A 56,190-nucleotide genomic window follows, 5' to 3' on the forward strand; every position below is an offset into this window, starting at 1 on the left:
CAGCCCACCCACCCATTGCAGCATTGAGCGCCACACTAAAATATCGTGCGCCATAGTATCTAGGCCGGTAAAAGCGGTGGAGCCAGTGGTGGTAAGGCCTGATACGGACTCGAAAACGGCATCGGTAACACTGCAAAATTCAGGTATGAATAAGAAGGGCAATGCGCCAGTAAAAGAAATTAACAACCATGAGCTGGTGGTGATTAGAAACATTTGCCTAGGGTTAAGCATATTGATGCGGTGGGAGCGTGATAAGAGCCATCCACCTGCCGCTAAACCCACGGTTAAGGCAACAGCACTACTAAAAGCCGCGGCATTGCCAGTGTGGTATATAACCGCCATTAGCAGGGGAACGGTCATCAAAAGGCCAAACACGAGTAAGACGAGGCTACAGACTTTGAGTACAGGTTTAATAAGGGTGAACTGAGCCATTACAGTTTCGCTATCGTGGTAATTAGGCCGTCTAGGGCCGCAGTGTGCGGTTATTTACTGGGTGGCACAATGACGCCCAGCTCTGATGAGCCCGCACCACAGGAAATTATCGATTTAAAGGCAGCGTCTAGCTTTATGTCGGGTCGAGGCTCTACGCAGTCTGGGGGTAAATGATAGACAAAGCCAGAGGTTGGGTTTGGGCCGGTGGGCACAAATACAGTGTACCAACCGTTGCTGTGTCGGCTAGTGATGATTGCTGTTGCACGGGCTGGGCTTTGGGTGCCGTAAAGCTGAACAATGGCGGCCTCGCCCTTGGTAAACGGAGAGTTGCTGTTTGTGCCAAACATTTGTTGAATGATATCGCGTATTAGACGGTAGCCAGGGGCGAAGCGCGCTAAATGAGCGTCGATAAAATTTTGTATCCAACGGCCAGCGCTTGTCGCTACGATGGTGCCAACAATAAAACACGTCAGTAGGATCAGCGATATCACTAGGGCGTCTATGGCGAGGGCGGGTGCGCCCGTTAGTCTTACCAAGGGCGTGGTCATGGGGGCAATTAATGCCTGCACGCTATTGACTGCCCAGCGCAGGCCCAGCAATAAGATGATGATTGGTGCGATAACCAACACACCACCGATAAATGACTGGCTAATAAAATGTTTGAATCTATTCATAATGGCCTAGGCTGCTCATAATTTGCCAAAATTATAGTGGTGCTGTGTGACAAGGATACCGCATTTGTGATCAAGCTAGGATTTATCTTTGTCAGCGAATTAGCGTGAGTAATTGATCGAGAAGACGTTCTAGCTTACGTAGTGATCCGCATTCGGCCACATAATGGCTTGCACTTTGGTAGCGACGAATTTCGGAGTCACCGGTATTCCAGCTGTGGTGTGATTCTGGATTAAACCACAATACGAGTTTGGCGCGGTGATAAATCTTACGGAGGGCGTCAATACCGGTGTCGCCGCCATTACCACGGCCGTCACCTAGTATGATGACACAGCTACGTCGAGTGAGTTTACTTTCTATTTGCTCCCAAAAGGTGGTCAGCGCTTGGCCGTAATCACTGCTACCAAGGCCGTGTTTGTCTTGGATAATGGCCATGGCTTCATCTGCGGGATAGGCTTTAAATAAATCGCTGACCTCTATACTTTTGCCGCAAAAAACAAAGCAGCGGGTGCTGGGCAAGACATCGCTTAAGGCTTGTACAAAGAGTAGCAGCACTCGCGACCAGGCACTCACTGAGCCGCTAATGTCGCAGAGTATGAATATGTCACTTTTATCTTTATGAGTGGACTTCCAAAAACGATGGAAGGGAATGCCACCATAGGCCATATTCCGGCGTAAGGTTTTTCCCAAATCGAGCTTTCCTTGCCGTGACCGTTTGTGGCGTTGGCTGTGTCTAGCGGCAAGTTTTTTGGCTAATTTGCGAATTAAGGGCGGCAATCTTTCGCGGTGATAATGTTCCATTGCTGACAGCGAGGTGTCTTGCAGAGTGGCATCACGTAATTGTTTGATGGCGGAATCGTTATTGAGTAATAGCTGTCTGTCAATGAGTTCTTTTATTGCGGAAATTTGATGTTCACGCAACTGAGATAGCACCTGAGCTTTGTGGTCATCGCCTGCATCCTGTAATCGCTGAATCTCTTTAAGGGTAGTATCATCCTTTAGGGCATTCAAAATTTTGCGACGATAGACGCCGCGCTGGGTTCGGTACTGTATATTGTCTAAGCCTGCTTCGGCTGCAGCGCGTATCACCTCGTTGAGAACATCATTTTTTTGTTGGCCTGCTCCGGAGCCACCGACACCTTGGCCACCTTCTTCCCCTTGTCCTTGGGCATCACCTTGAGCGCTGGCTGTATCTTCGTTGTTGCTGGCATTTTCTGCGGTTTCATTGCCATTTTGTGTGCTGGGCTGGGCGCTATTTTTAGGTGAGGTTTGATTGTCGCTGTGATTGTCAGCGGAATGAATATTGGAATGGCCAAAGAAAAAAAGGTCAAAACATTCGCTAAATTGGCTGTGTTCATCAACGGTTTTTGCAAGACAGCTAGCGAGTCCATCATGGAGTAGTTTTGGATCGCTATAACCCACCGTAGAGACGACCCGCATTGCGTCTAAGGTTTCCGCAGGTGAAATCGCTACACCGTGATGCCTCAAATGGCGAATAAATTGCAGTAGAGTATCATCCACAACGCTTATCGCTCGTTTTCAGCACGTTTGATGAGGCTGTGTAATTCAGGGCGAACCATGTTGATGTCTTCTTCGTACTTCAGCAATACGCTTAGGGTATCTTCTACTAAATCTCTTGAAAGGCTGTTGCAGTGTAAGAGTAAGAGGCTTCGTGCCCAATCGATAGTTTCGCTGATTGCAGGCTGTTTTTTTAAATCGAGTTCACGGACGCCGTGAACAAAATTTACCAACTGTCGACGAAGCTCATCAGGCACTGTCGGCACCCTACTTTGTACAATCTGACGCTCTAACTTAGCCTCTGGAAACGGAATATAGAGGTGTAAACAGCGGCGCTTTAGTGCGTCGCTTAGATCACGGGTATTATTACTGGTTAGGATAACAAGTGGTTTGTGGTTGGCGCCCAATGTACCTATCTCGGGAAGCGTCACTTTAAAGTCAGCCAGAATTTCGAGTAATAAAGATTCAAATTCGTAGTCGGCTTTATCAATTTCATCAATTAGCAACACCGCGCCGTCGTCACTTTGCAGGGCTTTGAGCAAGGGGCGTGGTTCTAAAAACCGCTCTGAATAAAAAATGTCATCAAAATTGTGCAAGCGGTCTACCGCATTTGCTAAGCCGTCGGTGCCGTCTAGTATTTCGTGAAGCTGTTCTTTTAAAACTTGCACATACAAAAGTTGCTTGCTGTATTTCCAGTCGTAAAGTGCCTTGCTTTCGTCTAAGCCCTCGTAGCATTGCAGCCTAAACAAGGGTTTAGCCAGCATCGCGGCGGTGGCATTGGCAAGCTCAGTTTTACCCACTCCAGGAGGCCCCTCAATGAGGATAGGACGTTCAAGTTGTTGAGCAATATAGAGTGTAGTTGCGATGGTTGAACTGGCTACATAGCCTTGTTTGGCAAGGTTGGCAATGAGCTGGTCGATATCGGTACGAGCGTTGGTCATAACGTGATCCAATTGTTCTTACTAATTATTTACGTACTTATGAGCCTACTAAGTGCGTCCCAATGTTGTGGGTAATCGCGCTGTATCTGGGTGACATCGGCGAGTTCATGATCACTGAAGTCAAAGCCTGGGCATACGGCTTCTGATATAAGGCCGTGGTCACCATTAAGAAGCTCAGATGCTTTCCAGTATCCACCAGGCACCAGCATTTGCAACTGTTGACCAGCCATTAAGTCAGGCCCCATGACAATATTCTCGATGATACCAGTAGGAGATACGAGGGTGTAGTTAACGGGGCTACCATGTTGCCAAAAATGGAGAATATCTGAACGATTTCGGTGTAGCGTCCCGAGGGGCTGCTCCTTGGTCAGTAAATAGTATATGGCAGACATGGCCGGTCGATCAGCTATAGTGTGGGGGGATGTAAAGCTGCGGCAAAAATAGCCGCCTTCAAGATGAGGTTCTAACTTAAGCTGTTTGATAATCGTGTTGGCGCTTATTTCATTGGGCATAAAGCAAGGCTTCTCGGTTAGGTACCGGACTGGCGATGACTAATCGTCAAACATGGCGTGAATATGGTCAACTATTTGGTGCTTAGATTGACGACTTGGCGTTATGGAGTAGTAGTCTTCATGAATGTCTCCGGTTTTGCCCACTTCTTTTACGCGGTATTGGCGCTGAATGGATTCAGAGAAAATGGAGGGCGCACAAAAAACACCGTGACCGGATTGCCCAAGTAGTTTGGTGAGTTCTGTATCATCAAACTCACCAAGTATATGGGGCCTAATGTCCATCTGTGACAACCAAGAGAAGACGTGGGTGAATTGAGCACTGCGCTCTCCTGGCATGAGAAAGGTTTGGCCGTCTAATGATAAAGGAAACCGCGCCCTAAGTTTTGCCGCTAACTTAGCCGTTGCAAAAAAGGTGAAATCAGAAGAGATAAGACGTCTGCTATACGCTTTGACAGATACATTGGGTGGAAGTGGCCGATCAGAGAGAATCATGTCTAGTTTATTAATTGCCAGGTCAGCTAAAAGTTGCTCAAAGTCGGTTTCATGAGTGACGATGCGAACATTGCTGAATTCGGCGTAAACTGCTTCAAAAATTTGGCTGCTAAGGGTTTTTGGTATGGAGTCTAAAATGCCGATAGATAATATAATCTCTTGGGTGCTCTCGAGATTATTTAGTTCAGAAATCAACTCACGATAAGATCGAAATATGTCTTCGGTATAGCGTAGCGCAATTTGCCCCTCCTTATTTAAATGCAGTCGTTTACCGACTCTGTCAAATAATGAATAACCAATAGCATCTTCTAATAAACCTAATTGTGCACTGACAGTTTGGGGTGTGACGAATAGTTTTTCTGCCGCCATGGTGACGGTATCGTACTGCGCTACGGCATAGAAGTATTTCAAGTGATTCAGATTGAGTCTATCCATTCTCATACTCCTTATCAGGAAAAAGTTGATACAGTATAAACAAATAGCAGATTTTTTTTGTATTTACTATGGCGTAAATTTTAGCTTCATGTATAGCTTGTGGTGAGGCTAATTTGAAATTTATAGCGAAAATCATAAAAAACCAAGATGCCGCCAGTGGCGCATTTCTTATTTCGGCAGCGGTATTAGCCATGATCTTTGCTAATACCAGTATGAAGGAATTTTATAATGGCGTGCTTAGCCTAGTCGTTGTGGTCGGCGCAGGTGATTTTGAAATATCAAAGCCACTCTTTCTATGGGTGAATGATGGCTTAATGGCGTTGTTCTTTTTGCATGTGGGTTTGGAAATAAAACGCGAGTTTTTACAGGGCCACCTTTCCCATGTCAGTCAGACGGTATTGCCTGGTATTGCTGCCATGGCGGGGGTGGTTTGTCCTGCATTAATTTATGTTGCACTGAACTATAACGATGCAACTGCGCTGAGAGGGTGGGCAATACCCTCTGCGACAGATATTGCGTTTGCACTCGGTGTTTTTAGCATATTTGGTCAACACCTTTCGGTTTCTCTTAAACTCTTTTTACTCTCTGTTGCAATTTTTGATGATATTGCAGCCATTGTTATTATTGCATTGTTTTATTCTAATGAATTATCCGAATTTTCTTTGCTGCTGGCGTTTGTTGGCATTGCGTGTTTATTCATCCTGAATAGATTTGGTTCTCGATACTTATCCTTCTACATGCTTATTGGCATTATTGTTTGGGCTGCGGTGCTCAAGTCAGGCGTACATGCCACTTTGGCCGGTTTTCTACTCGCTTGGTTTATTCCTACTAAGGTGAATAACTTGTCCAATTACCCTATGGCGAGCGCCTTAGAGAAAGGCTTACACCCTTGGGTTGCGTTCTTTATTTTGCCCTTCTTTGCCTTTGTTAATGCTGGGGTAAATTTGAACGGACTTGGTTTTGATGTGTTATTTGCACCGGTCACATTGGGGATTATAGGTGGGCTCTTTATTGGTAAACAGCTAGGCATTGTTACCGTGTGTTGGTTGGCAATAAAAATGAAAATTGCAAGTTTACCTAAGGGGGCTAGCTGGCGTGAATTTTATGGTGTGAGTTTGTTGGCGGGTATCGGTTTTACCATGAGTTTGTTTATTGGCAGTTTGGCATTTGAAACTGAGGGCCAAGAACTCGCAGAGAAAGTAAAACTAGGCGTGCTTGTTGGCTCTTTACTGTCTGCCATTGTTGGTGCGCTTGTGATCACTAGTACGAGGAGAAAAGATGAAAAAATTAACTAACTATATGATGTTTTTAGCCTTGGTATTTCCTGCTGGATCACTGTTAGCGAATGTGGAAAGTCAATGTGCAGGTAGCCAGTCAGATACTGAGAAATGCTTGTACTTTTTTAAAGGATATTTATATGGTCTTGGTGAGTTAAGCGCACAGCTTGAAGAGAATAAGTCGTCACAAGAAAGTTTTAGAGAGCGGGCAATTCGTACTCGACTAGGCGCTGATTATGTTAATAGCAGTGAGCGCAAAGATATAGCTGGCTATTGTTTGCCGTCAGAATTATCAGTTAGAGAAATTGCTAAGGAGCTTCAATTGCTGCTTTCTACTAAGCCCTTGTATTGGGCGGAAGAGCCAGATCCAATCTTAAAAGCCTTACAGACGAGTTATCCCTGTCAATAAACTCGTCTTCCCATTGGTCTAGCCTCCGGTGGTGTTCATAAACCGCACTATTTGGGGCTCATCATCTAAGGAAAAGTGATGACGCTCTGGCTTTAGGTCCATGGCTTGAATAATGGCTTCACGCAGTTTGAGCTCATCGCCGGGGTAGCGATCGACAATCTCTTTGAGGCTGACTGAGTGTTCATTGCCAAGACACAGTAACAGTCGGCCCTCTACTGTGAGTCTTACCCGATTACAGAGATGACAGAAATTATGGCTGTGGGGAGAAATAAAGCCAATACGAGATGTACTGTCGCTCATACGGTAATAGCGTGAAGGGCCGCCGGTGTTTTCGGTTGTCGGTGTAAGAGAATGACGGGATTCAATGGTGTTACGAATTTGTTCGCTACTAATAAAGCTCAAAGCGCGATCGTGTTCGCTAATATGCCCCAGTGGCATTTCTTCTATAAAACTAATATCGATGTGCTTGTCACGAACAAAGTCGACTAAATCTAAAATTTCATCGTCGTTGCGGCCTTTTAGTATCACCGCATTGAGTTTTATGCGGTTAAAACCAGCATCGCGAGCAGCGTCAATGCCGCTTAGTACTTTTTTAAGATCCCCGAAGCGAGTTAATGCTTTAAACCGTTCTGGCTGTAAGCTGTCAAGACTGATATTCATCCCAGTCAAGCCTGCGGCCTTAAGAGGGGCAGCAAATTTGTCGAGCTGAGCGCCATTAGTGGTGAGATGCAGTTGCTCTAGCTGTTCTAATTGGCCAAGTCGCTCAATGAGCGAAATAACATTATTGCGAACCAGAGGTTCGCCACCGGTTAGGCGAATTTTTTTAACGCCAAGCTGTACAAAGCTATGGGCAATGTCAAAAAGTTGTTCAAGGCTAAGAATTTGATTGCGGGGCAAAAAAGTCATATCTTCTGCCATGCAATATACACAGCGAAAATCACAGCGGTCGGTGACCGATAATCGGAGGTATTCTACTCCGCGGCCAAAGCGATCTTGTAGTGTGTTGTCAGCATTTATCATCCTTTGATATTACCACATGTGTTGAAGGCTGCGGTGATGACTGCGCTATAATCATACTTTACTAACGTCGAAAATGACGAAAATGGATTATTGAAGCCTAGGGGCGATAAATGAAAATGTTACATGCTTTTGCTTTAGTTTCTTTGTGGCTGGTGTTGCCGGCCTACGCAGCGGATGATGCGACGACCACCAGCAATGGTGACGTTCAGGCAGGTGCTAGTGTTTCCTCAAGCGCCATTTATGACCGTCATGGCCAGCCAGTCACAGCAATGCAAGTGGGTAAAGCGCGGGCTGCTGAGGCGGCGGTCAAGAAGGCCGGTGTTGCACCTGACTCGACTGAGGCGGCTATGATCCGGATCAGCATGGGACAGTCTCCTGAAACCGCTTATGAGCCTTACGATGGGATATACGATGCCGAGGGCAAGCGGATAAGTAGTCGCCAAGCGGCGGAAGACTTAGCCGTTGAAGAGGTCATTCGTCGCAGTGGCGCAGAACCAGGTTCAGAGCAGGAAGCTATTATTCGCGCTGCGGCCGAAGGCGAGGTGGAAACCATTGCAGGGGATGATGTTGACGAGCAGACAATGGAAGAGATGGCAAAAGAAATTGCGGTTCAACAAGCTATATTGCGTACTGGTGTACAGCCTGGATCAGCAAATGAGTCGCTCATTCGCATGGGCGCAGATGTGATGATGGAACGCTATAAAAACTGGAAGTAATGACTCTCTGGGCGGTGAGCCGGTCAGCTTGCCGTCTATTCACCCTAGCTTTCTGCCGTAATTGGCGTTTTTTGCCAGTTTCCTGTCTCATTTTGTCATTGTCTCGCCAGCCTCAAAGAGTAAAGTGTGTGGCAATTCCAGAGTCAGCTTGGCTGGCTCTATTTCACTCCGTTCTGAGGTTTGTAAGTGCCCTTAGACACTGCAGGCCAACTCAGCTGAGGATAAGGCGATGACAAATAATACTAATACTGTAAAACGCTACCCAATGCCGATGCCGTTTGGCTGGTTTGCCGTGTCATATTCTGATGAATTGGCGCCAAGCCAATCCCGGGCAGTGCATTATTTTGGTCAGGAGCTAGTCCTGTTTCGTACAGAAGCTGGTAAAGCGGTATTAATGGAGGCGTACTGTCCACATCTAGGCGCGCATTTGGGCCACGGTATTCATGAGCAAGCGGGTTCGGGTGGTGGCCGTATTGAAGGCAATAATATTGTTTGCCCCTTTCATTCATGGAAATTTAGCCCTGAGGGCGAGTGTGTAGAAGTCCCTTACGCTAAGAATATGCCGCCGAAAGTAGCGGGTAAAAAATGCCTTAAGAGCTTTCCTATTCGTGAGACCAATCAAGTCATTTGGGCTTGGTACCATCCCGATGGTGTGGCGCCTTTATGGGAAGTGATTAGCCATGACGAGGCGAATAGTGATGATTGGTCGCCGCAAGACCGCTATGAGTGGATTATTCATACCCACCCCCAAGAGATGGCAGAAAATGCCGCTGATCCTGCGCATTTTAAGTATGTGCATGGCACTGCTTCTTTCCCTGAATGGGAAACCACCTATGATGGCTATTTTGTACGCGGCTTACAGGTGGCCAATATGCCAACGCCAAGAGGCGAGGTAAAAGGCAGCATACGCACTGGGAGTGCTGGGCCGGGACAGGGATTTACTAAGTTTGAAGGTATTGCCGATACTTTCTTGCTAGGGCTAACAACGCCGATTGATGAACATAAGGTACAAGTTCGTTTTGCGTTTATTCAACCCAAAATTAATGGCGAAGTGAAACAGGGTGGGGTTAATGCCGCTATCATTGCCAATATTGTTGGCCAGTTAGAAGAAGATAAGCCTATTTGGGAAAATAAAATTTATCGGCCCCTGCCGATTCTTTGCGATGGCGATGGACCTATTGCTAAGTTTCGTAAATGGTATAGCCAATTTTATGCCGAAGGTTTTGATCCCCGCGCTTTATAGTCCTTATCGATAATAATTTTTAGGATTCTTTTGTCTCTTATAATCTGCTTGGGCTGTGTTCAAGCGGATTTTCTGTATACTTTGGCACTCTACAAATTTGTTGGATAGTGCCATGCGTTTTCTTATACCAAGTGTTTTCCTTTTTACACTATGCGCACCCTTGGCTCATGCCGCTTGTGTTTTACCAACACCTCCTAAAAATTTCCCCGACGGAATAACGGCAGACAACGAAACCATGGAGTTTGCTAAGCGTCGCGTGGAGCGCTATTTCGACAGCAGCCGACGTTTCCTTAAATGCCTAGATACTATGGATAAAACGGCAGTTGGCACCGGGCGAGATAATGAAGAGCGTCGCCGTCGCCGAATTGATGACTACAACACCAGTATGCAAAATGTGGCGTCAGTGATGAGTGAGTACACAGAAAGTGTACGGCAGTTTAACAACCGATAAGCTGAAGCCCTAAGGCATTTAATTGTTCATATAAGATTGCTGTAGGGCGTTTGTCACCAAGAACTAATACCCTCTGAACACCAGCGTTGATGTTACTCCCCAATGGCAGGTTTCCTTCCTTAATGACGTGTGCGACACGTCGTGCTATGGCTTCGCCAGAATCTATCCAGCTTATGTTTGGCATTAACGACGCCAACGGTTTTTGTATTAAAGGAAAGTGGGTGCAGGCTAGTACTACCGTGTCCATGTCATTAGCGCGGGGGTGATTGTAGAGTGCGGTTTTTACGTTATCTAAGACCTCAGCGATTGGCTCCTTATGCCAAAAATGGGACTCAATGGCGGGAGCAAGAACACGGCTACCCACGGGAATAACACAGCAGTGCGAGGCAAAATCTTCGATTAGCTGGGCGGTATAAGCGCGCGCGACAGTGCCCGGAGTAGCTAAAAGGCCAATGACCCCGCTGCGACTTTGCTGAGCTGCCGGCTTTATGGCGGGAACCACACCGATAACCGGTATGTCGACCATACGGCGAAGAGCGGGTAATACGGTGGTGCTCGCTGAGTTACAGGCGATAACGATAATGTCGCTGGGGTACTGTTGGAGTACTGCAGATACCGAATGGCAGATATGCGTCACTAGCGCTTCTTCCTGCCATTCACCATAGGGAAAACCACCGTGGTCCATGGTGTAAAGCAGATTCGCTTGCGGAATGAGTTGATGAATCGCAGCGCCGATACTCAAAGAGCCGACGCCGGAATCAAAAATAAGCACGCGTGGCGCGTGCGTTTCTGGGATCACAGCAGAGCGAGGATATTTTCTGCTGAGCTAACGTCAACTGCGCCGGTAGGCTCAAGTGCAAGTTGGCTAACAACGCCATTGTCTACGATCATTGCATAGCGTCTTGAACGCAAACCCATGCCAAACCCAGAGCCATCCATCACCAAATCTAAGGCTTTAGTCAATTCACAATTGCCATCCGCCAGCATGAGTAGTTCTTCAGCGTTTTGGCTTTTCCCCCAAGCACCCATTACAAAGGCATCGTTAACAGAAAGACAGGCAATAGTGTCTACGCCTTTTGCTTTAATTTTGTCGGCATTCACAACATAGCCAGGTAAGTGGGTAAGAGTACAGCCTGGGGTGAATGCGCCAGGAACTGCAAATAAAACCACTTTTTTACCCGCAAAAATGTCGTCAGTAGTGATGTCTTGGGGGCCTTTTTCACCCATTACTTTTAGAGTAACAGAAGGGATCTTATCGCCGGCTTGTATGCTCATAGTGAGAACCTTTTATGTTTAGCAAATTTAGAAAGTAGTTGAAGCAGTAAGGTGAAACCTAATGATCGTCATTTTTTTACTGTGAACGCATCATAGTCTAGCAGAGCAAATCGGCTCAGGTAATGACTTAATGTATTGGACTACGTTTGCGCAGTTTATTAGAGGACTTAGCGTACAATAGTTCCTAGTGAATGAATCCTAGTAAACAGATAAAGATATTGGCAGATTTGGGGCAGGGTGGTGATTACGGGTCATAAAATACAAAGAGAGTGGCAGATATTTTTACTTGCGTTAGGGTTTTTAACGCGTATTCCGGTGCCGGCTGACCCATGCTACAGCGATGAAAAGCTTAACGGGGCATCACGATATTTTCCGCTTGTGGGCCTATTGGTGGCTGGCGTAGCTTCCGTCGTGTTTATTGTGGCGCAAGCGTGCTTTGGTAATACCATTATTGCCGTTTTACTGTCGATGGCAGCGTCAATCCTCCTGACAGGCGCTTTTCACGAAGATGGCTTTGCCGATAGCTGTGATGGCTTTGGTGGCGGTTGGCAGCCAGAAGATGTGCTGCGAATTATGAAAGATTCCCGTATTGGCACCTATGGTGCTGCGGGTTTAATAATGATGTTGGCTTTAAAAACATCGGCGCTGTACGCGGCATCGTCAACAACAGCGCTGGTGAGCGCGTTATTGTGGGGGCACATTGTTAGCCGTTGGTTGTCAGTCTCGTATCTAGTGGATTTGAATTACGTCAGTGGCGAGGGAAAATCGAAGCCACTGGCAACGGCCATGCCATTATCCCACTGTTTATTAGCAGGTTTGCCCTTAATTCCGGTACTTCTATTTTGTGAATTGCCGGCGCTGATCCCGCTGCTGATTGCACTGCTTACCTTTCGTATTGGATTCGCTTTTTATCTTCGTCGCCGTATCGGTGGCTATACCGGTGACGCTCTGGGTATGGCTCAGCAAGTAACTGAAATCATTATATATTTATCATTTCTTATGTGAGTGCAGTGCTGTTAAGTGTGAATACTGCACTACTTTTCCTAATAAATTATTGGCACTCCCGCGCTGAATACTGGTCACAGAACCACAAGGATATAAAGCCTGCTCAACAGGAATGGGAGAGACGAAGATGAAAACCAGCTTATTAATTGGCGGTGTACTTGGTGCCGTGGCAGTGACTGCTGTAGGCAGCTATGCGGGTTACAACAGCTATATTGACAGCAGTAAACCAAAATTTGCCGAAGTTGTGTCTTCTACACCAGTAACTGAAACGCATTTTACTAATCGCGAAGAATGTTACGACGAAGTCGTACAGCATCAGGCCGAGGTGAAAGATCAGAATAAACTGACGGGTACCTTAATTGGCGCAGTGATTGGCGGCGTGATTGGTAAACAAGTTGGCGGTGGTAATGGTAAGAAGTTAGCAACGGTGGCGGGGGCAGCGGCAGGCGGTTATGCCGGCAATAAAGTGCAAGGCAATATGCAGCAAAACGACGTCTATACCACCACCGAACGTCGCTGCAATACAGTTCAAGACCCTCAGCAAAAAGTGATTGGCTACAGCGTAACGTACATCTTAGACGGGGAGACGAGTACCGTTGTTATGGATCACGAGCCCGGTGCAACAATACCGGTTCAAGACGATGGGCAGTTAGTATTAAACAAGCCGCAGACCCAAGAAATATAGCTGTAGCCAGTGTGAAGTTGGCGGTGAGTTAAGCGCTGCACTGGGTCAAGCAGGATCAATGAATGACGATAAAGAGAGTAATTTTATGGTTAAGGCAATAAGTAAACGAAGAAGCACTGCTATTGTAATGAGCGGTTTTATGATGTGGGCTGGCGTGGCTGCGTCCACGGTGTCTGCTGGGGTCATAGGCACTGATCAAATGGTAGCGGAATACAGCCTTGATGAGAGCCGCGCAGAAATGAAGGCTGCGCTTTCTCAAGACAATGTGCGCGAGCGTTTAGTTGAGCTGGGTGTGTCCCCCGCTGATGTAGATGCGCGAATTGACGCGCTGACACCCGCAGAGCTTGCCATGTTACAAGATCAGCTAGATCAATTACCGGCCGGTGCCGGTGCGGTGGGTTTGCTAGCTTTTGTGGTGTTGGTATTTTTTATTACTGATGTCTTGGGAATAACTGACGTATTCCCGTTTGTGAATGCGGCTAGCTAGTGTTCTTATCACATGCCTGTTACTACAGGCATGTGCTTCTGTTGTTGTCTCAGGGCGTGATTCCTTACCTGCCAAGCAACTGTTAACCGTTCCTTTTGTGTCACAACAGGACTTTTATTGTGGTCCTGCCGCTTTGGAAGAGATTGCGCGTTTTCATGGCTTAAGCGTTGACCAGCAATCCATCGCCAAACAAGTTTTTATTCCAGGTAAAAAAGGCTCCTTAGCCATTGAAATGCAGGCCGCGGCACGTCAATTAGGTTTGCTCCCTTACCCCTTAGACAAGAATTTGTCATCCATCATCAGTGAGGTGGCCGCTGATAACCCGGTGTTGGTTTTTCAAAACCTAGGCTTTGCGTGGTGGCCGCAATGGCACTACGCCGTGGTTGTTGGTTATGACCTTTATACAGACGAATTGATTTTGCATTCTGGTAGCCACAAAAATTATCGCTTGTCCTTTGCCACGTTTACCAAAACATGGGCACGTGCCAATAATTGGGCCCGAGTGCTGACAGATAGTAGTTACCTTCCAGAGACCGCCAAGCCAGCTAGCTATATCTCTACGGCCTATGACTTTGAGCAAGCGGGTGATGTTGAGCTTGCCATGTCGTTCTACAATCTTGCTGCAGAAGAATGGCCGGCTTCAAAACCCGTGCTAACGGCGCAGGCAAATGTTGCTCTTAATCAAGGAGACATTAGCCGAGCGATAAGTTTATTTGCCCAGCTTGTGCAGATGGATGGAGACGACCCCGCGCTGTGGAATAATTATGCCTTTGCACTACTGGCAAAAGGCTGCGCGAATGAAGCGATTACTGCGATCAACACCGCAATAAGTTTAGCGGCTGATCCAGTGTTATATCAAAATAGCCGCGATGAAATAGCGTCTAGCGCAGACACCTCACAGTCATGTCCTGGGATATTCATGCCCAGTAGCGATATATAAGCCTTTATTTTTGTCCGTTAGTTAACACCTGATATTAGTTTGCGCTCGTCGTAAGGCATTGATATTTATGGTCAACAGCTTATGATCAAGACAAACGATGTGGAATAAACCATGGCTGTTAGTGCTCACTAAATAGGGCTTTAATGGGCCCGTTTGCGCAACCTTGGCAAGCCACTTTTCGTTTCGTTAAGACCATCGGTGCGCACATGTTATGAGTTTTGGAGTGAGGTATGAAAACGCATCAAGCAAGATGTGCCTGCGGTGAGGTTCGATACGAATTTTGCGGCCAGCCATATACCGTTTATGCCTGCCACTGTACTCGCTGCCAACAACGCACAGGATCAGCTTTTGGCCTCACAATGATTGTGCCGGCGAATGCTATTACCTTTGTCGGCAAGGGTTTAGCTGAGGATATGTCGAATCAGTCTGGTCCACTGCTTTACTGCGATACATGTAGAAGTTTAATGGCGTATAAATCTGCACCAGATACCTACTGCGTGTTTCCAGGAGCGTTTGACGACAAAACGTGGTTTAAGCCGGTAGCCAATATTTGGGTCCGCAGCGCTCAGCCTTGGGTGACCATTGACCAGCGTTTAAAGTGTTATGAAGAAAACCCAAATTACGCTGAGCTTTATAAACTCTATAAGGGCGCCTCATAACAAGGCGGCCTGTTGTTTCGGTACACGGTTCTAGTTTTCCAGAGCAAAGCATTCGAGCGCTATCTCCCTCCTAAGCAGGTATTCAAGTTCGGCTTTTGACGATTGCTGATCACATTACTTGGAGCCGTCAATGAGCATAAAAAAATAGTATATTTTTTCTGAGTTAGGAATTATGCTCATACCTCCAAATCGCTACGTTTATTCTATCGGCAGCGTCTTGGAAAATGGATATAAAAACAAGACATAAGGATATGAGGCCGTACATATGAGACCCCTCCAGAATTTCAATTACGTGTTTTGTCGAAACGCGCCTTAGCATGAAAGATCAAAATTTCTTCATTAAATTAATGCCTTACGTCAGTTTTGGTGAGCTTTCTCGCCGAGTAAAAAACTCGCATGCGTATTCTTGCAATGTTAATCATACAAAATCTCCGATTTTGGATAGATTATGAAGAAAAAGAGAAAGTCCATAACTAAAGGGCTGGGTGGGCCATATATTCATATTGACCGTCAAGTTGACCGCTATTCTCTACAAGAAATAGAGTTGTACCTTCAAAAAGAAGCAAGGCTTCTTTTATCTGAAGATTTATCTATTCATGTAAAAGTTGTTGATGGATCTATAAAAGCTTACGTTCTTTTTGGGGGCATAACTATTTACAATCTCATGGCTAATTATGGGTCTCTTAGAAGCGGAATCGACCACGTCGTCAAAGATATGCAAACAGTATCCGAAACGATAATCGAAAGATTTTACGATTATGAAAATGTAAGCCCTGATGAAGTAATCTATAAAGCCCGTCGTCAGGGTGTGCCTGGGAAAATACAACGTTACCTGAAAAAGCTCAATAAATTAGATGACTCTACAGTTAATGCAGAACAACGGGTTGATCTTGTCGTCGAATTAGAAGAAGAATTACTTGATATTGTTTATTTACTAGAACACGAAGAAGACAGAAATCTAGTTATAGAGGCATCGCCAGAGCTAATTAGTAATAGCTTACCTGATAATTTACCGGTGCCCGCTAGAGGCGTGCTTGATCTTCGATTTGAAGACGATGACTTCCATCAAGATTATATCTATTATGCGCCAGAAATTGATAGGAAAAATATATCATTACCCCCATCTGTGCCCATAGCACCACAAACAGGAAGTGCTATCTTAATTTCACCAAGGAGAGACGATGACAATGTTTAACAAAGTAAAGCCTTCGAACGACTTTACCGCTACGTGAAATGAGGCATGGAAGAATTCAATAGATTCGGAATTATTGTTAACGAGCTTCAGAAGGAAGTAGAACTGTACGAAGAGCTGTATGGAAACTCTGATGCCGTTTCAATACTTAATCAATCAGCAATGCAGGTGTTTTCAATAATCCAGCGCGCAATGTTTTTTGAAATCGTTACTAGGCTAGCTTCTTTGTTTGACCCTGCTAAAACGGGTAAAGATTCAAATTTATCATTTAAGTATTTACTTGAAAGTGTTGAGGGTAAGTTAGAGCCTAAAACGGAAAGGTTAATAGCTCAAACATTTGAGTTATATGATACGACGGGAATTAAGAATTATCGTAGTAAAGCTCTAGCACATTTAGATTTAAAGCATTATTTGGGTAAAAAAAATCTAGCCACGAATATTTCCTATGAGAGCGTTTCAAATATACTTTCTAACCTTGAAATCCTGATTCGCTCGATACCTGTGGAAGTAGGTCTATTGGCTAAAGATCATGCAATATACCGAGATTCAAGATTACCGGAGAAATCCGGTGGTTTGGCGCTGCTGGCAAAGTTGCAGGTAGTGCATAACAATTAAAGGTATTGGATGTAACAAAGCTGTGCCCATACTTTAGGCGCTCATAATTAAACCGTATCTATGAATTATCAATAATTAAAAGGAAAAAAATGAAAAAATTACAAATTGCACTTTTAATGGCAACATTGGTATTAACTGGCTGCGTGGCAGGTACTCGGAATATCGATCTTGTAACCCCAGACTATAATAATGAAAATAGTGCATCAGGTGACGTTTACATTGTGGCAATTAACGATAAACGAACTTTTGAGCAAAAACCGAGAAATCCCTCTACACCTTCTGTTGACGGTAATTTAAGCAGCACATCAAAGGAAAAACTTTCAACTTTAATTGGCAGGCAGAGAAATGGTTATGGCATGGCAATGGGGGATGTTGCTCTTAATGAGGGTTTGACTATTCAAGATGAGGTGCGTGAATTATTAACTAAAGGTCTAGAAAGTAGAGGCTATAAAGTAGTTGATAATGTGAGTGCCCCTAATCACTTAACTGTAGATGTAGAAAAATTTTGGGCTTGGTTCTCACCTGGCATGTGGTCAGTTAGTTTTGAGTCAAACTTACAATGCAATATCGGATTTAAAAAGGGTATGGATATTAAGCAGATTGATATTACAGGTTACGGAATCAACAAAGGGCAGATTGCAAGCGATGAAAACTGGAAACTGGCTTATCGCAGAGCATACCTTAACTTTTTAGAGAATCTAGATAAGCTGCTTGATGCTGAGGATTTGTAATAATAGGTTAAATCACTAACTGGGTGTTAATAATAGTACAAAATTATAAGCCACAAGACTGCCTATTAACTCGTTGGAATGAGGTAACATGGAAAAAATTATTATTACTATCTTACTTTCTTCATTTTTATCTGGATGTGCATCAACAGGTAAAAAATTTTCTTCTTTAGAGAAAGCTCAAAGCGATAAATCATTAATCTATGTGATGAGAGCGTGGAGATTGTATAGAGGGGCAGCAACACTTGATGTATATATTAATGATGAAAAAATTGGAAATCTGCCAAATGGTAGCTTTTTGCCTGTCGAGGTCGAGCCGAGCGATGGGATTGTAACAATATCAGCTTCAATGAGTGCAAAAATTATAGGCTGGCACCACGCTCCAATGTCGATTGAATATCAAATTAAAGAAAATGAAACTAAATTTTTTATGCTGGATTCAATAACAAATTATTTTATACCTGTTTCTTCTTTTTACGTTGCAGGTGTCGATATTGATTTGTTTGAGCTTGGAAAGGAAGAAGCACTGAAAGTACTTCCCAAGCTTAGTTTGGCAAAATAAATTTCCTTAAAAGTGACTCTCAGCTCTTGGTATTTTCAGTTAGGAATGGCTTTGGTGTTTACGGCGCAAAGGTATAGTTGGCTGCTTCGTGAAGACCTCTTAACTCGGCGCTGTAACTCAAAATGAGGACTTATTGTGTACATTAAAGAAGTGGCTGGGCTTACTGGGGCTAGCAGGAAGGCTATTTACTTATATGAAGAGATGGGCCTGCTGCCCGCTATTTCGCGCGATGAAAATAAGTATCGAGCGTATACCCTTCACCATGTCAAACTAATAAGACTAATAAAAAGAGCGCAAGAGCTTGGCTTTAAGCTCGCTGAAATTGTGCCGATTATTGAGGAAAAACAAGCAAGCCATCAATTTCCAACTGAGCTGGTCATTGACAAGATTAAGCTGAAACGAGCCTCTATAGAGTCTGAAATAGCGGCCCTTAATGAGAGATTCCGTGGGCTTGGTGAGCTAATGCATGAGGTTAGTATCACCGACTTTTGAAGAACTGAGTAGTCTGCAGGCTTGACCTTGCCCCATGGGGAAAGGGGTACCCTACCATTTGACGCATTTTTGGAGGGATATCTATGAGTAAGGTCTGTCTTGTAACCGGTGCCAATGGGCATTTGGGAAACAATCTTGTACGTCAACTTCTCGACGAAGGTTATACCGTAAAAGCTGGGGTGCGTGACATCGCGTGTACAGCTCCGTTTGAGGGGCTGAATTGTGAGTTGGTGTATGTCGACATCTTGGACAAAGCTTCGATAGATCAGGCTTTGCAGGGTGTTGATATCCTCTTTCAGGTGGCCGCAGTGTTTAAGCATTGGGCCACAGACCCTGAGAAGGACATTGTCCAAACCAATGTTTTAGGTACTGAGATAGTGCTTGAAGCAGCTGCAAGAGCAAAACTTGAAAAGGTTGTTTACATCAGTTCAGTTGCTGCTGTTGGTCATGATGGGAGTCCACTATCCGAAGACCGTTGGAATACTGATTTGTCGAACCCTTATTATCGCTCCAAAATTTTGTCTGAGAAAAAAGCTTACGAGGTAGCGAATCGGCACGGCTTATGGATGGTGGTTATTCTGCCTGCGGCAATGGTTGGTCCCAATTGTTTTAAGCTGACCCCTACGATGGAATACATTAGAGCAGTTTTGAAGAACGAGTTACCTTTTGACCCTCAGTTTTTCTTCAACTTTGTTGATGTTCGCGATGTCGCACGCGGATCGATATCCGCCATGTCAAACGGCCAGAGTGGAGAGCGTTATATTCTTGCAAACATCAAATCCTTGTCGATGGATGACGTGGTTACCGCGTTGAACACAGACTCAATCGCGTTGCGAGTTAGAACTCGAGCGAAAGCGCCGAAATGGTTATTACTCCTCGTTGCGTGGGTACAAGAAACGGTGTCGATGTTTAGCAGGAAGGAGGCTAGCTTAACGGTCAGTCAAGTTAAGACATTCTTTAACGTTCATCAGGAATATGATATTTCGAAAGCGCGAAATGCACTTCAGTACAGTCCGGCAATGCCTAGCCAAGCGATTAAGGCAGCTGGCGAATATTTGAGTGTCCGCCTCTGATTCACTTTAGCCAAACTTGATGGTTGCTAAAGAGTGATAGCTGCGCTTAATTCTTTTCTCTCTGGGATTTGGGTGGTGGATAAAAAGCCCTGCAATGTTTTTGCTTAAACATTGCAGGGCGATCTTTGGGGGCAGTTAGATTTCCCCGTTTTTACTAGATGCTTTGCCTAGAGGCGACCTTTTTTATTTTGTTTGGCTTGGGCAAACAAGGCGGCCATTGTCGAGTTAGGATCTTTTTGCGGGGCCTGCTTGGCGGCGGGTGCTGCTCGCCGGTTATTGCGTCGCTCTCCACCGGTATTGCTAGATTCCTGTTCGCTCGCTTTGTCGTCTAGACGCATTGATAGCGCTATGCGTTTGCGCTGCACGTCAATTTCCATCACTTTGACTTTGACAATGTCACCGGCTTTGACCACAGTGCGTGGGTCTTTAACATATTGGTTGGCTAGCGCCGAAATATGTACCAAGCCGTCTTGGTGTACGCCAACATCAACAAAGGCACCAAAGTTGGTAACGTTGGTTACTACGCCTTCTAGAATCATATCGGCTTGAAGGTCTGATATTTTTTCAATTCCGTCTTTGAATGTGGCGGTTTTAAAATCAGGTCTGGGATCGCGTCCCGGTTTGTCGAGTTCGGCAACAATGTCGGTCACCGTGGGAATACCAAAGCGTTCGTCGGCATATTCGCTGGGTTTAAGGGTTTTCAGAAAGCGACTATCACCAATAACGTCGTTGACGGCACGGCCGCAGCGATTGACGATTTTTTCTACCACGCTGTATGACTCTGGGTGAACAGCGGAGCCATCTAATGGATTTTCACCGCCCATGACCCGCAAGAAGCCGGCCGCTTGCTCAAAGGTTTTGGCACCAAAACGACTAACGTCCATTAATTGCGCGCGGCTTTTAAATGCGCCGTGTTGATCGCGAAACTCAACAATATTGGCCGATATACTTTGATTAAGCCCTGAAACACGGGCTAATAATGCCGGTGAGGCGGTGTTCACATCCACACCCACGGCATTTACACAGTCTTCAACGACGGTTTCTAACGTGCGAGATAGGGCAGTTTGAGAGACATCGTGTTGGTATTGGCCAACACCGATAGACTTTGGATCAATTTTTACTAATTCGGCCAATGGGTCTTGTAAGCGACGCGCAATGGAAATTGCCCCACGAATAGTAACGTCCAAATTGGGAAATTCGCGCGCTGCGTATTCAGAGGCAGAGTAAATAGACGCGCCAGATTCGTTTACCATCACGCTAGTGCAGCCAAGTTCGGGGCGGGCTGAAAGTAGATCTTTAACAAAGCGCTCGGTTTCGCGGCTAGCGGTGCCGTTACCAATGGCGATGAGTTCGATATTGTGCTTTTTGATCATTGCCAGAAGGATGGCGGCTGACTCAGCGATTTTATTTTGCGGTGGCGTTGGGTAAATTGCACAGTGGTCCACGACCTTGCCTGTTGCATCAATGGCGGCAACTTTTACGCCGGTACGCATGCCGGGGTCAAGACCAATGGTTGCTCGCTGGCCAGCGGGGGCAGCCAGTAATAAATCTTTTAGGTTTTGAGCAAAAACATCTATAGCGGCAGTGTCAGCTAGCTCTCGTAATTGGCCTAATAGGTCGGTTTCCAAGTGGGTGTAGAGCTTGATGCGCCAGGTCCAGCGGATGACTTCTTTAAGCCAGGTATCTGCCGCACGGCCTTCATCAATGACATTCCAATGTTTGGCTACCATGATTTCACAGGGGTGAACGGTGCCTTCTTCTTCGTTAAATTTAATGGCTAAGCTGAGAATACCTTCATTGCGACCACGGAACATCGCCAATGCACGGTGTGAGGGTGTTGTTTTCAAGGGTTCGCTGTGGGAGAAGTAGTCGCGAAACTTCTCGCCTTCAGACTCTTTGCCGGTCATCACCGAACTACATAGAAGGCCATCATTCCAGAGAAATTGACGGAGTGTGGCGAGCAGGTCAGCGTTTTCGCTGAGGCGCTCCATGAGAATATATTTTGCGCCGTCTAGTGCCGCTTTGACGTCGGCAACACCAAGTTCTGCGTTGATGTAGTCCAGGGCAAGTACCGCAGGGTCTTGGCTTGGATCATTAAACAAGGTATCTGCTAATGGCTGTAAACCCGCTTCTATTGCGATTTGCCCCTTGGTGCGGCGCTTGGGTTTGTACGGCAGGTACAGATCTTCGAGGCGATTTTTGGTGTCGGCGGCCAGAATGTCTTTTTCTAGCTCTGGTGTCAGTTTTTCTTGCTCGCGAATACTATTGAGTATGCTTTCTCTGCGATCTTCTAGCTCTCGCAGGTAGCCCAGCCGTGTTTCCAAGTCGCGCATTTGGCTGTCATCTAAGCCGCCGGTGACTTCTTTACGGTAGCGAGAGATAAAGGGAACGGTTGCGCCTTCGTCTAACAGGGTGACGGCGGCACTGACTTGCGCTTCTTTTACGCCCAGTTCTTGGGCTATACGGCTGGGGATGGAGTTCATAGTTCTTTTTTGTCCGGTTTCAGAAGCCGGACATTATGCAAAAACTATGGGTTGGGTGCGAGTCTTGACGTGCAGATTTATCGTTAATCTGTCATCGCGAGCGCTTCAAATAAGGCGCAGCATTCATCGTAAAAATATCGGTACTCTAATCGTAAATGTTGCGACACCAGAGACATCACCTGAAACACTCCTTGGTGAATCATAATCTCATTACTGGTGGTGCGTTCACGCAGTTGATTGTAGTTGAGCCAGAAGGTGAGTGACATGGCAACGTTGTCGCAAAGTCGCTCAAGGAGAATGTCGTCTACTTCGATAATTTCTTGTTCGCGTAGATCAAGCGCCACTGCGCGAGCGGCCTGAACTTTAAGTGCTAGCAACTTAGTGAAGCGTTTAGCTATTTGAGGGTAACGCTGGAGAATATCATTGAGATTACGATACAGATAGCGGTGATTAAAGATGTGTTCAAAAACAATATAGAGATAAAACCAGGCATCTTTTGCACTGAGATTTTTTTCTATGGGCGCGTTTAAAATATCGGTTAATTCAATTTCAAAGGCGGTGAACAACTCCTGAATAATGACTTCTTTGCCGCGAAAGTGGTAGTAAAGATTTCCTGGGCTAATATCTAATTCGTTGGCGATGTCGACGGTGGTAACGTTGGGTTCACCTTCCGCATTAAACAAACTTAAGCTGCTTAACAAGATTTTATCGCGGGTTTTCATTCGTGTCGCTGAACTCCTGTGAACGATGCCACAAGGTGCCATGAAGCGAGAGTGGTGTCTAGTCGTGATTAATTGCGAGTAAAACGTAAACAGCCTCCACCAATGTGACTTGGGGAGGCTGTATTAAGGCGTTTGAGTTGCCGCTTAGCGGCTAACTAGTTTGCCTTATTCTGCTTTAGCGGCTGCTTTTTTTGCAGGAGCTTTACGCGGAGCTTTTGCTTTTGGTGCGGCAGTTTTTGCTGCTGTGGCTTTGGTTGCCGGTGCTTTAGCTGCTGCAGGCTTGCTTGCCTTGGTTAGTGCATCAACTTTCTTGCTGAGTGCATCTAGTTTTTTCTCAAGGCGCTGCATGTCGTCGGCGCTAGCAGTGTGGCCGAAGCCAAGGCTAGAGCGCATTTTGCTGATGCGTTCTTCAATGGATACGGTTTTACCAATACTGGTAACTTCACCCAGCTTTTCACGAGCTTGAGTTTCAAGGCGAGTGCCTTTGTCGACCAAGTCTGTGAACAGACGAGGGGTTTCTTTACTGGCCTTTTCGTAGCGATCCTGTGCTTCGTCATACGCGCGGCCATAAGCGCCAAGGCCGGCAAGCCAAATGCTTTTTGCCAGTTCACTTGCCTGATTAGTCACTTCTTTAAGATCTTGCAGGCTTTTTTTACTGTCTTTGCTCATGGTGTTCTCCATTGCAAAATGGGTAATTGAAAATTTTGGCAAATACGCGGGGCAATATACCAACAAAAATAGGTTCTGCGCTCAGTTATGAAAAAAAGCACGATGGCCAAGTGGCGCATCGTGCGAAAGCATAGGTGAGATACAGACCTAGGATTGGATACCTGAAAGCAGGTATCGAATGCTTACGATGCAGTGGCTTCAGCTACCGCTTCAACTACTTCATCACTACTGCCTGAAACTTTGCCTTTCACTTTGTCAAAGTTTGCACGCAATGTTTTCATTTGACCTTCTACTGCAGCATTGCTTTCGCTTTTGAGCTCTTCAAATTTAGCGATAGCTTGTGCTTTAGTGTCGTTAAACTTGACGACGACTTGAGATTTGCTGCTTTCAATTTTGCTTGTTAACTGTGTTTTGCTTTCTTCAAACTTAGTTAGGGTGTCACTTTGTACTTTTTCACCACGAGCGACTAAGCTGTCAAATAATTCGTTGCGTTTGCTGTAAGCGTCTTTATATTTGCTTTCAGTTTCTTTTAACTTGGCTTCAGTTTGTTTCAGAAGGTCTTGGCTTTGCTCAAATACTTTGCCGGCTAGACCAAGATTAGCAAGAAATACGTCTTTTGCTATTGCACTGGCTTTTTCAATTTTACTTGCTTCGGTCATACTGAGGTCCTCATAGAAAATGTAAGGGCTTATGTAGTGCGTATTGGCACCTAACTCAGCCGAGAACGACATAAGCTCGCTGATTGATGGTTAGATTACGGATAAAAATTAGAAACCGCATACTAAAATCCTATTTGTCTTGGTGTATTCCCTTATTCTTACCGTTGGCTACTACTTGCTAGGGTGACAGATGATCAATCTTGATTGCGTCCATGACGTTATTAAGGTTATATAGCTGTTACCATATTTAGGCCTCAATGAGGTTTATCCCAACGGTGTGAGATGAGTGGCAGCTTCAGCAAGCACCGTTCTGGCAGATTAAGGGGAAATCATGGATAAAAATAATAATATGGATCGCGTCGCAAGCCTTGGAGCACCGAGCTTTTTCAGTACCGCCAAGGAATTACGAGTAATCTTTGAAATGTTAGCGATGGCATCGTTTCGGTCACGCCTAGATAAAATTAAGTGTGGTGATGGGCATCCCGTGGTTGTTGCGCCATCATTTATGACTGGCGATGGTGGCACAGCGGCGTTGCGTGGATTTTTACGGCGTTCTGGATTTGCGGGGTATGGCTGGGAGCAGGGTAGAAATACTGGGCTGCGAGAACAGACATATTTAGAGTATGAGCGCCATGTAAAGGATTTGGCGGCACGTCATTGCCGTAAAGTCAGCTTGGTGGGCTGGAGTCTCGGGGGTGTCTATGCGCGAACGGCAGCGCATAAAAACCCCGATATTGTCCGTCAGGTAATTACCTTGGGTTCACCCATTCATATTCCAGATATGAATGGTGTAACGGGGCCAGTTCTTAAGCTATATGAGGCCTTAAATCCAGGTGCAATGACTGACCCGATGCTGGAGTGGGGCGATTGTTGGCGTTCAGTTCCAGCAGTGCCGTCGACAGCGATTTACAGTGAAGGTGACGGTATTGTCGATTGGAATTTTTGCGTTGATAAGGAGCATAGTAGCCAAACCGAAAATTTACGGGTGCCGGGCAGCCATGTTGGTCTCACGCATAATCTCGCTGTGATGTATGCGATTGCAGACCGGTTGGCACAACGTGAAGGGCAGTGGCGCCCCTTTGATTTGACTGGTTTAAGAGGCCGCGTTTACGGCCGAACAGCGGCTATGACGCCGGCACAAGCTTAATGAGATTCGGATAAGAGTTGTTCTAGGCAATGCTCTTGGATACCGTAAAAGCGTTTTAGCTCGGCAATTTGCTCTAATATCGCGCTGTTGTTGCGTGGCTGCACGCGTTTTTGGGCCAGTATCATTTTGTTTTTATTAGTGTGTTCTAACGAAATAAACTCAAAAACTTGGGTGTCGTAGCCATTGGCTTCTAGTAGCAGTGCACGTAAACCGTCAGTGACCATTTCGGCCTCTTGGCCGAGGTGAATGCCGTGTTGTAGCAGCGGAGCCAGTATTGAGGGGCTTTTTAACTGAGGTCTTATTTGCTTGTGGCAACAGGGCGAGCACATAATGATATTGGCGCCACTGCGAATGCCCATATTGATGGCGTAATCGGTAGCGATGTCACAGGCGTGTAGCGCGATCATGATGTTAATATTCTGCGCGGCAAAATGCTGTACGTCACCCTGTTCAAATTTAATACCGCTGAGTTGTAAGTTGGCGGCGGTTTGGTTGCATAAATCGACTAGGTTTTGACGCAGTTCAACGCCGGTGACCCGGGGTTCTATCGCGAGGGTGTCGTTAAAATAATCGTGGATAGCAAAGGTGAGGTAGGCTTTTCCCGAGCCGAAGTCGGCAATATGAATATCTTGCTGAGTCGTGAGGCCAGTATTTTCGATAGCGCCAGATAATACTTCGATAAACTTATTAATTTGCTTCCACTTGCGAGACATGGCCGGAATGATTTGACCTTGCGCATCGGTAACGCCAAGGGCGGTTAAATAGGGCCGGTCTTGGTTAACAAAGCGGTGTTTCTTTCGGTTATGTGATAGCTGCTGTTCTGTCGTGTTGCCCGTGCCTTGGGCTTTTAGCTTATGTTCGCTAATCAGTGCTTTGCCCTTTTTGCTGAACCGCAATTGTATTTCTATGTGCTGGGTGACTAGGTGAGCATTTTTGTAGTCGCTTCCCAGCCATTGCGCAAGGAGGATATTCGATTCGTCTAGGTTGAGGTTTTTGGTGATGTGCTGTGTCTGATATTCGTATAAAAACGAAAGCAGTAGGGTGTCTTTTAGTAAGACGGGCCTGATGGTTACGCGTTTTAATTGCGGTTCATTACCCTGATATTTTGAGAGCACCAAGCGTTGCAAGGCATTGTCATTGAAGGCCTGCTGAAATTGTTTTAGAAAGTATTGGATTTCTTCAGGCTGGTTTGACGCTGACATGATTGATTGAAATTCTGTGTTGATAAACGTGGCGACAGTATAAAGCAATGGTGATGTATTTTGTTCTGGCGAAAAAAAGGGCAGCGTTTTGGCTGCCCTTCTTAATGCTTAGGTCTTTAGTGCTTAGGCTTTAGGGCCTGCAGCGACAATAGCATCAGATACATCAAACTTTTTGATGTTCTCTTGGAACATCTTCGCCAGTTTCCCTGCTTCGGTGTCGTAGGCGTCAATGTCTCCCCACGATTTACGTGGGTTGATGTACTTGGCGTCTACTCCGGGAATTGAAACCGGAATGCTCAGGTTCAATGCGTCGAGTGTTTCGGTTTCTGCGCCAATGAGTGCACCGCTTTGCGCTGCTGCCACAACCGCACGAGTTACTGGAATTGGGAATCGTGATCCGGTGCCACCTGCAGCTCCTGAGCCGCCAGTCCAACCTGTGTTGATAAGGTAAACCTGTGAGTCGAAATCTTCGATACGCTTCATTAGCAATTCAGCGTACTCACCGGCTGCACGAGGCATGAAGGGAGCACCAAAACAAGTAGAGAAGGTTGGGTGAATACCCGCTTCTGCGCCTAATTCGGTAGAGCCAACACGTGCGGTGTAGCCACTTAAGAAGTGAAAGGCTGCCGCTTCTTTCGAGAGAATCGAAATAGGAGGAATAACGCCTGACACGTCACAAGTAAGGAAGATAACGGTTTTAGGCTCGCCGGCAGCATTCTCAATAACGCGTTTTTCAACATTTTCGAGTGGGTAGCAGCAGCGACCGTTTTCGGTAAGGCTTGTATCGTCGTAATCAGCGTGACGGCTGTCATCGTCAATAACAACATTCTCTACGATAGAGCCGAAACGGATCGCATCCCAAATAATGGGTTCGTTTTTCTGGCTCAGGTTGATTGTTTTTGCGTAGCAACCACCTTCGATATTGAAGACGGAGCCTTTTGCCCAACCGTGTTCGTCGTCGCCAATTAGGTAGCAGCTAGGGTCTGCAGACAGGGTGGTTTTACCTGTGCCTGACAAGCCAAAGAATAAGGTGGTGTTGCCTTCTTCATCTACGTTTGCTGAGCAGTGCATCGGCATAACGTCTTTTTCAGGCAACAAGAAGTTCTGAACAGAGAACATCGCTTTTTTCATTTCGCCCGCATAACGCATGCCGGCAAGCAGTACTTTGCGCTGAGCAAAGTTGATAATAACGCAGCCGTCAGAGTTGGTGCCGTCACGCTCAGGATCACATACAAAGCCTGCGCAGTTGATAATTGTCCACTCTTCTTTGGCTTTTGGATTGTATTTGCTTGGGCGAACAAACATATTGCGACCAAACAAACCCTGCCATGCAGTTTGAGTGTTTACGACAACGGGGATGTAGTGATCTTCGTGAGCACCAACGTGCAGGTTAGAGACAAAGCTGTCTTGTTCTGCGAGGTAATCTTCTACGCGTGTCCACAATGCGTCGAATTTAGCAGCGTCAAAAGGACGGTTTACGCTAGTCCAATCGATAGAATCTGAGGTAGATGGCTCTTGAACAATGTAGCGGTCAGCGGGTGAGCGACCAGTGCGCTTGCCGGTAGTGACGACTAGAGCGCCAGTATCGGCTAGCCGGCCTTCGCCGCGGCTCAGCGCTTGTTCAATTAGTTGTGGCGGTGTTAAATCTTGGTAAGTCGTTGTTTCAGCACTCATTCTCTGTTTCCTGTCACGTAATCCTGAGAGCAGCCGTGGTCTAGCAGTGGGGTCGGGAGCAAATATGACCCCTAGTGGCCGGGTAATTTGGGGCGCCATTATTACAAAAAACTTATAGTAGCGCTAACTTTTGCTTATATTAAATCTGGGTTTGGGTATTTTTGCCGTCTTAATGTCGTGTGATGTCACTACTTTGGTTAAATAAAGCGGCGATGTCGGCGGGGCTAAATTGGTATAAGCGGTTGCAAAACTCGCAGTTGGTCTCTATTTGGCCGCGCTCTTGAATGATGTCGTCAAGTTCCGCTTGGCCAATAGACAGCAGAGCATTTTCAACGCGTTGGCGGCTACATTGACAGCGAGCGACCAAGGGTTTGGCTTCAAATAGTCGCACGGCATCTTGGTGATAGAGGCGGTAGAGTAAGGCATCGGCATCTAATGTGAGAAGTTCTTGGTTCTGAACGGTGTCGGCAATGGTGGTGAGGTGTTGCCAGCGATCTTTGTCGGGCGATTTGCTGGGTAATTCTTGTAACATAAGTCCGGCTGCACAATTGGCGTCTGCGCTAAGCCAGATACGGGTAGAAAGTTGCTCGCTTTGTTCAAAATAGGCTTCTAGGCAATGCGCTAAGCTGTCACCGTCTAAACTGACAATGCCTTGGTAACGTTTGCCGTGTTTGGGATCTATGGTCATCGCGAGCTGCCCGTTGCCAATCAGGGTACTAAAGTCGAGGCTCATGGCTTGGTTGGCATCGCGGGCAATGGCGCGTAGCTCCCGCTCTGAATTGGCTTCAGCCATAATTAAGGGGACTTCACCGTCGCCTCTTACTTGCAGTATTAATGAGCCTTCAAATTTGATGGTGGCGCTTAGCAGGCTTGCTGCAGCAAGGAATTCACCCAATAAATTTGCAACACCGGGTGGGTAGTGATGGATGCTGAGGATGTCTTGGTAGCTTTTTTCTAAGCGCACGTGTTCACCGCGAACTTCGGTATTGTCAAAAATAAAGCGGTTAATAGTGTCGCTCATGAGTGATTGGCTTCCGTTGTTAAAGGGGGCGAAATTATACGCGGTTTGGCTTTGATTATCTGTGGCTGAGCCTATTCACCGATACGCTGAAAGCGGTGAATTTGCCGGCGTTGCTTTTTATTGGGACGCTCGGAGTGGGCAAAGGCAGAACCGAGTGCTTTGCGGTCAGCGGCGTGTTGTTCACGTAGGGCAATACTGTCGGCGGTTTCTTCATATAACAGGGCTGCTTGGGGCGCGCCTCGACGCTGATCTGATAGCGCAAGGATGGTGACCGTTTTAGTGTCAAACCCCACTCGCACATTCAATTCGGCGCCGATTTGGACTTCTTTACTGACTTTACAGCGGTCACCATTGTATTGAACTTTGCCACCTTCGATGGCTTGTTTTGCCAGATTACGGGTTTTATAAAATCGCGCTGCCCATAGCCATTTGTCGAGTCGGATGCCGCTGTTAGAAGGTGATTGTGCCATAGCGTTTTCTATTCTGAGAGTGACTGATCAAGCTTAATGATAGCTTTAATTCGATGGTGGTGTAATCGGCAAAATTTCAGCAAAACTGAGCACCGCAGGGTAAGGCAGAGTATCACGCAGGGCTTGTTTGCTATCGGGTTGACGCAGCGTGAGCAAGTGGCGAATCCCAAAGGCTGCAGCAGAATCTAAAACGCTGGTGGTGTCGTCGACCAACAGGGTGCGTTCAGGATTGAAGTGCCAGCGCTGTTGAAGCTGCTGCCAAAAAGCGGGATCTTCTTTGGGCTTACCAAATTCATGCGAGCTCACCATCTTGGTGATGTGTTGGCCAAGGTCGGTGTATTCTAATTTGAGGTCGAGGCTACCACGGTGCGCGTTTGTGACTAGCCAGATATTGCAGTGGCTGTCGTTCAGGGCGCTAAGAAAAGCTTTGGTACTGGGGTGTGGTGCGATTAAGTGGGCTACTTCGCGCTTGAGGGCAACAATATCTACCTTGAGCTGCTCGGACCAGTAATCAAGGCAATACCAATTTAAGGAGCCTTTTTCTGCCATTATGCGATTAAGTAAGTCTTCACTAATATGGCTGGGGTCGCCACCGTGGATGTCGGCATAACGGCGAGGTAAATGCTGGGTCCAGAAAAAATTATCGTAGTGTAAGTCTAGCAGGGTGCCATCCATATCAAGGAGGACGGTATCTATTGCTTGCCAGTCAATCATAAGGTGCCATACTTAATGGCACAGGGTTTAACTACCTACCCGTGCCGGGTTGAATTTGGTGCTGACCGCATCACGCATTTCGATGATTTCAGCATAGTTAACGTTTAACCACCACTCGGCGCGATTGCTGCCATATTGGCTTATCGAGTTTAGATTGCGACGCATTTCTTGAAAAATAACCCCGTCTTTTTTGCCTGCACCGTTCATTTGTTTACCCTCGTGCTTGTCTTAGTTCCTAAGAACTTGGTGTCGAGGAATCAAAGTACTGAGAGCGGCGTGGATGCAGTATAGGGAAAACCCCTTACTGAGTGAACCCGCGTGTTTAAACTGTGAACAGCGTACGGTTTTAGTGTGTCACAGCAGCAGCTAATCTTAGGTTTTTAGTTAGGATTAGCTGTGCTGAGGTGCTAGCGGCTTTGATTGCCGCTCGGAATTTCATTGAATGCGAGGCCTTTATCTGCTCGGGGTTCCTGGGGGAGGCCAAGCACTTGTTCGGCAATGACGTTACGCATAACTTCATCGGTACCGCCTGCCAAGCGAATGCCCGGAGAGAATAAGACGGTTTTTTGGAAATGAGCTTGTTGTTCTGCCAAATTGGGGTCGCTGATGACACCGGCGTCGCCCATTAATTGAATGGCGTAGTTGGAAATGTCTTGGTTCATCACGGCACCGACGAGCTTGCCCAGTGCGGCTTCGGCGCCGGGCATGCCGCCCTGAGCCACGGCGGTGAGCATCCGGTTGGTAGCGGCTTTTATACCTGCGTGTTTGTAATACCACTCGGCGAGATGCTCGCGAACAGCAGGGTTTGCGCTGATGGGTTCGCCGTCGATGTGCAGGCCTTTTACGAGCTGTAAAAATTCGGGGAAACCATCGGGTTGTACACCGGCAATGGCCAAGCGCTCGTTCATCAAAACTAGCAGAGCCGCTCCCCAGCCACCGCCGACTTCTCCCAAGCGGTAAGCGTCTGGGATCACGGCGTTGTTGAAAAATACCTCGTTGAAATGAGCGCCGCCGTCCATTTGTTTTATGGGCTTAACTTCAACCCCGGGTTGATTCATGTCGATAAAAAACATGGTCATGCCGCGATACTTCGAGATACTTGGATCGGTACGGCATAAGATGACCCCGTAATCTGAGTGTTGAGCGCCAGATGTCCAAATTTTTTGGCCGTTGATTATCCAGTTGTCGCCATCGGGCACCGCGCTTGTTCGCAGCCCTGCCACGTCAGAACCGGCGCTGGGCTCAGAAAACATTTGACACCATACCGACTCGGCACTTGCCATTGGGGGCAGCAGCGCTAGCTTTTGTTCTTCGCTAGCAAAATGCATCAATGCTGGCCCGCAATTGCCAATCCCAATTACAAAATAACCATCGGGTTCGGCATAGTTTGCAACTTCCTGCGCCCAAATAACTTTGTGAATATCACTGAGGCCTGCGCCGCCATATTGTTTGGGCCAGTTGAGGCATGCATAGCCAGCATCGGCGACTTTTTTATACCATGCTTTCGCATCTTGATAGGCTTCTGATTGCGCTTTGCGGCCGCTGTTTGCAGATTTGGGGCGGGCGTTATTCTGAAGCCATTGACGTATTTCGGCGCGAAATTCGGCCTGCTCAGGTGAGTCTTTAAAATCCATGGGTTTTCCTTAGCAAAGTTAGCGGCCAATCAAGAAGCGAGGAGTCGGTCTACCAACGCATTTTTCCAGTGAGGGTTGCCCCCCAGCAGGGTTGAGAGTGATTGTGCGCGGCGATAATAAAGGTGGCAGTCGAATTCCCAGGTAAACCCCATACCGCCGTGAGCTTGAATATTCTCTTTGCTGCACAGGTAAAACGCATCTATGGCGCTAACGCGTGCGGTGGCAGCGGCAAGCGCGAGCTCAGGGGCTTTAGCGGAGAGCGCCCAAGCGCCGTAATACGCATTGGATTTTGCTAATTCTTTTGCCACAAACATGTCTGCTAATTTATGTTTGATGGCCTGAAACGACGCGACTTGGCGACCAAAGGCATAGCGGTCAGTGGTGTACGCTTTTGCTGTTTCTATGGCTGCTTCACAGCCGCCTACTTGCTCAAACGATAGTAATACCGCGACATGATCAAAGACCTGCTCTACAGCTTGTAAGGCGGGCATTTCGCCATCTAGGTGTGTGACGGGGGTGTTGTTAAAAACAAGTTCAGCGCGGGGAAGGCTTGGATCTAGGTTGTCTTGATTACGGCGAGTGACGCTACTGTGTTTGAGGTCAACCCAATAAAGAGCGGTTTCGTTATGTTCATTAGTTGCGGTAACAATGGCATTATCGGCGATCATGCCATGTAAAACCGTATTTTTATTACCACTTAAATGCTTTTCTCTGACTTGGCAGGAGCCTGAGTTTGCACCTACGGCAGCGGTACTGATGATGTCACCGCTGGCTAAGGTTGGCAGCCAATCGGCTTGTTGTTGTTCTGATGCGGCGATTTTGATGAGCTCGGTGCCAAGGTATACCGATGCAATGAAGGGGGTTGGTGCGATGGCGCGCCCTAATTCCATCGCGATAACACACAGTTCAAGATAACCAAGGCCAAGACCACCATGTTCTTCGGCAATGGCAATAGCGGGCCAGCCGAGATCAATCATTTGCTTCCAGAGTTTGCTGTCAAACTCGGCGCTGCCTTCCAATACGGCCCGCACTACAGATGGGCTGCATTCTTTGCTGAGCATTAAGCGCGCTTGTTCTTGGATGTTTTTCTGGTCTCCAGAAAAATCGAAATTCATGCCTATCTCCTGAGCATTTCACCATCATACGGGCAGTATGAGTATGCTCAGCAGCTTATGGCTATGTTTGCTAAGTCTCAATGACAAAACGGACCAAGCGTATAGCCGATTAGGCCAGTGCGGGTGTGATACCCGCAGGGTTTAGAGTGACAGCGCAAGCAAACTAGCTTTGAAACGCTCTTTGGTGGTGGGGATTTGCCGGTAGGACAAAACAAGGCGCCCTACAATTTGGATCAGGTCGTCAATGTTAACATTGCGGCCATTGCGCTCGTTATAGCCATCTAGGGGATCTTTTAATAAGTCGCGCCAGTAAGCGTCGGACTCATCGTTATCGATATGGGGTGATGCCTCGGCGGCATTGGCACCAGACACTAAATCTAATTTTCCCGCTTCAGGTGGTTTGTAACTGGCGGCGAACCAGATACATTCTTGTAGCATCAGTGGAAAATTATTGTCATAGAGTTTGGCGACATCAAAAACTTTGGAAAACATACGCTGGCGTTCAATGTCGATTAACGCAGCAATGATGTCTGATTTACCGTTAAAGTATCGATATACCGTACGTCTTGTCACATTGGCAACTTTGGCGATGTCTTCTATCGTTGTCGACTTTATGCCTTTAGTGATGAAGCAATCTACCGCAGATTTAAGGAGAATTTTCTTTCCGGTATCGAGGTCGTCAACTCTAGCTCCATTTCCCCAGCGCTTGTTTGTTTTCATTCCCGTGTACCTTTTACTCAATGTCCATTGTCACCATCTTACCATGTTGTAACCTTGTGTTTGAGATTACAGCGCCCTTATTTGATAGGGGATTGTACGTATCTTTGGGTGTTTTTAAGGGATAAGGTTCAATCCTGTGCCGCACTGGCACAGAGAGTTGGGGCTGTAAGTGGTTAGGTGCTTATTGATTTGGCAGGGGCTTTTCTAGCACAAATTGGTAAACATCTATGGAGTTAGCGCGAAAGCCGCCTTCACAATAACTCAGGTAGTAGTGCCACATCCGCTGAAAGCGTTTATCAAAGCCCAACGGGGCAATTTCTTCCCAGCGATGATGAAATACATCATTCCATTCACGCAATGTGCGTGCGTAACCTAAGCCAAACGCTTCTTCATCATCTACCTTTAACCCTGCGAGTTTAGCTTGCTCACGAAAGATGTCGGGAGTGGGCAGCATGCCGCCGGGGAAAATATAGGTTTGGATGAAGTCTGGGTTGCTTCGGTATTGTTCAAAGCGCTGGTCTTCGATAGTAATTATTTGGATAGAGGCCTTACCACCTGGTTTGAGGCGATCAAATACGGTGCTGAAATACGTTGGCCAATATTTTTCACCGACGGCTTCAAGCATTTCTATAGAGACAATATGGTCATATTCGCCGGTGGTGTCGCGGTAATCTGTAAGGCTAAATTCGGCCGTGCCAAGGGTTTGGGTGTTAGCTAAGCGCTGTTGGGCAAATTCTAGCTGTCTTTCAGACAGCGTAATGCCATGTAGTGATACGTTTTTCTGGCTACATACCTGCTCTGCAAAGCCGCCCCAACCACAGCCAACTTCAAGAATACGGTCGCCATCTTGAATATTGAGTAAATCGATAATGCGCTGGTATTTTGCGTATTGAGCTTGGGCGAGTGTTTGCTGATCAGAGCTATAGTAGGCGGCTGAGTAAGTCATGCTAGGGTCTAGCCACTGCTGGTAAAACTCGTTACCAAGGTCATAGTGATAGGAAATATTACGCCGACTGCCGCGCTTGCTATTGGCATTGCGCTGATGTCGCCACTTTTGGAAAAGGCCTTCTAATTTTCCGCTGTCGAGCATCCCCTCAAAATGCGTTTCATTGATGGCTATCCACTCCACCAGCATGGCAAGGTCAGGGCTGTCCCAGTCACCGTCTATATAGGCTTCACTCCAACCAACAGAGCCGCCAGTAATGGCTTTACGTACCGGTTTCCAGTTGTGTAGCACAATGACCGGGTTGAAGTGTTCGCAGGGATGCTCGCCCAATTCAATACTGTTGCCATTGGGAAGGGTGAGACGCAAAACCCCTTGGGCTGCATGGGATAAAGGTGCGAGGGCTTTGGTCACCATTTGCTGTTGGCGCCTTGCCCACCAGCCGGTATCTACATTATTTACCAGAGCCGCAGTGGCAGTTTTCATAGTTGACCCTTTGTTTGTTATGGCATTTATTGGTCAATACGTGAAATTGAAGACTTTGGTTCAGGAGAGCGGGGCACTATTTTTACTCCTTTGATAAAAAGTCGTAGTGCCTCCCAGTGTATACCCAAAACAGCTTTAATGGTCATAAGCGGAAGGGAAAGGAGGTTTTTCACTAGTTCGCGGTCTGAGAATGGTCGGCGTTTGCCGCGAAAAACGGCGTGTAACAGCGCTTTACCTTGCTCGGTCTCGCGAATGGCCAAGGCAATATTTTTGCCTGGTAAGTGCATTCGGAAGTGGTATCGAGCCGTCATGGGGATAAACGGCGATACGTAAAATTGTTTATCGCATTGCTGGCGAATTATGCCTTTATGCTGGTCGCTATCAGAGACGGGAATTAAATAGCTGTGTCGCTGTTTAAAGGTGTTGCTGACCTCATAGAGAATAGCAAAGAGCTGCTGATTCTCTTTGTAGCAGTAATACACGCTGAGAGGGTTAAAGGTGAAACCCAAAATACGCGGGTAGCAAAGCAGTGTCGCGCTATGCAACCTGTCATTAACTCCATTCTCACGCAGGGTTCTTTCTAGGTATTGGCGAGGTGCTTCGCCGCTTTTATCACCAACATCTCGGTGATAAAAGCTAAAGAAATTAAATTTATTGATAGAAAATAGTTTGCAGTGTTGCTCGGTTTCACTCAGCGCGTCGAGATCAAAAAGAAAGCTGCTCATGCGGTATACAAAGCGATGTTTGCGAGGGGAAAAACGGTGATGCATCACCTCGCCGCTGTAAATTGCAGAGCGGTTCTCTGCGCTCATGCGGCAACGGTTAGCGAACTTGTTGGCTGCACATGTATGCGCCCGTTAGCATTTTCTGCATGCCATGGCCGTGCCGCTCCACCTAGCTGTTCTGCAACGGCTAAGCCAGATTGAATGCCGTCTTCATGGAAGCCATAACCAAAATAGCTGCCACAAAACCAGGTTCTTTGCGTTCCTTGTATACTCCAGAGGTGTTTTTGGGCATTGAGTGCTGCCTCATCAAACACGGGGTGTTGGTAGCTAAACTGTTTATAAACAAGTGGCCTTCTTGGTTGTTGCAGAGGATTAAGGGTAACGATAATTGGCTCTGAACAAGGAAGGTGTTGCAGTGAATTCATCCAGTAACTAACAGAGACTTTGCTGTTCTGCTGTTGATTGTCTGCCAGGTAATTCCAGCTTGACCAGACTTCGCCGAGTACCGGCATCAGTTTTTCATCGCGGTGCAAAAAGGCATCGTTCTGCTCGTAAGAGAAGGCGCCAAGAAGACGTTTTTCGTCTTTGCTTGGGTCGTCGAGTATCGCCAAAGACTGGTCGGCGTGGCCAGCCATAACAAGCTGGTCAAAGCGATGTTGGTCGCCGTTTTGATCGGTGATGATAACGTGATCGTGAAAGCGCTTGACCTTGCTCGCTTTGGTGTTAAGGCGTATCTCGCCAGCAAAATCCTGGGTCATGCGTTTAATGTATTCTCGTGACCCACCCACAACGGTTTGCCATTGTGGTCGTTCATTCACTTGTAGAAGTCCGTGGTTATCGCAAAAGCGCAGAAAGGTTTTTGCAGGATAGGCCATGAACTTTTCTACTGGCGTAGACCAAATTGCGGCTCCCATGGGGAGTAAATGATCTTCGCAAAATCCGGGGCCAAATTTTTCGCGCTCTAGCAACTCTCCAAGCGACATGTCGTCGGGTAATGATTGCAACCAGTCGGCGCTGTTTTTGTAAAAACGCAGCAGATCTTTAATCATTCGCCAAAACCGAGGGCGCAATAAATTGCGTTTTTGGGCAAACAGGGTCGAGATAGAATTTGAACCGCTGTATTCCAAGCGTCCCCGATCAAGTGACACGCCAAAGGACATATCAGTGCTTTGATATCTTACGCCTAGCTCTTTAAATAGAGCGACTAAATTTGGGTAGCAACGCTCATTAAATACAATAAAGCCCGTATCAACTGCGATTGTACCGGCGGTAGTTTGAATGTCTACGGTGTTGGTGTGGCCGCCTAAACGTGAGTCTTGCTCAAAAATAGTGACGTTGTGATTTTTACTCAGCAGCCATGCGCTGCTAAGCCCAGCAATGCCTGAGCCAATAACGGCAATATTGAGTGGTTTTTTATGTGATAAGTTTTGCATATGTACTTCTGTGATCTCAGCGTGTGCTTATTACGTATCTATACTTAGATCAGATCATCGTTCCAGATACTGATTAAGGCTGTTTTTCTTTCTTTCGGAGTCCACTGTGTCAACTCCTGTCCGATATTGGCGACTTTTTTGTTATTCACTGCCGGGTATTCCACTAGCGGCTTTGGGTCTTCCATTCTATATTTACGCTCCTTTGTGGCTGGCTGAACAAGGTGGTTATGGCTATAGCCTTGTTGGCCTTATCTTCTTTGTGGCCCGCATTGGTGACGTCCTCAGTGATTTACCGGTAGGAGTTTGGGTAGATCGCCGTGGAAGCCATCGTTGGTTTTGGTTAAGCGCATGGGGCACGGTTGCATTAAGTGTCATGCTGCTAACGCTGATTCCTCACCCGTGGTCACCGCTGATGTTGGGCTTGGTGCTCGTACTTCTCATGTTGGGCTGGACGGGTATTACTGTACCTTGGTTAGCGCTTCCTGTGAACCTATCTCGCCATAACATAGATCGATTACGTTATAACAGCAGTCGTGAGGCGATGTTGTTGATTGGTACTTTGGCCGCAATGCTTGTACCGGCAATGGTGCCGGCGTCGGCTCTGCCGCCAATCTTGGTTTTATTGTTATTGGTGCTGGTGATTGCGGTTTATTTACAGGGGAGTCAGAAACCGCTAGGGGCGAGTGATAACTCACTGAGTTACAAGATTTTATTGTCTGATCCACGAGTTAGAAATTTGGCGCTGCCGTGGTTTTTAAATATGTTAGCGAATGCTATTCCTGGCACAGTGCTTATATTATTTATGAGGGAAGTATTGCATGCAGAGAGCGAGCTTCCCCTTGTTCTGATTTGTTATTTTGCCGCGGGTTTAGTGGGTGTGCCGTTCTGGTATTTCTTGGCTAACCGTATTGGCAATCTACAGGCTTGGCGAATTGGTTTATGCAGCTCAGCGTTGCTGTTTAGCTTAGCTGCATTTTTGGGTGACGGTGATGTTTATTGGTTTGTCGTCATCAGTATTGGCACCGGTTTGGCGCTGGGTGCTGACCAAGCATTGCCATCAGTAATGCAAACAGGATTGGCACAGACCTTGTCAGCCGAGCGCGGAGGGGCCGATGTTGCTGCGCGAATGTTTGCCCTTTGGAGTATGTTAAGTAAGGCGGCTATGGGTGTGGCGGTTGGAGTTTCATATTTATGGCTGGGTAATCAGCTTGATGCACTTATTCCTCCTGCGTGGGCAATCAGTAGCGTTTATATTTTGGCGCCAGTGATATTAAAGTTATTGGTTTTTGTGTTGCTGGGGCGTCAGTCAATCGCGTTAGCTCATGAGGAAGTGAAATGATGTTAGACATATTATATTATTTACGGAAAATGTTTTATGTAGGATTGCTATTGATAGCGAGTTTACACGCGACAGTATTGGTGGCCGAAGAAAGCTGGCAGACAGTGAGTAAAGAAAGTTTTAGTTTGTTGTGGAAAGAAATTACTGAAACCCGTTTGCAAGTAGACCGGCAGCAAGCTAGGCCTGTATCCGGCAATATTCTCTCTCCAGATTATGCAAAGCAGATTATTATTGAATATAAAGTGGGTGTTTCGGCGGAACGTTTTCAAAGTTTGACCATGAAGGCGCTAACCGAGGCCTTTACAGAAACGGAGCTTCGCACAGCAATGGATGATATTGTGCTGTTTTGTACTTGGTATCAGGATATTTCCAAGGGTGATCAATATCGTCTTTCGTGGCGGCCTAATACAGGTTTAACCCTGTATTTAAACGAAGACCCCTTGGGTGTCATTCGTGATTCAGAATCGGCAATGCTAATTTTGAGTGTTTGGTTAGGTCGAGCTGCCGTCAGTGAATCCCAGCGAGATACCATGTTGGCGGCATGGCAAAAATCTTTCAATTATAAGTAGTGAATGCGAGTCTAGCTGGTTCAATGTTAGCTACCCTGAAGAAATAACAGTTTGCTTGGTGTTTGTTTTCCTTTTGATTGTTTTTTCGTGCAATTCAGCGGCAAAAGCCTATATTCAATAATTAATAAGGCTAAAAATTGGCCGTGTATTGAGGGCGCCATCATCACACTCGACAGTTTCTTTTTATCTTTAAATAGCTACCTTTCATTTCCTTTGATCAGTTTGGGCAAGAGCCCGGTGACCTTAGGCACTTTACTTACTGGTTGTGTGGTAGTTGGTGTTGCAATGGTGGCTTCGCGGGTATTACGCGGTAGTTTGCGTTCAGTTGCTCAGCGTCGCACAGCATTTTCTAGTAGTATTCTTTATACCATAGAGCGACTTATCCACTACGTTGTCTTGTGCATTGGTGCGGTGATTGCTTTGTCGGTGGTGGGTATTGATTTTAGCAAGCTGGCCTTGGTCGCATCGGCGTTATCGGTGGGAATAGGTTTTGGCTTGCAGGCTATTTTTAGTAATTTTGTGTCGGGCTTAATTATCTTGGTAGAGCGGGCGCTAAAGGTAGGCGATTATGTGCAACTTGAAAGCGGCGTGATTGGGGTAGTAACAGAAATAACAGTGAGGGCAACAATCATAACAACCTTAGAAAATGCTGAGGTGATTGTGCCAAACTCCGAGTTTGTTAATGGCAAAGTGACGAATTGGACCCACACGAATAATTACTGCCGCCTGCGTATTCCTTTTGGTGTGGCTTACGGCACGGATAAAGATCGGATGCGAGACGTGGTGTTGGCCGCCATTGGCGAGCTTCCCCAAACCTTGTTGGATTTTCCGGGCCGATCGCCCTCAGTTATTATGAAAGGTTTCGGTGACTCAAGTTTAGATTTTGAATTATTGGTGTGGGTAAAGCCCGAGTATGCGGCACAGCAGAGTGGCACACGGTCTGCTTTTTTGTGGACTATTGATACTGCTTTGGTTGATGCCGGTATTGTGGTGCCTTTTCCACAACGGGATTTACATATTGTCTCCGACTATAAAGATCAAGCAATACGCGATAGTGAGGGGTGATGACGCTGCACAAGGTATTTACAAACCAAAACTTAACCATGGTTGTGAATGTTCAAAACCTACTTTTGACCCATGGTATCTCGACGGAGTTGCGCAATGTCTACGCCAGTGGTGCAAGTGGGAGCTTGGCATTCACAGAGGTTTGGCCTGAACTTTGGATTGAGCCTAAGGATGTGATTTGCGCTGAGGCTGTATTGCAAGATTTTCATCAACAAGCGGATGTCACGTGGGTTTGTGCAGAGTGTAAAGAGGAGAATCCTGCTAGCTTTGATTATTGCTGGAATTGCGGTCAAGGCTCGCCTAGCGTAGAAGATTAGATGCTGCTGGGCAAGATGGAGAAGTGTAACCCTAGGGGTAAATCCGTATTAATATCCAATGACGTTATTGCTATGGTGAAAGGGATGCTTTCCTTTTCAGTAGAATTTGGAATGGGTTTTGTCTTCTGTTGCGTGAAGATACAACCAGATTTATGGGGCCTTACGGCCCCTTTTTTATGCCAAAAATTTGCTTATAGCTGGCTAATATCCCGTACTGCGCCCTTGTCGGCACTGGTTGCCATTTTGGCATAAGCTTTTAGGGCTGCAGATACTTTGCGTGGACGTTCTTTTATAGGCTTCCAACCATCAGCACCTTTTGCATCCATGGCTTTGCGGCGTTTATTGAGCTCGCCCTCATCGACCAAGACATTAATGCCGCGATTGGGGATGTCGATACGAATAATGTCGCCCTGCTCAACAAGGCCAATAGCGCCACCGGCTGCTGCCTCTGGTGATGCGTGACCAATCGATAAGCCAGAGGTGCCTCCAGAGAAACGGCCATCTGTTAATAGGGCGCAAACTTTGCCCAAGCCCTTAGATTTTATGTAGCTGGTTGGATATAGCATTTCCTGCATACCGGGCCCACCTTTGGGGCCTTCGTAGCGGACAATCACAACATCACCGGCTTTAACGCGATCGTGAAGAATATCGTCAACCGCGCCTTCTTGGCTTTCACAAATATGCGCAGGCCCTTCAAATACCAAAATGCTTTCGTCAACACCAGAGGTTTTGACCACGCAGCCGTCTTCGGCGATATTGCCAAATAACACCGCTAAGCCGCCTTCGGTAGAAAAGGCATGTTCGAGTGAGCGAATACAGCCGTTTTCGCGGTCGGCATCAAGCGAACCCCACCGAGTATCTTGGCTAAAGGCAGTTTGTGTGGGAATGCCTGCAGGGCCGGCTTTGAAGAAATTCTTCACCGCGTCGTTATCTGTCGACATGATGTCCCATTGCGCCAATGCCGCGCCCATTGTGCTGGCATGAACGGTAGGCAGGCTGGTGTCTAAAAGACCCGCGCGATCAAGCTCACCAAGAATACCCATTACGCCACCGGCTCTATGAACATCTTCCATATGGTAGAGCGGAGTATTGGGTGCGACTTTGCACAACTGCGGGACTTCGCGAGATAGCTTGTCGATATCATGCAGAGTGTAGTTGAGCTCAGCTTCTTGTGCGGCGGCTAGCAAATGTAAAATGGTGTTGGTCGAGCCGCCCATGGCAATATCTAAGGCCATGGCATTTTGAAACGCGCTGTGTGAGGCAATATTGCGGGGCAATACTGTGTCATCGTCTTCTTCGTAGTAGCGTTTGGTGATTTCGACAACACGTCGGCCAGCTTCTAAAAAGAGTTTTTTACGATCCGCGTGGGTGGCCAGCAATGACCCGTTACCCGGCAATGATAGGCCAAGGGCTTCGGTCAGGCAGTTCATTGAGTTAGCGGTGAACATACCAGAACATGAACCACAGGTTGGGCATGCTGAACGCTCGTATTCCGCTACTTTCTCGTCAGATGCGCTATCGTCTACCGCGATAACCATGGCATCCACAAGATCGAGCTTGTTCTCAGAAAGCTTGGTTTTGCCGGCTTCCATGGGGCCGCCAGACACGAAAATCACGGGGATGTTAAGCCGCAGGGCTGCCATCAACATACCCGGGGTGATTTTGTCGCAGTTAGAAATACACACCATGGCGTCGGCGCAGTGTGCATTAACCATATACTCAACAGAGTCGGCGATAATGTCTCGGCTAGGCAAGCTGTAAAGCATACCGTCGTGGCCCATGGCGATGCCATCATCAACCGCAATGGTATTGAACTCTTTGGCAACGCCGCCGGCTTCTTCGATTTCGCGGGCAACTAATTGGCCCATATCTTTTAGGTGTACGTGGCCGGGAACAAATTGAGTAAAAGAGTTAACCACGGCGATAATGGGTTTTTCAAAATCACCGTCGGTCATGCCAGTAGCGCGCCACAACGCGCGCGCGCCCGCCATATTGCGGCCGCCGGTAGTGGTTTTGGAACGATAAACAGGCATAAATAATCCTCGTTGGCAGTGGCCAAACCCTATCTTGCAAATAAACTAAAGTGCGCTAGTTTAACACAGCGTATGGGGTCGTCGCACAAGGTAAAACACAGGGTATTTATAGCAGTTATGCGCTAATCTGCGTACAAGAGGTGGCAGCTTACTTTGGCAGAGAGGCCGTTAAGGGGCGCAGAGCCGATTTTGTCAGTTAAAAACACATCCTAACTGGAGTTAATAATGGATGAAGCATTAGGCGTAGTGAATAGCGTCTCACCGGACTGGCTAGGTGAGTGGGGGCCGTTCGCGGTGCTCATGATCATTTTATTTGGTGTCTGGTTGTTCATCCGCAAGCTATTTGCGGTTCAAAAAGATCATGGCGCAGATATTCGTTACCGGGAGCAGGGCACCAAATTGGTGTTCCGGCTCAGTGGCGTTTTACTCACAATAACAACCTTCCCCATGGACAGCGAGCTGCGGGGGCAGTTATTAAGTTTGGTCGGTTTGCTGCTCAGTGCGGCCATTGCCTTGTCGTCAACCTCCGTCATGGGCAACTTAATGGCGGGTTTTATGTTGCGCACGGTGAATAGCTTTCGCGCTGGCGACTATATTGAATTTCGTAACGAGCTGGGCCGCGTCTCGCAACGAGGTTTGTTGCACGTAGAATTTCAGAATGAAACCAGTGAGCTAGTCACTGTGCCAAATTTACTGTTAGTACAGGAACCCTATAATGTTGTGCGCTCTTCCGGTACGGTGGTGTCAGCCGAGGTCTCGCTGGGTTATGACGTAGATCGCCGCGATATAGAAGCCGCCTTGTTACTGGCCATTGAAGCGGCGGAATTGGACGATGGTTTTGTGCAAATACGTGATCTTGGGGACTTCTCGGTGATGTACCGCGCAAGCGGTTGGTTGAAGGAAGCCGGTTTGTTGGTAAGTGCACGATCTCGCCTACGGGGCAGAATGTTAGATGCATTGCATGAGGCGGGAATTGAAATTGTATCGCCATCATTTATGAATCAACGGCCGCTGCCGTCTGATTTACAGTTCATCCCAAAACGAAAGAAAATTAGACACCCAGAAGAAGATAAAAACGGACACGCCGAAGAAATCTTGTTTAGCAAAGCCGAAGTAGCCAGCGCGGTAGAAAATCTAGAATCAAAAATTAAAAAACTAAAAGAAACATTAAAAGCAGAGCCAGACGAAAGTGGCGAAGAGGTAGATCGCGACGCGGTAAAAGTAGAGCTTTCTCTTTTAACGGCAGAGTTAGAAAAAGCGCGGGAAACTGCCAAAGAAGAAGCGGCTAGAGATCGTCATGGAAAAGAGGATGACGATGACGAGGTTAATGACGCGGAGAAGAAAAAATAGGGCGGTTGTTTTAAGGTAGTAGTTGGTTTTTTTGTAGCCTTCTTAGCAAGGCCTGCGCTCGCATTTGTTTTACTGGCGAGGGTGTAAGCGTATCAATGACCATGACCCTATTGATGCGGTGGAGGATGGTTTGTGTGTTTTCTATGGCCAACTGGTTTGATCATTGAAGCCTGATTGGTCTTGCAGTTTGTTGATTAAGGCTTCTTTAAAATTTTGCATAGGTTTATCACTAGTCAGATATAAATTTTTATAACGAAGATAAGTGCCTTAAATAATGTTGATCCACTATCCCAGAGAGAGGGTATAGTGGAGTTATCTGCCAATGTTAATAAGCCCGTTTCAGTTGCTGAATTAATTATCGAGTTTCGTTTTTATCCAGTCAGATAGTGCGAGTCCGGTTCCCATTGGCCAGGGTTTAATGTCGGCGATTGGGGTGATTTTGTAATCATCAAGTTCGTGGTTAAGTTTAATTTCTCCAGCGGCTTTGACGTGGTAGGCAATAATAACCTGATTTTGTTGGGCAAAAGGGTAAACACCAACCAGTGAAGTTTCTAAGGCATGGAGATTGAGTTCTTCCATTGTTTCCCGTCGGGCACACTCTTCAGGATCTTCTCCCGCTTCTAGAAAACCAGTGATAATTGAATAAAATGATTTTGGCCAAGTTACGTTATGGGCCATGACTACACCGCCCTCTACTTCTACAATCATGGCGATAACAGGAATTGGGTTATTCCACAGTACAAACCCGCAGGCAGTGTCTGGGCAGCCTTTGCGAATTTCCCCGTCAATGAGTCTTTCGGCAATGGGGCTGGCGCATTGGGGGCAGAAATTCATGGTGTGACCTCGTGGTGATTGCTAGTTCGCGGTTATTGTTAGCGTGACGGTTTAGATTTTGCCATAGACTGGTGGTGTGCGACCATGATTATGACGGAGCTTGTGCTTATTACGTAGAGAGTATGGTGTTGCTATGGATCTAAAATTAAAGAATAAAATTGCCTTAGTTACGGGAAGTAATCGCGGCACGGGTCAGGTTATCGCACATACTTTGGCCAGGGAGGGTGCCACGGTGGTGTTTCACAGTAATGAAGAGGGTGAAGCCACAGAGGTGATGGCTGCTACTTCTGCACAGGTGGTTTGGGGTGATATTGCCAGCGAGCAAGGTTGTGAACAGGTATTGGATCAAGTGTCTGCCAGCGTTGGAGCGGTAGATATTTTAGTGAACAATTATGGCACGGCGACCGCCGGTAAATGGGCTAGCAGTGGCAGTGATGACTGGTTGGATATGTATCAGAAAAATGTGCTTTCGGGGGTGCGTTTAATTCAGGGCTTAAGTCCCGCTATGCGAGAAAAGGGCTGGGGGCGTATTGTCCAGTTGGGGACGATTGGTAGTCATCAGCCTAATAGTATTATGCCGCATTATTATGCGTCCAAGGGAGCCTTGGCAACAATGGGCGTAAGTTTAAGCAAGGAGCTAAGTCATTCCGGTATTACCGTGAATACGGTTTCTCCGGGTTATATTCGTACCGCAGAATTGGAGGCGGGTTTTCGTCGTCGCGCCAAGAAAAAAGGCTGGGGTGACGACTGGGCGGATATAGTAGAAAAAATTGTAGAAACTGAGTATCCCAACCCCAGTGGACGTATTGCTGAACGTCAAGAAGTGGCGGATTTAGTCGCTTTTATTTGCAGTGATTTGGCGGGCTTTATTAATGGCCAGAATATTAGAATTGACGGCGGTGCGGTCTGTTACGTTTAGTTTAGTCTGGGAGGAACTCGGCTAATATACTGTCTAGCATGTCATAGCCGCGGTGGGTCGGTGCGTATTTGTCTTGGTCTACCATGAGCAAGCTGGTATTGGTAAGACGTGAGATGGTATCGGCAATAACTTGCCAAGACAGATTGGTGCGTTGTTCAAATAATTCAGCCGAAAACCCCTGCCGTAAACGCAGGGCATTCATCATAAATTCTAGCGGTAAATCATCTGCGGCAATGGTGTCAATTTTACTGCTCCGCGATGGGCTGCGTGACAGGTAATCTTCAGGCTTGCGGGTTTTTTGGTAGCGAATAATTTGGCCATTTTCTTGTGTTATTTTTCCATGTGCGCCAGCGCCAATAGCGAGGTAGTCACCAAACTGCCAGTAATTTAGGTTGTGGCGTGATTGATGGCCAGCTTTCGCGTAAGCAGAGACCTCGTAACGTTGAAAGCCTGCGTCGCTAAGAGCTTGTGAGCCCGCGTTTTGGATGCGATGCATATCGGTTTCCAGCGGCAAGCGGGGTGGTCGTTTATAAAATTCCGTATTGGGTTCAATTGTGAGTTGGTACCAACTGATGTGCGGTGCTCCGGCGTTGATCGCAAGATTGATATCCTGGACAGCTTCGGCTTGGCTTTGATTATTTAGGCCGTGCATTAAGTCGACATTAAAATTACTAAACCCTGCCTTTTGCGCACAGCTTATTGCCCGTAAGGCATCATCACTGTCGTGAATTCTGCCGAGCTTTTGGAGCTGGCTAGGATCAAAGCTTTGCACGCCAATAGAAAGCCGGTTGATGCCGCTTTCTCTATATCCGTTAAAGTGGGATTGCTCAACGGTGCCAGGGTTTGCCTCAAGGGTGATTTCGATGTCTGGCGCAAAGCGAATCCGATGTTGAAGTTCTGTTAATAACCGTTGGTAGGCCTCAGGACTAAATAAGCTGGGGGTGCCGCCACCGATAAAAATACTCTGCAGTTCGCGTCCCTGAATAAAGGCTAAATCTTGGTCGAGGTCTTCCAGCATCGCACTGATATAGGCTTGTTCTGGCAAGGTGTCTTTTTGTTCGTGGGAGTTAAAGTCGCAATAGGGGCATTTGCGCACACACCAGGGGATGTGAATATAGAGTGATAGCGGTACGTTAAGTGTCGTTGGCGTTGCTGTGGCTGGCGATGACATGCGGATGGCTGCGGTGATGGTGATAATGACGGGAGTGTACAGCAAGCAGCTGATTGTGGCTTGTTATGCTAGCCATTGCGCCGGGCTGAAGCTATACAAGGTTTTTAGTTCAGCCCTAACTTATCCCAAATATCATCTATTTTTTTGACGACAGCGGGATCTTTTACGATTGGGCGTCCCCACTCGCGGGTTGTTTCGCCGCCTATTTTATTTGTCGCATCCATTCCCATCTTCGATCCTAAACCGGAAACCGGCGAGGCAAAATCGAGATAATCGATGGGGGTGTTTTCGACTAATACTGTATCGCGGGCGGGATCCATGCGGGTGGTAATGGCCCACATTACGTCGTTCCAATCCCTGGCATTGACGTCGTCATCGCAAACAATGACAAATTTGGTGTACATAAACTGGCGCAAAAATGACCACACACCAAACATGACGCGTTTGGCGTGACCGGGATATTGTTTTTTAATGGTTACCACCGCCATACGGTAAGAGCAGCCTTCTGGTGGCAAATAAAAATCGACAATTTCAGGAAACTGCCTTTGCAGTAAGGGCACTAGCACTTCATTTAAGGCGACGCCTAATACGGCGGGCTCATCTGGTGGCCGTCCGGTATAGGTGGTGTGGTAAATTGGTTTTTTGCGATGACTGATATGGGTAACGGTGAAAACCGGAAAGCTGTCTACTTCGTTATAGTAGCCGGTGTGGTCACCATATGGCCCTTCATCGGCCATTTCCTCAGGGTCTATATAGCCTTCTAAAATGAATTCAGCTGTCGCCGGAACCTGTAAATTATTGCTCAGGCATTCGGTGAGTTCTGTTTTGCTGCCCCGCAATAAACCGGCAAAGGCGTACTCACTGAGTGTATCGGGAACAGGGGTTACAGCGCCGAGTGTTGTGGCTGGGTCAGCGCCGAGAGCCACTGAAATGGGGAACCTCTCACCGGGATGAGTTTCTTTAAATTCTTGAAAATCCAGTGCGCCACCGCGATGCGAAAGCCAGCGCATAATCAGCTTGTTTTTAGCGATTAGCTGCATCCGATATATGCCGAGATTTTGCCGTTCTTTATTTGGCCCACGGGTAATCACAAGTGGCCACGTTATCAGGGGAGCGGCATCGTCGGGCCAGCAGGTTTGGATTGGCAGGGTGTGCAGATCAATGGCGTCACCTTCAATCAGGCATTCCTGGCAGGCGGCACCACTCACCATTTTTGGTCCCATATTTAAGACTTGTTTGAATATGGGAAGCTTGCTCCAGGCGTCGCGCAACCCTTTTGGTGGGTCGGGTTGGCGTAGGAAAGCAAGTAATTCACCGACTTCATGCAAGGCTTTAATGTCGTCTTTGCCCATACCCATGGCAACGCGTTTTTCGGTGCCAAACAAATTTGCCAAGACAGGCATGTCGTAGCCAATAGGGTTTTCAAAAAGTAGGGCAGGGCCACCGGCGCGAAGCACGCGGTCACAGATCTCAGTCATTTCTAGATTAGGGTCAACGGGGTGGTTGATACGTTTTAATTCACCCTGTTTTTCTAAATGACGAATAAACTCTCTGAGGTCTTTATACATAGGGCTGGCGCATTAGGTAAGTGTTAGGTTTGAGGGGTGGCGCAGTTTGGCGGAATGCGTGCCTCACTGCGCGGTGCTAACTTACTTGCGTTTCATAGAGTCAAAAAAGTCTGCATTGGTCTTGGTGTCTTTGAGTTTATCAATTAAGAACTCAATGGCTGCTGTGTCTTCCATGCCGTGTAATAGCTTGCGAAGAATCCACATTCTGGCCAACTCTTCTTCGCCAGTTAATAGCTCTTCACGGCGAGTGCCTGAGCGACGAATATTAATGGCGGGGTAGACACGTTTCTCGGCAATTTTACGGTCGAGGTGGAGTTCGTTATTACCGGTGCCTTTGAACTCTTCGTAAATAACCTCGTCCATTTTTGAGCCGGTATCAATCAATGCGGTTGCGATAATAGATAAGCTGCCGCCTTCTTCTACATTACGTGCTGCACCAAAGAAGCGTTTTGGACGCTCCAGAGCGTGGGCATCAACACCACCGGTCAACACCTTGCCTGAGCTAGGCACAATGGTGTTATAAGCACGGGCAAGGCGAGTAATAGAGTCGAGTAAAATAACAACATCACGCTTGTGTTCTACTAGGCGTTTTGCTTTTTCAATAACCATTTCAGCAACTTGGACGTGACGCGCTGGTGGCTCGTCAAAGGTAGAAGCAACAACTTCTGCGCCGCGAACCCCAACTGAACGCTGCATTTCAGTTACTTCTTCTGGGCGTTCGTCAATCAGCAATACAATGACGTAACATTCTGGGTTGTTGCGAATGATGCTCGAGGCAATATTCTGCAACATGAGGGTTTTACCCGCTTTCGGCGGCGCAACAATCAAGCCGCGCTGACCTTTACCAATTGGCGCAGCGAGGTCAATGATACGACCCGTTAAGTCTTCGGTGGAGCCGGTGCCCATTTCGAGGGTCAGACGCTCGTTGGGGAATAGCGGTGTTAGGTTTTCAAACAGAACTTTGTTCTTGGACTGCTCGGGGCGAGTGAAGTTGACTTGGTCAACCTTTAGCAGAGCGAAGTAGCGCTCGCCCTCTTTAGGTGGCCGGATTTTACCGGCGATGCTGTCGCCGGTGCGCAGATTAAAGCGTCGAATTTGGCTGGGAGAGACATAGATATCGTCTGGCCCGGCTAGGTAAGAACAGTCGGCGGAGCGTAAGAAGCCAAAGCCGTCTTGCAGTATTTCTAATACGCCATCTCCGTGAATATCTTCACCGCTTTTGGCGTGGCGTTTGAGTATGGAGAAGATGATATCTTGTTTGCGAGAGCGGGCAATATTGTCTAGGCCGCTTTCTTTTGCAATATCGAGTAATTCTTGGGCTGATTTTGTTTTTAGGTCGGTCAGATTCATAGGTATATGGATTTAGTGGTATCAATTAGACAGGATATAAGCGAGACGCGGGGTAGGCGGAAAAAGGGAAGCCTGAACGAGCTCGACGAGTTAAGCTGATGCGAATTTAAAGGTTATTTATTGGGTTTTCTTTGAAGGATCTTGCGCACTCTACCACTGTTATCTCAGGGCGTCTAGTGTTTAGAGTAAGCTCGTTCAGTTAAATTACTGAACGAGCTACAAGGCATTATTACAGTGCTGAATTAACAAAATCCATCAATTGAGTTTTTGATAATGCGCCTACTTTGGTTGCTTCGGCATTGCCGCCTTTGAAGATCATCAGCGTGGGAATACCACGAACGCTGAATTTCGCTGGCGTATCGCTGTTGGCATCAACGTCGATTTTGCAGATTTTGATTTTTCCAGCGAATTCGCTAGAAATCTCGTCAAGAATGGGGGCAATCATTTTACATGGGCCACACCACTCAGCCCAAAAATCAACAAGGACAGGCAAATCAGACTTCAGCACGTCTTCTTCAAAACTGCTGTCGGTGACGTGAACGATGTTGTCGCTCATGTTAGTTCTCCGAATAAACATCATAAGATAAAGGATGTGCGATGATAGCACAGGAATTATCGGGATGTGAAAAGGGTGAGTGATGTGAATTTGTCTGTTGGCTCGTATTTGGCGGCGATTGATATGGGGTCAAACAGTTTTCATTTGTTAATTGCGCAGGTGATGCCGGATGGCTGGCGTCAGGAGTATGCAGCCGAGCAAAAGGTGCAGTTGGCTGCCGGCAGTGACGACGGCTATTTAAAAGAGGAAGCTCAGGCGCGGGCACTGGCATGTTTGCGGGATTATCAGAATATCATCGCCCAGTATTCGCTGACAGAATTACAGGTGGTGGCAACGGCCTCGTTGCGAGGGGTAATGAATGCTGAGCCGTTTCTTACTGCGGTAGAGCGCTTACTCGGCGTGCGGCCTAATACCATAAGTGGCCCTCGTGAGGCGGAGTTGGTTTATCTCGGTGTGAGTTCGGGGTTATCTTCTGGCGGTGAAGCGGCCATGACGCCAGCATCTATTGTGGTTGATATAGGTGGCGGCAGTACCGAACTTGCTTTGAGTTCGGGCTCGGAGTTGGTTCATGGGCTTAGCGTTGATGTCGGTTGTTTGCGGTTCTTGCGCTATTTTCCCGAGGGAAAGTTGTGTCGAGCGCATTTTTCGGCCGCATATAAGGCGGCACTGGCGATGTTTACTCAAGCATTGTCTGATTTTCCAGCGTCCTTTTTGGAACCATCGCCCCGTGTCATTGGTTGTTCGGGGACGCTGCTTGCCGTGGAGCAAGTACTTTTAGCGCAGCAAAAAATAGTGGATGGTGAGCTTAGGGGAATTCATATTACGCCTTTGCGGGCATTGGCAGATAACCTGTCTTTGTTTAATACAATAGACGAAGTTTGTTATCAGGGCTTGAGTGAAGATAGGCGGTCAATTTTTGCATCGGGGGTGGCAATCGTGCTGGCTTTATTTGAGGCCCTAGGTATTGATAGCATGGACATTTCAACACGTGGTTTACGTGAAGGCATTATTGAAAGCCGGTGTGTGACAAGCCGGTTGAGATTTCAGCAAGGAGGACAACAGCAATGAAAAAAGTCGCACTAATCTTATCGGGTTGCGGTGTTTACGATGGTTCCGAGATATATGAGACGGTGCTTACCATGTTATCGATTGAAAACCATGGCGCAACTTATCAATGCTTCGCGCCCAATGTGACGCAGCTGCATGTTATCAACCATTTAACGGGTGAAGTCGCAGAGGGCGAATCACGCCAAGTACTTGTTGAAGCAGCACGGTTAGCACGCGGAGAGGTAAAAGATTTGGCAGAGGCGAAGGCGGCAGATTTTGATGCGGTGATTATTCCCGGTGGATTTGGTGCGGCCAAGAATTTGTCAGATTTTGCGGTGAAGGGTGCAGAGATGACAGTGCGAGATGACGTTTCTCAGTTCGTTCAGGCAATGCATTCTGCAGGCAAGCCTACGGGCTTAATTTGTATTGCGCCAACGATGGCAGCCAATATTTTTGGTGAAGGAGTAAAATGTACTGTGGGTAATGACGCGGAAGTTGCTGAGGCAATAAACGCGATGGGCGGTAGTCATCAAGATTGCCAAGTTGATAAGGTTTGTATTGATAAAGCAGCCAAGTTGGTGACCACCCCCGCCTATATGTTAGCAGGTAGTATTTCTGAGGCGGCAAAAGGTATTAACCGCTGCGTGGGCGAGGTCTTAGAGATGGCCTAATCTACTTTGGTTTTCTCTTTGCGGCTGGCCTGATTGTCTACGGGTCGTTATGCTGGCCGCATTTGCTTGAGTATGGAAACGTATACCCGACATGTCCCGATTTTTATACACTACCTTTTTCTATTTAATGTTGCCGCTGATCTTGCTGCGCTTGTTGTGGCGCGGTTTGAAAGCGCCAGCTTATCGCTACCGTATTGCTGAGCGTTTTGGTTTTTTTACAGTGCCAGAGCAAAAAAATGGCTTGTGGATTCACGCGGTCTCCGTAGGTGAAAGTATTGCCGCGGCGCCAATCATAGAGCATTTTCTAGCGAATCATCCTAGCTTGCCTGTAGTCGTAACCACTATGACGCCAACGGGGTCAGAGCGTGTAAAGGCGATGTTTGGTGATCGCGTATTTCATGTATACGCCCCTTATGATTTGCCTGATGTAGTAGCGCGGTTTCTAAAGCGGGTGCAGCCCAGCGTTGCGGTTATTATGGAAACGGAAATTTGGCCCAATATGGTGTGTGAAACGGCAGCTAAGGGTATTCCGGTGGTTTTGGCGAATGCACGTTTGTCGGCCCGTTCTTCTCGTGGATATGGGCACTTAGCAACATTAACTCAATCAGTATTCAGTCAGTTTGCACAGGTGGTGGCGCAGTCGGCCGAAGATGGAGCAAGGTTTGTTGACCTCGGGGTGTCGCCGGCCCGTTTGACTGTATCCGGCAGTATTAAATTTGATTTAGCGATTCCCGAAACACTGCGAACAGAGGCTGAGGATTTACGGGTGGTGTGGCTTGGCTCACGGCCGGTATGGATTGCCGCGAGTACCCATGCCGGTGAAGATGAGATTATGTTATCGGCGCATCGTGAACTGCTGCAAAGGCAGCCGCGTGCTTTGCTGTTGTTGGTGCCCAGGCATCCAGAGCGTTTCAATAAAGTGGCGGGGTTAATCTCCGCTGGCGGTTTTAGCTTTCAACGTCGCAGCGACTATAAAGATGGCGTCAGTGCTGAGGATGCTCAGGTCGTCTTAGGTGACACCATGGGTGAGTTGCTACTGTTATTAGGTTGCGCGGATATTGCTTTTGTGGGTGGTAGTCTTATTGAACATGGCGGTCACAATACGCTAGAACCCGCAGCGTGGGGTTTACCGGTGTTAAGTGGCAACAGTGATTTTAATTTCACTGAAATTAGTACGCTGCTGAGTGCCGAAGGCGGTTTGTTAAAATTGGCAGATGCTCAGTCACTGTCAAATACATTACAAGCCTTGTTTACCGATAGTGCACGCGCTCAGCGTCAAGGGGCGGCTGCAAAGCAGGTAGTTGAAAACAACAGGGGGGCGTTGCAACGCTTACTTGCGATTATTGAGCAAGCGTTGCAAGAGCGCGAGGCCATTTAGACCTGCACTCGGAGGTTTTACGATTTTGCGGCTTTGTTTGTTTTACTGCCGTTAAGTGTGACTGGCTCGGGAAGCTGTAACCATTTATTAAGGGCAATGATATCGGCGGGACTTAGGGTGCCGGCATTCAATTTTAACTTCAGCACGTCGATAACGTAGTCATAGCGAGCGTTGGTATAGTCACGCGTTGCCGCGTAAAAGCTGCGTTGAGCATTTAACACATCAACAATATTTCGGGTACCAACGTCATAGCCTGCTTCTGTGGCGTCTAATGCGCTGCGCGTAGAAATAATATTCTGGTGCCGCGCATTGACGGTTTGGACATCGGTGTAGACGGCGATGTGTTGGGCGCGGGTATTGGTAATTACCTGGCGCTGGGTGGTTTGGGCATTGTAGTTGGCGGCGTTGTACTGCTCGTAAGCTTGCCGACGGCTGGCACTGGTTCCGCCTCCTGAGAACAGCGGCATAGTTAAGGTGATTCGCAGGGCGTCAGTTTCTGAGTAGCTGTCAGGTGGAAGCGCAAATGTGCTAGACGGATTATAGATAGTCGTACCATCTAGGTCGTTTTTGGTGTAGCTGAAGCTACCGGCAATTTTGGGTAGATGCTCCATTTTTTTAGCTTGCGCTGTTTGGTAAGCTGAGCTGGCACCGGCATTGGAGACTTGTAGTAATTTGTTGTTTTCCAAAGCAAAGTCTACCCATTCAGCACGGCTGCTAGGCTCAGGCATCGTAATGGGGAAGTCTTTTTTCAGCGACCACAAGTTGTTGTGTTCTTGGCCCGTTAAACTGCTCAGGTTTTCTCTTGCAATGGCCAATGTGCCTTCAAAGCTATATCTCTGTGCCACTGTGCTATCGAAGACTGCGCGAGCTTCATGGACATCGGTAATGGCAATGAGGCCAACATCAAAACGTTGTTGGGTTTGTTCAAGCTGGCGCTTGGCAGCTCGCTCTTCGGCCTTAGAGGCGTCAAGGTTCTCACGGCCTCGAAGCACATTAAAATAGGCTTCGGCGGTACGAACGATTAATTGCTGTTGTTCATAGGCCAATTGGGCTTCGGCTTGTTCTGAGACTTTTTTACCTGCTTTAAAGCTGAACCATGCGGGTAAATCAAAGAGCGCTTGATTTAGTGAGACTGAGTAGTTTTCTGTTTCGCTGTCGGTAGATGCATGCTGGTCAATTACACTCGTTTGACCAAGGTTGTTAGAGGTGATGCTCTTACTTTGCGATTCAGTTTCAGAGTCTTGATAGTAAGCTTGTGCGGTAATCTGAGGAAGCAGGGCGGCACGGCTTAATTTTTCAGTTTCAATATTGGCGCGGTAGGTAGCTTCAGCCGCTTTTAGCTCAGGATCGTTGTTAACTGCTAGCTGATAAACATCAAATAATGTTTCAGCGTGGATAATCTGGCTGCTCAATAGTGCAGCAATGGAGATACTAAGAAGATGACGTTTGGCAATCATAGAGGTAACCTGTCTCCAAAGAGGGAAGGTGGAAAAGCTCTTAAGTGTACCAAACAAACACACATTGAGAATGAATATTAACTAAAGTTATGGAATGTATCGGCATTTCAATGGGAGCCTCGTGGATAAGCACCATTACCGTATAGACCTTAATGGTCATTTGGCTGACTGTGAAATGAACTATCGTCGTCTGCAAAAATTGTTGCCTCGTGATATACCAGAGGGTGGCTGTTTGCGTTTCGCGGTAGCGGCTAATGCGGTGGAACTTCATGTTAAGGAGCGTGCACCCTATACCACAATGATTGAATTGCGATTAGCCAAGCCGCTGTTTGCTGAATTACCGACCCCAACATTGCAGGTTCGTATATACCATGATGCTAATTTGGCAGAGGTCATGGGCGCGCGTGGTTTGCGTCCGGTTAAGCCGCGTTATGAATATCCAAATGTGGCAATGTTTCACCGTGATGAAAAGGCACAGCAAAACCGTTACCTTGGTGAATGGCTAAGTTTGTGTCTTAGGCACGGCCGCTCATTAGAAAATCCCCTGAATATTCTTGAAATATGACGTCGTTCGCGTAATTTCACTGGCGGATGATTAGGGCATCCCGTATAAAACAAGCAAGGAATAATGGGGTTATCCGGTGACTTTGTCTGCTCAAAAAAATACAAGACCACTGACTGTGGTGCAAATCAGTGATTGCCATCTAGGCGCTCATCAAGGCGACAGCTTGCTTGGGATGGATACCGATCATAGTCTTGAGGCGGTGTTGGCCACCATCGCCAGCGAATGTCCGGTTATTGATCTGTTAATTGTGTCTGGCGATATCGCAGCGCATGGTGACGCGGCGTCTTATCAGCGTTTACTGGCGCGTCTTGATGGCGTGGCTTCGCAAATGGTGTGGTTGCCTGGCAATCACG

General features: G+C 47.1%; 60 protein-coding genes (1 of these 60 only partly in view). 28 read left to right on the forward strand and 32 right to left on the reverse strand.

Annotation, left to right across the window (positions count from 1 at the left end):
• The 6 genes from AELLOGFF_RS16855 to AELLOGFF_RS16880 form a co-directional block, all read right to left on the reverse strand.
• The coding region (locus AELLOGFF_RS16855) for a potassium transporter TrkG (protein ID WP_327785493.1) at positions 1-432 on the reverse strand (432 nt) is incomplete at its 3' end.
• A gap of 50 nt (positions 433-482) precedes the next feature.
• On the reverse strand, positions 483-1,106 hold the full coding sequence (locus AELLOGFF_RS16860) for a DUF502 domain-containing protein (RefSeq protein WP_159270173.1): 624 nt from the start codon (positions 1,104-1,106) through the stop codon (positions 483-485).
• A 91-nt stretch (positions 1,107-1,197) separates the two neighbouring features.
• Positions 1,198-2,625 carry a VWA domain-containing protein gene (locus tag AELLOGFF_RS16865; protein WP_159270174.1) on the reverse strand — a complete coding sequence of 476 codons (1,428 nt, stop codon included), beginning with the start codon at positions 2,623-2,625 and terminating at the stop codon, positions 1,198-1,200.
• 5 nt (positions 2,626-2,630) lie between these two features.
• Entirely contained in the window at positions 2,631-3,563 is a 933-nt protein-coding gene (locus AELLOGFF_RS16870) for an AAA family ATPase (protein ID WP_159270175.1), read from the reverse strand.
• A 29-nt stretch (positions 3,564-3,592) separates the two neighbouring features.
• The gene (locus tag AELLOGFF_RS16875; RefSeq protein WP_159270176.1) at positions 3,593-4,075 is read right to left on the reverse strand and encodes a cupin domain-containing protein; all 483 of its coding nucleotides are present in this window, start codon (positions 4,073-4,075) and stop codon (positions 3,593-3,595) included.
• A 39-nt stretch (positions 4,076-4,114) separates the two neighbouring features.
• The gene (locus tag AELLOGFF_RS16880; protein WP_159270177.1) at positions 4,115-5,002 is read right to left on the reverse strand and encodes a LysR family transcriptional regulator; all 888 of its coding nucleotides are present in this window, start codon (positions 5,000-5,002) and stop codon (positions 4,115-4,117) included.
• Positions 5,003-5,115: 113 nt separating this feature from the next.
• Between AELLOGFF_RS16880 and nhaA the strand changes: the two genes are divergently transcribed.
• Complete coding sequence (nhaA, locus tag AELLOGFF_RS16885) at positions 5,116-6,297, forward strand: Na+/H+ antiporter NhaA (RefSeq protein WP_159270178.1); 1,182 nt, start codon at positions 5,116-5,118, stop codon at positions 6,295-6,297.
• On the forward strand, positions 6,281-6,688 hold the full coding sequence (locus AELLOGFF_RS16890; protein ID WP_159270179.1) for a Rap1a/Tai family immunity protein: 408 nt from the start codon (positions 6,281-6,283) through the stop codon (positions 6,686-6,688). Before nhaA ends, AELLOGFF_RS16890 begins: the two co-directional genes overlap by 17 nt.
• An 18-nt stretch (positions 6,689-6,706) precedes the next feature.
• Here AELLOGFF_RS16890 and moaA read toward each other — a convergent pair whose 3' ends face one another.
• On the reverse strand, positions 6,707-7,708 hold the full coding sequence (gene moaA, locus AELLOGFF_RS16895) for a GTP 3',8-cyclase MoaA (RefSeq protein WP_159270180.1): 1,002 nt from the start codon (positions 7,706-7,708) through the stop codon (positions 6,707-6,709).
• A gap of 110 nt (positions 7,709-7,818) precedes the next feature.
• Here moaA and AELLOGFF_RS16900 point away from each other — a divergent pair, with 110 nt between their 5' ends.
• From AELLOGFF_RS16900 to AELLOGFF_RS16910, 3 genes are all read left to right on the forward strand, one after another.
• Complete coding sequence (locus AELLOGFF_RS16900) at positions 7,819-8,424, forward strand: hypothetical protein (RefSeq protein ID WP_159270181.1); 606 nt, start codon at positions 7,819-7,821, stop codon at positions 8,422-8,424.
• 229 nt (positions 8,425-8,653) lie between these two features.
• Positions 8,654-9,667, forward strand: a complete 1,014-nt coding sequence (locus tag AELLOGFF_RS16905) for an aromatic ring-hydroxylating oxygenase subunit alpha (RefSeq protein WP_159270182.1) — start codon at positions 8,654-8,656, stop codon at positions 9,665-9,667.
• Positions 9,668-9,779: 112 nt separating this feature from the next.
• Entirely contained in the window at positions 9,780-10,118 is a 339-nt protein-coding gene (locus AELLOGFF_RS16910; protein WP_159270183.1) for a hypothetical protein, read from the forward strand.
• Here the strand turns inward: AELLOGFF_RS16910 and murI are convergent.
• Both murI and AELLOGFF_RS16920 read right to left on the reverse strand, forming a co-directional pair.
• Positions 10,105-10,890 carry a glutamate racemase gene (murI, locus tag AELLOGFF_RS16915; RefSeq protein ID WP_159270184.1) on the reverse strand — a complete coding sequence of 262 codons (786 nt, stop codon included), beginning with the start codon at positions 10,888-10,890 and terminating at the stop codon, positions 10,105-10,107. The genes AELLOGFF_RS16910 and murI overlap by 14 nt on opposite strands.
• Positions 10,891-10,913: 23 nt before the next feature.
• Positions 10,914-11,393, reverse strand: coding sequence for a peroxiredoxin (locus AELLOGFF_RS16920; protein ID WP_159270185.1), 480 nt, complete (start codon positions 11,391-11,393; stop codon positions 10,914-10,916).
• Positions 11,394-11,633: 240 nt separating this feature from the next.
• Here AELLOGFF_RS16920 and AELLOGFF_RS16925 point away from each other — a divergent pair, with 240 nt between their 5' ends.
• The 11 genes from AELLOGFF_RS16925 to AELLOGFF_RS16975 all read left to right on the forward strand — a co-directional run bounded on the left by AELLOGFF_RS16925 (position 11,634) and on the right by AELLOGFF_RS16975 (position 19,831).
• On the forward strand, positions 11,634-12,398 hold the full coding sequence (locus AELLOGFF_RS16925) for an adenosylcobinamide-GDP ribazoletransferase (protein ID WP_200842771.1): 765 nt from the start codon (positions 11,634-11,636) through the stop codon (positions 12,396-12,398).
• Between the two features lie 127 nt (positions 12,399-12,525).
• Entirely contained in the window at positions 12,526-13,083 is a 558-nt protein-coding gene (locus AELLOGFF_RS16930) for a glycine zipper 2TM domain-containing protein (RefSeq protein ID WP_159270186.1), read from the forward strand.
• 58 nt (positions 13,084-13,141) lie between these two features.
• Positions 13,142-13,570 carry a PA2779 family protein gene (locus AELLOGFF_RS16935; RefSeq protein WP_159270187.1) on the forward strand — a complete coding sequence of 143 codons (429 nt, stop codon included), beginning with the start codon at positions 13,142-13,144 and terminating at the stop codon, positions 13,568-13,570.
• Positions 13,557-14,510 carry a PA2778 family cysteine peptidase gene (locus tag AELLOGFF_RS16940; protein WP_159270188.1) on the forward strand — a complete coding sequence of 318 codons (954 nt, stop codon included), beginning with the start codon at positions 13,557-13,559 and terminating at the stop codon, positions 14,508-14,510. Before AELLOGFF_RS16935 ends, AELLOGFF_RS16940 begins: the two co-directional genes overlap by 14 nt.
• A 230-nt stretch (positions 14,511-14,740) precedes the next feature.
• Positions 14,741-15,169 carry a GFA family protein gene (locus AELLOGFF_RS16945; RefSeq protein ID WP_159270189.1) on the forward strand — a complete coding sequence of 143 codons (429 nt, stop codon included), beginning with the start codon at positions 14,741-14,743 and terminating at the stop codon, positions 15,167-15,169.
• A gap of 448 nt (positions 15,170-15,617) precedes the next feature.
• The gene (locus tag AELLOGFF_RS16950) at positions 15,618-16,364 is read left to right on the forward strand and encodes a hypothetical protein (protein WP_159270190.1); all 747 of its coding nucleotides are present in this window, start codon (positions 15,618-15,620) and stop codon (positions 16,362-16,364) included.
• A 45-nt stretch (positions 16,365-16,409) separates the two neighbouring features.
• On the forward strand, positions 16,410-16,976 hold the full coding sequence (locus AELLOGFF_RS16955; protein WP_159270191.1) for a hypothetical protein: 567 nt from the start codon (positions 16,410-16,412) through the stop codon (positions 16,974-16,976).
• A gap of 89 nt (positions 16,977-17,065) precedes the next feature.
• Positions 17,066-17,707, forward strand: a complete 642-nt coding sequence (locus AELLOGFF_RS16960; RefSeq protein WP_159270192.1) for a YajG family lipoprotein — start codon at positions 17,066-17,068, stop codon at positions 17,705-17,707.
• Between the two features lie 88 nt (positions 17,708-17,795).
• A complete protein-coding gene (locus AELLOGFF_RS16965) occupies positions 17,796-18,266 on the forward strand; it encodes a DUF2846 domain-containing protein (protein WP_159270193.1) in 471 nt (156 codons plus the stop codon).
• Positions 18,267-18,401: 135 nt separating this feature from the next.
• On the forward strand, positions 18,402-18,758 hold the full coding sequence (locus tag AELLOGFF_RS16970) for a MerR family transcriptional regulator (RefSeq protein WP_159270194.1): 357 nt from the start codon (positions 18,402-18,404) through the stop codon (positions 18,756-18,758).
• 83 nt (positions 18,759-18,841) lie between these two features.
• Positions 18,842-19,831, forward strand: coding sequence for an NAD-dependent epimerase/dehydratase family protein (locus tag AELLOGFF_RS16975; protein ID WP_159270195.1), 990 nt, complete (start codon positions 18,842-18,844; stop codon positions 19,829-19,831).
• Between the two features lie 167 nt (positions 19,832-19,998).
• On the opposite strand, the gene AELLOGFF_RS16980 is transcribed toward AELLOGFF_RS16975, so the two are convergent.
• The 4 genes from AELLOGFF_RS16980 to AELLOGFF_RS16995 form a co-directional block, all read right to left on the reverse strand.
• Positions 19,999-22,314: a Tex family protein gene (locus AELLOGFF_RS16980; RefSeq protein ID WP_159270196.1), complete on the reverse strand. Its 2,316-nt coding sequence runs from the start codon at positions 22,312-22,314 to the stop codon at positions 19,999-20,001.
• An 83-nt stretch (positions 22,315-22,397) separates the two neighbouring features.
• Complete coding sequence (locus AELLOGFF_RS16985) at positions 22,398-23,036, reverse strand: TetR/AcrR family transcriptional regulator (protein ID WP_159270197.1); 639 nt, start codon at positions 23,034-23,036, stop codon at positions 22,398-22,400.
• 165 nt (positions 23,037-23,201) lie between these two features.
• A complete protein-coding gene (locus AELLOGFF_RS16990; protein ID WP_200842772.1) occupies positions 23,202-23,705 on the reverse strand; it encodes a phasin family protein in 504 nt (167 codons plus the stop codon).
• A 182-nt stretch (positions 23,706-23,887) separates the two neighbouring features.
• Positions 23,888-24,364 (reverse strand): hypothetical protein, encoded by a 477-nt coding sequence (locus AELLOGFF_RS16995; protein ID WP_159270198.1) that lies wholly within the window; start codon positions 24,362-24,364, stop codon positions 23,888-23,890.
• A gap of 331 nt (positions 24,365-24,695) precedes the next feature.
• Between AELLOGFF_RS16995 and AELLOGFF_RS17000 the strand changes: the two genes are divergently transcribed.
• On the forward strand, positions 24,696-25,511 hold the full coding sequence (locus AELLOGFF_RS17000) for an alpha/beta fold hydrolase (RefSeq protein WP_159270199.1): 816 nt from the start codon (positions 24,696-24,698) through the stop codon (positions 25,509-25,511).
• Here AELLOGFF_RS17000 and AELLOGFF_RS17005 read toward each other — a convergent pair.
• The 12 genes from AELLOGFF_RS17005 to AELLOGFF_RS17060 form a co-directional block, all read right to left on the reverse strand.
• On the reverse strand, positions 25,508-26,713 hold the full coding sequence (locus tag AELLOGFF_RS17005) for a class I SAM-dependent methyltransferase (protein WP_159270200.1): 1,206 nt from the start codon (positions 26,711-26,713) through the stop codon (positions 25,508-25,510). The two genes, AELLOGFF_RS17000 and AELLOGFF_RS17005, sit on opposite strands and share 4 nt — an antisense overlap.
• Positions 26,714-26,836: 123 nt before the next feature.
• A complete protein-coding gene (locus AELLOGFF_RS17010; protein WP_159270201.1) occupies positions 26,837-28,387 on the reverse strand; it encodes a phosphoenolpyruvate carboxykinase in 1,551 nt (516 codons plus the stop codon).
• Positions 28,388-28,556: 169 nt separating this feature from the next.
• On the reverse strand, positions 28,557-29,408 hold the full coding sequence (gene hslO, locus AELLOGFF_RS17015) for an Hsp33 family molecular chaperone HslO (protein ID WP_159270202.1): 852 nt from the start codon (positions 29,406-29,408) through the stop codon (positions 28,557-28,559).
• Between the two features lie 71 nt (positions 29,409-29,479).
• Entirely contained in the window at positions 29,480-29,878 is a 399-nt protein-coding gene (locus AELLOGFF_RS17020) for an RNA-binding S4 domain-containing protein (RefSeq protein WP_159270203.1), read from the reverse strand.
• Between the two features lie 45 nt (positions 29,879-29,923).
• Positions 29,924-30,592 (reverse strand): GMP/IMP nucleotidase, encoded by a 669-nt coding sequence (yrfG, locus tag AELLOGFF_RS17025; RefSeq protein ID WP_159270204.1) that lies wholly within the window; start codon positions 30,590-30,592, stop codon positions 29,924-29,926.
• Between the two features lie 27 nt (positions 30,593-30,619).
• Positions 30,620-30,799, reverse strand: a complete 180-nt coding sequence (locus AELLOGFF_RS17030; RefSeq protein ID WP_159270205.1) for a hypothetical protein — start codon at positions 30,797-30,799, stop codon at positions 30,620-30,622.
• A 200-nt stretch (positions 30,800-30,999) separates the two neighbouring features.
• Complete coding sequence (locus AELLOGFF_RS17035) at positions 31,000-32,226, reverse strand: acyl-CoA dehydrogenase family protein (protein WP_159270206.1); 1,227 nt, start codon at positions 32,224-32,226, stop codon at positions 31,000-31,002.
• Between the two features lie 29 nt (positions 32,227-32,255).
• A complete protein-coding gene (locus tag AELLOGFF_RS17040) occupies positions 32,256-33,341 on the reverse strand; it encodes an acyl-CoA dehydrogenase family protein (RefSeq protein ID WP_159270207.1) in 1,086 nt (361 codons plus the stop codon).
• Between the two features lie 141 nt (positions 33,342-33,482).
• Complete coding sequence (locus AELLOGFF_RS17045; protein ID WP_159270208.1) at positions 33,483-34,061, reverse strand: TetR/AcrR family transcriptional regulator; 579 nt, start codon at positions 34,059-34,061, stop codon at positions 33,483-33,485.
• Positions 34,062-34,242: 181 nt separating this feature from the next.
• Positions 34,243-35,490, reverse strand: a complete 1,248-nt coding sequence (locus tag AELLOGFF_RS17050) for an SAM-dependent methyltransferase (protein WP_159270209.1) — start codon at positions 35,488-35,490, stop codon at positions 34,243-34,245.
• Between the two features lie 26 nt (positions 35,491-35,516).
• Positions 35,517-36,302 (reverse strand): DUF1365 domain-containing protein, encoded by a 786-nt coding sequence (locus tag AELLOGFF_RS17055; RefSeq protein ID WP_159270210.1) that lies wholly within the window; start codon positions 36,300-36,302, stop codon positions 35,517-35,519.
• Positions 36,299-37,648, reverse strand: a complete 1,350-nt coding sequence (locus AELLOGFF_RS17060) for an NAD(P)/FAD-dependent oxidoreductase (RefSeq protein WP_159270211.1) — start codon at positions 37,646-37,648, stop codon at positions 36,299-36,301. The genes AELLOGFF_RS17055 and AELLOGFF_RS17060 overlap by 4 nt, the downstream gene beginning before the upstream one ends.
• A gap of 106 nt (positions 37,649-37,754) precedes the next feature.
• Here AELLOGFF_RS17060 and AELLOGFF_RS17065 point away from each other — a divergent pair, with 106 nt between their 5' ends.
• From AELLOGFF_RS17065 to AELLOGFF_RS17080, 4 genes are all read left to right on the forward strand, one after another.
• Positions 37,755-38,987, forward strand: coding sequence for an MFS transporter (locus tag AELLOGFF_RS17065; RefSeq protein ID WP_159270212.1), 1,233 nt, complete (start codon positions 37,755-37,757; stop codon positions 38,985-38,987).
• Positions 38,984-39,556, forward strand: coding sequence for a chalcone isomerase family protein (locus tag AELLOGFF_RS17070; RefSeq protein WP_159270213.1), 573 nt, complete (start codon positions 38,984-38,986; stop codon positions 39,554-39,556). Before AELLOGFF_RS17065 ends, AELLOGFF_RS17070 begins: the two co-directional genes overlap by 4 nt.
• 237 nt (positions 39,557-39,793) lie before the next feature.
• Entirely contained in the window at positions 39,794-40,621 is an 828-nt protein-coding gene (locus AELLOGFF_RS17075) for a mechanosensitive ion channel family protein (protein WP_159270214.1), read from the forward strand.
• A complete protein-coding gene (locus AELLOGFF_RS17080; RefSeq protein WP_159270215.1) occupies positions 40,621-40,938 on the forward strand; it encodes a DUF7577 domain-containing protein in 318 nt (105 codons plus the stop codon). The genes AELLOGFF_RS17075 and AELLOGFF_RS17080 overlap by 1 nt, the downstream gene beginning before the upstream one ends.
• Positions 40,939-41,129: 191 nt before the next feature.
• Here the strand turns inward: AELLOGFF_RS17080 and ilvD are convergent, their stop codons facing one another.
• Positions 41,130-42,971: a dihydroxy-acid dehydratase gene (ilvD, locus tag AELLOGFF_RS17085; RefSeq protein WP_159270216.1), complete on the reverse strand. Its 1,842-nt coding sequence runs from the start codon at positions 42,969-42,971 to the stop codon at positions 41,130-41,132.
• A gap of 225 nt (positions 42,972-43,196) precedes the next feature.
• Here ilvD and AELLOGFF_RS17090 point away from each other — a divergent pair, with 225 nt between their 5' ends.
• The gene (locus tag AELLOGFF_RS17090; protein ID WP_159270217.1) at positions 43,197-44,321 is read left to right on the forward strand and encodes a mechanosensitive ion channel domain-containing protein; all 1,125 of its coding nucleotides are present in this window, start codon (positions 43,197-43,199) and stop codon (positions 44,319-44,321) included.
• Positions 44,322-44,672: 351 nt separating this feature from the next.
• Here AELLOGFF_RS17090 and AELLOGFF_RS17095 read toward each other — a convergent pair whose 3' ends face one another.
• Complete coding sequence (locus AELLOGFF_RS17095) at positions 44,673-45,155, reverse strand: NUDIX domain-containing protein (RefSeq protein ID WP_159270218.1); 483 nt, start codon at positions 45,153-45,155, stop codon at positions 44,673-44,675.
• Positions 45,156-45,288: 133 nt separating this feature from the next.
• On the opposite strand from AELLOGFF_RS17095, the gene AELLOGFF_RS17100 reads away from it, so the two are divergent.
• Positions 45,289-46,074, forward strand: coding sequence for an SDR family NAD(P)-dependent oxidoreductase (locus AELLOGFF_RS17100; RefSeq protein ID WP_159270219.1), 786 nt, complete (start codon positions 45,289-45,291; stop codon positions 46,072-46,074).
• Position 46,075: 1 nt separating this feature from the next.
• Here the strand turns inward: AELLOGFF_RS17100 and hemW are convergent, their stop codons facing one another.
• The 4 genes from hemW to trxA form a co-directional block, all read right to left on the reverse strand.
• Positions 46,076-47,245 (reverse strand): radical SAM family heme chaperone HemW, encoded by a 1,170-nt coding sequence (hemW, locus tag AELLOGFF_RS17105; protein ID WP_159270220.1) that lies wholly within the window; start codon positions 47,243-47,245, stop codon positions 46,076-46,078.
• A gap of 104 nt (positions 47,246-47,349) precedes the next feature.
• On the reverse strand, positions 47,350-48,813 hold the full coding sequence (ubiD, locus tag AELLOGFF_RS17110; RefSeq protein WP_159270221.1) for a 4-hydroxy-3-polyprenylbenzoate decarboxylase: 1,464 nt from the start codon (positions 48,811-48,813) through the stop codon (positions 47,350-47,352).
• 81 nt (positions 48,814-48,894) lie between these two features.
• Entirely contained in the window at positions 48,895-50,163 is a 1,269-nt protein-coding gene (rho, locus tag AELLOGFF_RS17115; RefSeq protein ID WP_159270222.1) for a transcription termination factor Rho, read from the reverse strand.
• Between the two features lie 229 nt (positions 50,164-50,392).
• Positions 50,393-50,719 (reverse strand): thioredoxin TrxA, encoded by a 327-nt coding sequence (gene trxA / locus AELLOGFF_RS17120; protein WP_159270223.1) that lies wholly within the window; start codon positions 50,717-50,719, stop codon positions 50,393-50,395.
• 84 nt (positions 50,720-50,803) lie between these two features.
• On the opposite strand from trxA, the gene AELLOGFF_RS17125 reads away from it, so the two are divergent.
• The 3 genes from AELLOGFF_RS17125 (at position 50,804) to waaA (ending at position 53,815) form a co-directional block, all read left to right on the forward strand.
• The gene (locus tag AELLOGFF_RS17125) at positions 50,804-51,787 is read left to right on the forward strand and encodes a hypothetical protein (RefSeq protein ID WP_159270224.1); all 984 of its coding nucleotides are present in this window, start codon (positions 50,804-50,806) and stop codon (positions 51,785-51,787) included.
• Positions 51,784-52,437: an isoprenoid biosynthesis glyoxalase ElbB gene (gene elbB, locus AELLOGFF_RS17130; protein ID WP_159270225.1), complete on the forward strand. Its 654-nt coding sequence runs from the start codon at positions 51,784-51,786 to the stop codon at positions 52,435-52,437. Before AELLOGFF_RS17125 ends, elbB begins: the two co-directional genes overlap by 4 nt.
• A 91-nt stretch (positions 52,438-52,528) precedes the next feature.
• Positions 52,529-53,815 carry a lipid IV(A) 3-deoxy-D-manno-octulosonic acid transferase gene (waaA, locus tag AELLOGFF_RS17135; RefSeq protein ID WP_159270226.1) on the forward strand — a complete coding sequence of 429 codons (1,287 nt, stop codon included), beginning with the start codon at positions 52,529-52,531 and terminating at the stop codon, positions 53,813-53,815.
• A 17-nt stretch (positions 53,816-53,832) separates the two neighbouring features.
• Here the strand turns inward: waaA and AELLOGFF_RS17140 are convergent, their stop codons facing one another.
• Positions 53,833-55,272 carry a TolC family outer membrane protein gene (locus AELLOGFF_RS17140; RefSeq protein WP_159270227.1) on the reverse strand — a complete coding sequence of 480 codons (1,440 nt, stop codon included), beginning with the start codon at positions 55,270-55,272 and terminating at the stop codon, positions 53,833-53,835.
• Between the two features lie 121 nt (positions 55,273-55,393).
• Here AELLOGFF_RS17140 and AELLOGFF_RS17145 point away from each other — a divergent pair, with 121 nt between their 5' ends.
• Both AELLOGFF_RS17145 and AELLOGFF_RS17150 read left to right on the forward strand, forming a co-directional pair.
• Positions 55,394-55,837, forward strand: a complete 444-nt coding sequence (locus tag AELLOGFF_RS17145; protein ID WP_235035682.1) for a DUF1249 domain-containing protein — start codon at positions 55,394-55,396, stop codon at positions 55,835-55,837.
• A gap of 76 nt (positions 55,838-55,913) precedes the next feature.
• Positions 55,914-56,190 carry the start of a metallophosphoesterase gene (locus tag AELLOGFF_RS17150; RefSeq protein ID WP_159270229.1) on the forward strand. The gene runs 530 nt beyond the window's last position, so only the first 277 of its 807 coding nucleotides appear in the window; its start codon is at positions 55,914-55,916; the stop codon falls past the right edge of the window.

The sequence above is a fragment of the Zhongshania aliphaticivorans genome, from assembly GCF_902705875.1.
GTDB classification, from domain to species: Bacteria; Pseudomonadota; Gammaproteobacteria; order Pseudomonadales; family Spongiibacteraceae; genus Spongiibacter; species Spongiibacter aliphaticivorans_A.

Bases quoted from the DNA above. Each gene is read 5' to 3' on its own strand.
- AELLOGFF_RS16860 (WP_159270173.1), bottom strand. From the start codon at position 1,106: ATGAATAGATTCAAACATTTTATTAGCCAGTCATTTATCGGTGGTGTG.
- AELLOGFF_RS16870 (WP_159270175.1), bottom strand. From the start codon at position 3,563: ATGACCAACGCTCGTACCGATATCGACCAGCTCATTGCCAACCTTGCC.
- AELLOGFF_RS16875 (WP_159270176.1), bottom strand. From the start codon at position 4,075: ATGCCCAATGAAATAAGCGCCAACACGATTATCAAACAGCTTAAGTTA.
- AELLOGFF_RS16880 (WP_159270177.1), bottom strand. From the start codon at position 5,002: ATGGATAGACTCAATCTGAATCACTTGAAATACTTCTATGCCGTAGCG.
- AELLOGFF_RS16890 (WP_159270179.1), top strand. From the start codon at position 6,281: ATGAAAAAATTAACTAACTATATGATGTTTTTAGCCTTGGTATTTCCT.
- moaA (WP_159270180.1), bottom strand. From the start codon at position 7,708: ATGATAAATGCTGACAACACACTACAAGATCGCTTTGGCCGCGGAGTA.
- AELLOGFF_RS16900 (WP_159270181.1), top strand. From the start codon at position 7,819: ATGAAAATGTTACATGCTTTTGCTTTAGTTTCTTTGTGGCTGGTGTTG.
- AELLOGFF_RS16905 (WP_159270182.1), top strand. From the start codon at position 8,654: ATGACAAATAATACTAATACTGTAAAACGCTACCCAATGCCGATGCCG.
- AELLOGFF_RS16910 (WP_159270183.1), top strand. From the start codon at position 9,780: ATGCGTTTTCTTATACCAAGTGTTTTCCTTTTTACACTATGCGCACCC.
- AELLOGFF_RS16920 (WP_159270185.1), bottom strand. From the start codon at position 11,393: ATGAGCATACAAGCCGGCGATAAGATCCCTTCTGTTACTCTAAAAGTA.
- AELLOGFF_RS16930 (WP_159270186.1), top strand. From the start codon at position 12,526: ATGAAAACCAGCTTATTAATTGGCGGTGTACTTGGTGCCGTGGCAGTG.
- AELLOGFF_RS16935 (WP_159270187.1), top strand. From the start codon at position 13,142: ATGAATGACGATAAAGAGAGTAATTTTATGGTTAAGGCAATAAGTAAA.
- AELLOGFF_RS16940 (WP_159270188.1), top strand. From the start codon at position 13,557: ATGCGGCTAGCTAGTGTTCTTATCACATGCCTGTTACTACAGGCATGT.
- AELLOGFF_RS16945 (WP_159270189.1), top strand. From the start codon at position 14,741: ATGAAAACGCATCAAGCAAGATGTGCCTGCGGTGAGGTTCGATACGAA.
- AELLOGFF_RS16950 (WP_159270190.1), top strand. From the start codon at position 15,618: ATGAAGAAAAAGAGAAAGTCCATAACTAAAGGGCTGGGTGGGCCATAT.
- AELLOGFF_RS16955 (WP_159270191.1), top strand. From the start codon at position 16,410: ATGGAAGAATTCAATAGATTCGGAATTATTGTTAACGAGCTTCAGAAG.
- AELLOGFF_RS16960 (WP_159270192.1), top strand. From the start codon at position 17,066: ATGAAAAAATTACAAATTGCACTTTTAATGGCAACATTGGTATTAACT.
- AELLOGFF_RS16965 (WP_159270193.1), top strand. From the start codon at position 17,796: ATGGAAAAAATTATTATTACTATCTTACTTTCTTCATTTTTATCTGGA.
- AELLOGFF_RS16975 (WP_159270195.1), top strand. From the start codon at position 18,842: ATGAGTAAGGTCTGTCTTGTAACCGGTGCCAATGGGCATTTGGGAAAC.
- AELLOGFF_RS16980 (WP_159270196.1), bottom strand. From the start codon at position 22,314: ATGAACTCCATCCCCAGCCGTATAGCCCAAGAACTGGGCGTAAAAGAA.
- AELLOGFF_RS16985 (WP_159270197.1), bottom strand. From the start codon at position 23,036: ATGAAAACCCGCGATAAAATCTTGTTAAGCAGCTTAAGTTTGTTTAAT.
- AELLOGFF_RS16990 (WP_200842772.1), bottom strand. From the start codon at position 23,705: ATGAGCAAAGACAGTAAAAAAAGCCTGCAAGATCTTAAAGAAGTGACT.
- AELLOGFF_RS16995 (WP_159270198.1), bottom strand. From the start codon at position 24,364: ATGACCGAAGCAAGTAAAATTGAAAAAGCCAGTGCAATAGCAAAAGAC.
- AELLOGFF_RS17000 (WP_159270199.1), top strand. From the start codon at position 24,696: ATGGATAAAAATAATAATATGGATCGCGTCGCAAGCCTTGGAGCACCG.
- AELLOGFF_RS17005 (WP_159270200.1), bottom strand. From the start codon at position 26,713: ATGTCAGCGTCAAACCAGCCTGAAGAAATCCAATACTTTCTAAAACAA.
- AELLOGFF_RS17010 (WP_159270201.1), bottom strand. From the start codon at position 28,387: ATGAGTGCTGAAACAACGACTTACCAAGATTTAACACCGCCACAACTA.
- hslO (WP_159270202.1), bottom strand. From the start codon at position 29,408: ATGAGCGACACTATTAACCGCTTTATTTTTGACAATACCGAAGTTCGC.
- AELLOGFF_RS17020 (WP_159270203.1), bottom strand. From the start codon at position 29,878: ATGGCACAATCACCTTCTAACAGCGGCATCCGACTCGACAAATGGCTA.
- yrfG (WP_159270204.1), bottom strand. From the start codon at position 30,592: ATGATTGACTGGCAAGCAATAGATACCGTCCTCCTTGATATGGATGGC.
- AELLOGFF_RS17030 (WP_159270205.1), bottom strand. From the start codon at position 30,799: ATGAACGGTGCAGGCAAAAAAGACGGGGTTATTTTTCAAGAAATGCGT.
- AELLOGFF_RS17035 (WP_159270206.1), bottom strand. From the start codon at position 32,226: ATGGATTTTAAAGACTCACCTGAGCAGGCCGAATTTCGCGCCGAAATA.
- AELLOGFF_RS17040 (WP_159270207.1), bottom strand. From the start codon at position 33,341: ATGAATTTCGATTTTTCTGGAGACCAGAAAAACATCCAAGAACAAGCG.
- AELLOGFF_RS17045 (WP_159270208.1), bottom strand. From the start codon at position 34,061: ATGAAAACAAACAAGCGCTGGGGAAATGGAGCTAGAGTTGACGACCTC.
- AELLOGFF_RS17050 (WP_159270209.1), bottom strand. From the start codon at position 35,490: ATGAAAACTGCCACTGCGGCTCTGGTAAATAATGTAGATACCGGCTGG.
- AELLOGFF_RS17055 (WP_159270210.1), bottom strand. From the start codon at position 36,302: ATGAGCGCAGAGAACCGCTCTGCAATTTACAGCGGCGAGGTGATGCAT.
- AELLOGFF_RS17060 (WP_159270211.1), bottom strand. From the start codon at position 37,648: ATGCAAAACTTATCACATAAAAAACCACTCAATATTGCCGTTATTGGC.
- AELLOGFF_RS17070 (WP_159270213.1), top strand. From the start codon at position 38,984: ATGATGTTAGACATATTATATTATTTACGGAAAATGTTTTATGTAGGA.
- AELLOGFF_RS17080 (WP_159270215.1), top strand. From the start codon at position 40,621: ATGACGCTGCACAAGGTATTTACAAACCAAAACTTAACCATGGTTGTG.
- ilvD (WP_159270216.1), bottom strand. From the start codon at position 42,971: ATGCCTGTTTATCGTTCCAAAACCACTACCGGCGGCCGCAATATGGCG.
- AELLOGFF_RS17090 (WP_159270217.1), top strand. From the start codon at position 43,197: ATGGATGAAGCATTAGGCGTAGTGAATAGCGTCTCACCGGACTGGCTA.
- AELLOGFF_RS17095 (WP_159270218.1), bottom strand. From the start codon at position 45,155: ATGAATTTCTGCCCCCAATGCGCCAGCCCCATTGCCGAAAGACTCATT.
- AELLOGFF_RS17100 (WP_159270219.1), top strand. From the start codon at position 45,289: ATGGATCTAAAATTAAAGAATAAAATTGCCTTAGTTACGGGAAGTAAT.
- hemW (WP_159270220.1), bottom strand. From the start codon at position 47,245: ATGTCATCGCCAGCCACAGCAACGCCAACGACACTTAACGTACCGCTA.
- ubiD (WP_159270221.1), bottom strand. From the start codon at position 48,813: ATGTATAAAGACCTCAGAGAGTTTATTCGTCATTTAGAAAAACAGGGT.
- rho (WP_159270222.1), bottom strand. From the start codon at position 50,163: ATGAATCTGACCGACCTAAAAACAAAATCAGCCCAAGAATTACTCGAT.
- trxA (WP_159270223.1), bottom strand. From the start codon at position 50,719: ATGAGCGACAACATCGTTCACGTCACCGACAGCAGTTTTGAAGAAGAC.
- elbB (WP_159270225.1), top strand. From the start codon at position 51,784: ATGAAAAAAGTCGCACTAATCTTATCGGGTTGCGGTGTTTACGATGGT.
- waaA (WP_159270226.1), top strand. From the start codon at position 52,529: ATGTCCCGATTTTTATACACTACCTTTTTCTATTTAATGTTGCCGCTG.
- AELLOGFF_RS17140 (WP_159270227.1), bottom strand. From the start codon at position 55,272: ATGATTGCCAAACGTCATCTTCTTAGTATCTCCATTGCTGCACTATTG.